Source organism: Sodalis ligni (genome assembly GCF_016865525.2).
GTDB lineage: Bacteria > Pseudomonadota > Gammaproteobacteria > Enterobacterales > Enterobacteriaceae > Acerihabitans > Acerihabitans ligni.
Genome location: NZ_CP075169.1, coordinates 4,036,285 through 4,093,955 on the forward strand (window position 1 = coordinate 4,036,285; position 57,671 = coordinate 4,093,955).

At 54.1% G+C, this 57,671-nt stretch carries 37 protein-coding genes, 1 tRNA gene and 4 pseudogenes (2 of these 42 only partly in view); 27 read left to right on the plus strand and 15 right to left on the minus strand.

The features are described from left to right. The 4 genes in view from GTU79_RS18785 to yejF are tightly spaced (at most 13 nt apart) and all read left to right on the plus strand, a layout consistent with a single transcriptional unit that may run on beyond the window. Positions 1-1,388, plus strand: partial view of an extracellular solute-binding protein gene (locus GTU79_RS18785; protein WP_214513257.1) — the 3' portion only. 421 nt of this gene lie to the left of the window's left edge; only the last 1,388 of its 1,809 coding nucleotides appear in the window; the start codon falls outside the window, past its left edge; it ends in the stop codon at positions 1,386-1,388. Between the two features lie 13 nt (positions 1,389-1,401). Further along, positions 1,402-2,499 carry a microcin C ABC transporter permease YejB gene (locus GTU79_RS18790; RefSeq protein WP_132927354.1) on the plus strand — a complete coding sequence of 366 codons (1,098 nt, stop codon included), beginning with the start codon at positions 1,402-1,404 and terminating at the stop codon, positions 2,497-2,499. Beyond that, positions 2,496-3,521: an ABC transporter permease gene (locus GTU79_RS18795; protein WP_132927352.1), complete on the plus strand. Its 1,026-nt coding sequence runs from the start codon at positions 2,496-2,498 to the stop codon at positions 3,519-3,521. The genes GTU79_RS18790 and GTU79_RS18795 overlap by 4 nt, the downstream gene beginning before the upstream one ends. Before the next feature lie 2 nt (positions 3,522-3,523). Further along, positions 3,524-5,116, plus strand: a complete 1,593-nt coding sequence (yejF, locus tag GTU79_RS18800; protein WP_203523453.1) for a microcin C ABC transporter ATP-binding protein YejF — start codon at positions 3,524-3,526, stop codon at positions 5,114-5,116. Between the two features lie 29 nt (positions 5,117-5,145). Here the strand turns inward: yejF and GTU79_RS18805 are convergent, their stop codons facing one another. From GTU79_RS18805 to rsuA, 3 genes are all read right to left on the minus strand, one after another. Next, entirely contained in the window at positions 5,146-5,487 is a 342-nt protein-coding gene (locus GTU79_RS18805; protein WP_214513258.1) for a YejG family protein, read from the minus strand. 824 nt (positions 5,488-6,311) lie between these two features. Further along, complete coding sequence (locus tag GTU79_RS18810) at positions 6,312-7,460, minus strand: Bcr/CflA family multidrug efflux MFS transporter (RefSeq protein ID WP_420854193.1); 1,149 nt, start codon at positions 7,458-7,460, stop codon at positions 6,312-6,314. Between the two features lie 99 nt (positions 7,461-7,559). Further along, entirely contained in the window at positions 7,560-8,270 is a 711-nt protein-coding gene (gene rsuA / locus GTU79_RS18815) for a 16S rRNA pseudouridine(516) synthase RsuA (protein WP_203523454.1), read from the minus strand. Positions 8,271-8,669: 399 nt separating this feature from the next. Here rsuA and radD point away from each other — a divergent pair. Both radD and rplY read left to right on the plus strand, forming a co-directional pair. Beyond that, a pseudogene (gene radD, locus GTU79_RS18820) lies at positions 8,670-10,428 on the plus strand (DNA repair helicase RadD). Between the two features lie 126 nt (positions 10,429-10,554). Then, on the plus strand, positions 10,555-10,839 hold the full coding sequence (gene rplY, locus GTU79_RS18825) for a 50S ribosomal protein L25 (RefSeq protein WP_132927341.1): 285 nt from the start codon (positions 10,555-10,557) through the stop codon (positions 10,837-10,839). 149 nt (positions 10,840-10,988) lie between these two features. On the opposite strand, the pseudogene yejK reads toward rplY, so the two are convergent. Beyond that, positions 10,989-11,994 (minus strand): annotated as a pseudogene (yejK, locus tag GTU79_RS18830) (nucleoid-associated protein YejK). A 223-nt stretch (positions 11,995-12,217) separates the two neighbouring features. On the opposite strand from yejK, the gene GTU79_RS18835 reads away from it, so the two are divergent. The 6 genes from GTU79_RS18835 to GTU79_RS18860 all read left to right on the plus strand — a co-directional run bounded on the left by GTU79_RS18835 (position 12,218) and on the right by GTU79_RS18860 (position 21,071). Continuing rightward, positions 12,218-12,445 (plus strand): YejL family protein, encoded by a 228-nt coding sequence (locus GTU79_RS18835; RefSeq protein ID WP_132927338.1) that lies wholly within the window; start codon positions 12,218-12,220, stop codon positions 12,443-12,445. Positions 12,446-12,464: 19 nt separating this feature from the next. Then, on the plus strand, positions 12,465-14,240 hold the full coding sequence (gene yejM, locus GTU79_RS18840; RefSeq protein ID WP_203523456.1) for an LPS biosynthesis-modulating metalloenzyme YejM: 1,776 nt from the start codon (positions 12,465-12,467) through the stop codon (positions 14,238-14,240). Positions 14,241-14,318: 78 nt separating this feature from the next. Beyond that, positions 14,319-14,395: transfer RNA gene (locus GTU79_RS18845), tRNA-Pro, on the plus strand. Between the two features lie 2,265 nt (positions 14,396-16,660). Further along, on the plus strand, positions 16,661-17,518 hold the full coding sequence (locus GTU79_RS18850) for a class I SAM-dependent methyltransferase (RefSeq protein WP_214513259.1): 858 nt from the start codon (positions 16,661-16,663) through the stop codon (positions 17,516-17,518). Positions 17,519-18,907: 1,389 nt separating this feature from the next. Then, the gene (locus tag GTU79_RS18855) at positions 18,908-19,756 is read left to right on the plus strand and encodes an oxidoreductase (protein ID WP_203523460.1); all 849 of its coding nucleotides are present in this window, start codon (positions 18,908-18,910) and stop codon (positions 19,754-19,756) included. A gap of 142 nt (positions 19,757-19,898) precedes the next feature. Further along, positions 19,899-21,071 (plus strand): amidohydrolase, encoded by a 1,173-nt coding sequence (locus tag GTU79_RS18860; RefSeq protein ID WP_203523461.1) that lies wholly within the window; start codon positions 19,899-19,901, stop codon positions 21,069-21,071. Positions 21,072-21,109: 38 nt separating this feature from the next. Here GTU79_RS18860 and cbl read toward each other — a convergent pair whose 3' ends face one another. The 4 genes from cbl to GTU79_RS18880 form a co-directional block, all read right to left on the minus strand. Next, entirely contained in the window at positions 21,110-22,066 is a 957-nt protein-coding gene (gene cbl, locus GTU79_RS18865; protein WP_203523462.1) for an HTH-type transcriptional regulator Cbl, read from the minus strand. A gap of 722 nt (positions 22,067-22,788) precedes the next feature. Continuing rightward, entirely contained in the window at positions 22,789-23,514 is a 726-nt protein-coding gene (gene cuyB, locus GTU79_RS18870) for a cysteate racemase (RefSeq protein WP_214513260.1), read from the minus strand. Positions 23,515-23,520: 6 nt separating this feature from the next. Further along, entirely contained in the window at positions 23,521-24,522 is a 1,002-nt protein-coding gene (cuyA, locus tag GTU79_RS18875) for a D-cysteate sulfo-lyase (protein WP_132927324.1), read from the minus strand. Positions 24,523-24,575: 53 nt separating this feature from the next. Beyond that, positions 24,576-25,607, minus strand: coding sequence for a malate/lactate/ureidoglycolate dehydrogenase (locus GTU79_RS18880; protein WP_132927322.1), 1,032 nt, complete (start codon positions 25,605-25,607; stop codon positions 24,576-24,578). A 285-nt stretch (positions 25,608-25,892) separates the two neighbouring features. Here GTU79_RS18880 and GTU79_RS18885 point away from each other — a divergent pair. From GTU79_RS18885 to GTU79_RS18900, 4 genes and pseudogenes are all read left to right on the plus strand, one after another. Continuing rightward, positions 25,893-26,896: pseudogene (locus GTU79_RS18885) on the plus strand (ABC transporter substrate-binding protein). Between the two features lie 33 nt (positions 26,897-26,929). Continuing rightward, positions 26,930-27,778, plus strand: a complete 849-nt coding sequence (locus GTU79_RS18890) for an ABC transporter ATP-binding protein (RefSeq protein WP_132927318.1) — start codon at positions 26,930-26,932, stop codon at positions 27,776-27,778. Positions 27,779-27,802: 24 nt separating this feature from the next. Then, the gene (locus tag GTU79_RS18895; RefSeq protein ID WP_214513261.1) at positions 27,803-28,669 is read left to right on the plus strand and encodes an ABC transporter permease; all 867 of its coding nucleotides are present in this window, start codon (positions 27,803-27,805) and stop codon (positions 28,667-28,669) included. A gap of 18 nt (positions 28,670-28,687) precedes the next feature. Continuing rightward, positions 28,688-29,866 (plus strand): iron-containing alcohol dehydrogenase family protein, encoded by a 1,179-nt coding sequence (locus tag GTU79_RS18900; protein ID WP_203523465.1) that lies wholly within the window; start codon positions 28,688-28,690, stop codon positions 29,864-29,866. Here the strand turns inward: GTU79_RS18900 and GTU79_RS18905 are convergent. The 3 genes from GTU79_RS18905 to ompC (GTU79_RS18915) all read right to left on the minus strand — a co-directional run bounded on the left by GTU79_RS18905 (position 29,848) and on the right by ompC (GTU79_RS18915) (position 33,988). Then, positions 29,848-30,849, minus strand: a complete 1,002-nt coding sequence (locus GTU79_RS18905; RefSeq protein ID WP_203523466.1) for an ABC transporter substrate-binding protein — start codon at positions 30,847-30,849, stop codon at positions 29,848-29,850. The genes GTU79_RS18900 and GTU79_RS18905 overlap by 19 nt on opposite strands. A 165-nt stretch (positions 30,850-31,014) precedes the next feature. Beyond that, positions 31,015-32,118, minus strand: a complete 1,104-nt coding sequence (ompC, locus tag GTU79_RS18910) for a porin OmpC (protein ID WP_132927310.1) — start codon at positions 32,116-32,118, stop codon at positions 31,015-31,017. 733 nt (positions 32,119-32,851) lie between these two features. Beyond that, a complete protein-coding gene (ompC, locus tag GTU79_RS18915; RefSeq protein WP_214513262.1) occupies positions 32,852-33,988 on the minus strand; it encodes a porin OmpC in 1,137 nt (378 codons plus the stop codon). Between the two features lie 923 nt (positions 33,989-34,911). Here ompC (GTU79_RS18915) and GTU79_RS18920 point away from each other — a divergent pair. The 4 genes from GTU79_RS18920 to rcsB are packed head-to-tail and all read left to right on the plus strand — an operon-like array spanning position 34,912 to position 39,853. Next, positions 34,912-35,286, plus strand: a complete 375-nt coding sequence (locus GTU79_RS18920; protein ID WP_203523467.1) for a DUF4186 domain-containing protein — start codon at positions 34,912-34,914, stop codon at positions 35,284-35,286. Then, positions 35,283-36,434: an MFS transporter gene (locus GTU79_RS18925; RefSeq protein ID WP_203523468.1), complete on the plus strand. Its 1,152-nt coding sequence runs from the start codon at positions 35,283-35,285 to the stop codon at positions 36,432-36,434. The genes GTU79_RS18920 and GTU79_RS18925 overlap by 4 nt, the downstream gene beginning before the upstream one ends. A 24-nt stretch (positions 36,435-36,458) precedes the next feature. Further along, on the plus strand, positions 36,459-39,194 hold the full coding sequence (gene rcsD / locus GTU79_RS18930; RefSeq protein WP_214513263.1) for a phosphotransferase RcsD: 2,736 nt from the start codon (positions 36,459-36,461) through the stop codon (positions 39,192-39,194). 8 nt (positions 39,195-39,202) lie between these two features. Next, positions 39,203-39,853 (plus strand): response regulator transcription factor RcsB, encoded by a 651-nt coding sequence (rcsB, locus tag GTU79_RS18935; RefSeq protein ID WP_214513264.1) that lies wholly within the window; start codon positions 39,203-39,205, stop codon positions 39,851-39,853. 86 nt (positions 39,854-39,939) lie between these two features. Here the strand turns inward: rcsB and rcsC are convergent, their stop codons facing one another. Next, positions 39,940-42,810 carry a two-component system sensor histidine kinase RcsC gene (rcsC, locus tag GTU79_RS18940; RefSeq protein ID WP_214513265.1) on the minus strand — a complete coding sequence of 957 codons (2,871 nt, stop codon included), beginning with the start codon at positions 42,808-42,810 and terminating at the stop codon, positions 39,940-39,942. A 592-nt stretch (positions 42,811-43,402) separates the two neighbouring features. Next, positions 43,403-46,120 (minus strand): DNA topoisomerase (ATP-hydrolyzing) subunit A, encoded by a 2,718-nt coding sequence (gyrA, locus tag GTU79_RS18945; RefSeq protein WP_203523471.1) that lies wholly within the window; start codon positions 46,118-46,120, stop codon positions 43,403-43,405. 201 nt (positions 46,121-46,321) lie between these two features. On the opposite strand from gyrA, the gene ubiG reads away from it, so the two are divergent. The 5 genes and pseudogenes from ubiG (at position 46,322) to GTU79_RS18970 (ending at position 53,602) form a co-directional block, all read left to right on the plus strand. Then, positions 46,322-47,053, plus strand: coding sequence for a bifunctional 2-polyprenyl-6-hydroxyphenol methylase/3-demethylubiquinol 3-O-methyltransferase UbiG (gene ubiG / locus GTU79_RS18950; protein WP_214513266.1), 732 nt, complete (start codon positions 46,322-46,324; stop codon positions 47,051-47,053). Between the two features lie 333 nt (positions 47,054-47,386). Further along, complete coding sequence (gene nrdA / locus GTU79_RS18955) at positions 47,387-49,672, plus strand: class 1a ribonucleoside-diphosphate reductase subunit alpha (protein ID WP_203523473.1); 2,286 nt, start codon at positions 47,387-47,389, stop codon at positions 49,670-49,672. A 48-nt stretch (positions 49,673-49,720) separates the two neighbouring features. Continuing rightward, positions 49,721-50,850: pseudogene (gene nrdB, locus GTU79_RS18960) on the plus strand (class Ia ribonucleoside-diphosphate reductase subunit beta). A gap of 3 nt (positions 50,851-50,853) precedes the next feature. Beyond that, positions 50,854-51,117, plus strand: a complete 264-nt coding sequence (gene yfaE, locus GTU79_RS18965) for a class I ribonucleotide reductase maintenance protein YfaE (RefSeq protein ID WP_132927288.1) — start codon at positions 50,854-50,856, stop codon at positions 51,115-51,117. 994 nt (positions 51,118-52,111) lie between these two features. Beyond that, the gene (locus GTU79_RS18970; protein WP_203523475.1) at positions 52,112-53,602 is read left to right on the plus strand and encodes an MFS transporter; all 1,491 of its coding nucleotides are present in this window, start codon (positions 52,112-52,114) and stop codon (positions 53,600-53,602) included. 69 nt (positions 53,603-53,671) lie between these two features. Here GTU79_RS18970 and GTU79_RS18975 read toward each other — a convergent pair whose 3' ends face one another. Then, on the minus strand, positions 53,672-54,394 hold the full coding sequence (locus tag GTU79_RS18975) for an HNH endonuclease family protein (protein WP_203523476.1): 723 nt from the start codon (positions 54,392-54,394) through the stop codon (positions 53,672-53,674). Continuing rightward, complete coding sequence (locus GTU79_RS18980) at positions 54,391-55,692, minus strand: AAA family ATPase (RefSeq protein ID WP_203523477.1); 1,302 nt, start codon at positions 55,690-55,692, stop codon at positions 54,391-54,393. Before GTU79_RS18980 ends, GTU79_RS18975 begins: the two co-directional genes overlap by 4 nt. A 690-nt stretch (positions 55,693-56,382) precedes the next feature. Between GTU79_RS18980 and GTU79_RS18985 the strand changes: the two genes are divergently transcribed. Together GTU79_RS18985 and GTU79_RS18990 are read left to right on the plus strand one after the other, a co-directional pair. Then, the gene (locus GTU79_RS18985) at positions 56,383-56,748 is read left to right on the plus strand and encodes a glycosyltransferase family 2 protein (RefSeq protein WP_214513267.1); all 366 of its coding nucleotides are present in this window, start codon (positions 56,383-56,385) and stop codon (positions 56,746-56,748) included. A gap of 744 nt (positions 56,749-57,492) precedes the next feature. Then, positions 57,493-57,671, plus strand: the 5' end (the start) of a protein-coding gene (locus GTU79_RS18990) for an O-antigen ligase family protein (RefSeq protein ID WP_214513268.1). Its footprint extends 709 nt past the window's final position; the window shows 179 of its 888 coding nt (coding positions 1-179); it begins with the start codon at positions 57,493-57,495; the stop codon falls past the right edge of the window.

Consider the following 57,671-nt stretch of genomic DNA (forward strand, 5'->3'; position numbering starts at 1 on the left):
TCAACAAATTCATGACCGAAGGGGTGCCCCAGTTCAGGCTTTATTATAAAGGCGTTACCGCCACGGCCATCGCGCCGCTGACTGTGCGTTATGAATTCCCCCAGCCCGATAAAGACAAAATGCTGGGTTTGCTGGACTTGCCCATTTTGCCGGAAAGCTTCTGGCAACATCACAAACTGAGCGACCCGCTGTCCTCGCCGCCTCCGGCCAGCGGTCCTTATCGCATCACCGCCTGGCGCACGGGCCAGTACGTCACTTACTCCCGGGTCAAGGATTACTGGGGGGAGACATTGCCGGTGAATCGCGGGCGTAATAATTTCGATACTATCCGTTATGACTATTACCTGGACGACAATGTCGCGCTGGAGGCCTTTAAAGCCGGCGCCTACGATCTGCGGGTGGAAACTTCGCCGAAAAATTGGGCCACTCAGTACCACGGCGGTAATTTTGACCGTGGTTACATCGTCAAACAGGAAGTGCCCAATAACGCTCCGGTCACTACGCCCTGGCTGGCGTTTAATATCCAGCGTCCGCTGTTCGCCGACAGGCGGGTGCGCGAGGCCATCGGCCTGGCATTTGATTTCGAATGGATGAACAAGGCGCTTTTCTTTAACGGCTATGAACGGGTCAACAGCTATTTTATCAATACCGACTACGCCGCCAGAGGATATCCCGACGCCGCCGAGCTGGCCTGGCTGGGGGCGCCGAAAGGGCAGATCCCGCCGGAAGTCTTTACCGATATTTACCATCCGCCGGTCTCGGACGGCAGCGGATACGATCGGAAAAACCTGCTCAAGGCGCTCACCTTGTTAAAAGAGGCCGGTTGGGAGTTGAAAAACCAGCAATTGGTGAACAGTAAAACCGGTAAACCCTTCCAGTTTGAAATGATGCTGATGAGCGGCAACAACAGCCAATATATCCTGCCGTTCCAGCATAATCTGCAGCGGCTGGGCATTACCCTCCAGATTCGGGAAGTGGACAGCGCACAATTCACCAACCGGCTGCGCAAGCGCGATTTTGATATGATGCCCGCCACCTACGCGCCGTTCCCCTATCCCAGTGGGGATTTGCAGATCATGTGGGGTTCGGCTTATGTGGAATCCACCTATAATCGACCGGGGGTAAAGGATCCCGCCATCGACCGACTGATCAATGAAATCGTTCATCACCAGGGGGACGAAAAAGCCCTGCTTTCCCTTGGACGGGCCCTGGACCGGGTGCTGACCTGGAATCAATTTATGATCCCCATGTGGTTCTCCCATCAGACCCGGTTGGCCTATTGGGATAAATTCGCCATGCCGGAAATTCGTCCTACTTATGCGCTGGGTTTCGACACCTGGTGGTACGATGTCAACCGGTCGGCGAAATTGCCTGCGGAACGGCGCTAACAGAGGGGCTTGCATGACGTCATATCTATTGCGTCGATTATTACTGGTCATTCCCACGCTGTGGGCCATCATTACGCTGAATTTTTTTATCGTGCAAATTGCTCCCGGCGGCCCGGTGGATCAGGCCATTGCCGCCATTGAAACGGGTCAGCAAAGCGGTTTCTCCGGCGGCGGCCACACCGATCCCACCGCCCGCGTCCAGGCGCTGCACGGCGGACAAATCGGCGACAGCCAGTATCGCGGCGCCCGCGGACTGGATCCGGAGGTCATTGCTGAAATCACCAAGCGCTATGGCTTTGACAAGCCGCTGCACGTGCGCTATTTCACCATGCTGTGGAATTATGTGCGGTTTGATTTCGGCGATAGCCTGTTTCGCGGATCGTCGGTCATGGAATTGATAAAAGAGAGCCTGCCGGTTTCCATTACCCTGGGACTATGGAGCACGCTGATTATTTATTTAGTGTCCATTCCGCTGGGCATCAGGAAGGCGGTCCATAACGGCAGCGGATTCGATGTCTGGAGCAGCACGCTGATTATCGTCGGTTATGCCATTCCAGCGTTTCTGTTCGCCATATTGCTGATAGTGCTGTTTGCCGGCGGCAGCTATCTGGATTGGTTTCCGCTGCGCGGTCTGGTCTCCAGCCATTTCGACAGCCTGCCGTGGTATAAAAAAATCACGGATTACCTCTGGCATATCACACTGCCGGTGCTGGCCACGGTCATCGGCGGATTCGCCACCCTGACCATGCTAACCAAAAACGCGTTTCTGGATGAAATCCGCAAGCAGTACGTCATCACCGCCCGGGCCAAGGGGCTGGATGAAAACCAGATTCTCTACCGCCACGTGTTCCGCAACGCCATGCTGCTGGTGATAGCCGGTTTTCCCGCGACGTTTATCAGCATGTTTTTCACCGGTTCGCTGCTGATTGAAGTGATGTTTTCCCTCAACGGACTAGGGCTGCTCGGTTACGATGCCACCCTGCAGCGGGATTATCCGGTGATGTTCGGCACCCTGTATATTTTTACCCTTATCGGGCTGTTGCTGAATATTCTCAGCGACATGACCTACACATTGGTGGATCCCCGCATTGATTTCGAGGGACGGCAATGAGCGGATTAAGCCCGGTAAACCAGGCGCGTTGGGCGCGCTTTCGCCGTAATCGCCGCGGCTACTGGTCGTTATGGCTGTTTTTGCTGTTGTTCGCCGTAAGCCTGGGATCGGAACTGGTGGCCAACGACAAGCCCCTGCTGGTTCGTTATGAAGGGCGGTTGTATTTTCCCCTGCTGTTCAACTATAACGAAACCACCTTCGGCGGCGAGCTGGCCACCGCGGCGGATTATCGCGATCCCTATGTCGCGCACCGGCTGGAATCCCACGGCTGGACGCTCTGGGCGCCCATTCGCTACGACTACCGCACTATCAACTTCGCCACCAAGGTCCCCTTCCCTTCGCCGCCCAATGCGCAAAACTGGCTGGGCACCGACAGTTCCGGCAAAGACGTGCTGGCGAATTTACTGTATGGCTTTCGACTGTCGATGCTGTTCGGACTGGCCCTGACCTTGTTCTCCAGCCTGATAGGCATTATCGCCGGCGCCACGCAGGGATACTACGGCGGCAGGCTGGACCTGTGGGGCCAGCGCTTTATCGAAGTCTGGTCGGGTATGCCGACGCTGTTTTTGATTATTCTGCTGTCGAGCGTGGTGCCGCCGAATTTTTGGTGGTTGCTGGGCATCACCGTGCTGTTCGGCTGGATGAGCCTGGTGGGGGTGGTGCGGGCCGAATTCCTGCGCACCCGCAACTTTGACTATATCCGCGCCGCCCAGGCCATGGGGGTCAGCGACGGGATGATTATGCTGCGCCATATGCTGCCCAACGCCATGGTGGCGACGCTGACGTTTATGCCGTTTATTCTCTGCGGCTCCATAACCACCCTGACGTCACTGGACTTCCTGGGTTTTGGTCTACCGCTGGGTTCGCCTTCCCTGGGTAATTTGCTGCTGGAAGGCAAAAACAACCTGCAGGCGCCCTGGCTTGGCATTACCGCGTTTGTGATGCTGGCCCTGGTATTGTCGCTTTTGATTTTTATCGGCGAGGCGGTGCGCGACGCTTTCGACCCCGGCAAGGGCCATTAACCATGACCGCACCTTTACTGCAGATCCAAGCGCTGAGCGTCGCCTTTCGCCAGGGGGAAACTTGCCGTCAGGTGGTGGATGAGGTATCCCTGACCGTCAACGCCGGCGAAACCCTGGCCCTGGTGGGAGAATCCGGTTCCGGCAAGAGCGTGACCGCGTTATCGGTGCTGCGCTTACTGCCGTCCCCTCCCGCCGTTTATAGCCACGGTGATATCCTGTTCCGGGGACAAAGCCTCCTCCATGCGGATGAAACCGCGCTGCGGCGGGTGCGTGGCAACGATATCGCCATGATCTTCCAGGAACCCATGTCCTCCCTTAATCCGCTGCATACCATTGAAAAGCAGCTGCTGGAAGTGTTGATTCTGCATCGGGGCATGAAGGGAGATTCCGCCCGCGCCGAAGTGCTCGCCAGTCTTGATCGGGTGGGGATTCGCCATGCCTCTTCGCGGCTAAGGGATTTTCCCCATCAGTTGTCCGGCGGCGAGCGGCAGCGGGTGATGATCGCCATGGCGTTACTGACCCGGCCGAAATTACTGATAGCCGATGAGCCCACCACCGCCCTGGATGTCACGGTCCAGGCGCAAATTCTGCAATTATTGGCCGATCTGCGCCGGGAAATGGGCATGGCGCTGCTGTTTATCACGCACAATCTGAATATCGTCCGCCGGCTGGCGGATAACGTGGCGGTGATGAAGGATGGCAAATGCGTGGAAATCAGCCCCTGCGGAACGCTTTTCAGCGCTCCGCGCCATGCCTATACCCGTAAGTTGCTGGCGGCTGAACACGGCGGCTGTCCCCTGCCAGTGGACGAAGATGCCGCCCCTTTGCTCAGGGTTAACGGTTTGGGGGTGTCGTTTTCCGTACAGCGGGGACTGCTGCGGCGCTCGGTGATGGAAAAACGGGTATTGAACAACGTTACTTTCACCTTGCGGCGCGGCGAAAGCATGGGATTGGTGGGCGAATCCGGGTCGGGCAAAAGCACAACGGCGCTGGCGGTGCTGCGCCTGCTGCAATCCGACGGGGAAATCTGGTTTGAAGACCAGCCGCTGCATCAGTTTAACCGGCGGCAGATGCTTCCCGTACGGCGCCGCATCCAGGTGGTATTCCAGGACCCGAATTCAGCCCTTAACCCGCGGCTGACGGTGGCGCAAATCGTGGTGGAGGGGCTGAGGGTTCACCATCATTATTCATCGGAGGAACAGGAACGGCGGGTGATTGTCGCCTTGCAGGAGGTGGGATTGGATCCCGACACCCGCAACCGCTATCCCGATCAGTTTTCCGGCGGCCAGCGGCAGCGCATCGCCATAGCCCGAGCGCTTATTCTGCAGCCGGAGCTGGTTATCCTTGATGAACCCACCTCTTCCCTGGACCGTTCGGTTCAGGCGCAGATCCTGCAACTGCTGAAGTCGCTGCAGGAAAAACATCAGTTGACCTATCTCTTTATCAGCCATGACTTGCAGGTTGTGAGGGCAATGTGCCATCAGGTGATTGTGTTGCGCCAGGGGGAAGTGGTGGAACAGGGAGAGTGCCGTCAAATCTTTGATTCACCGGCGGCGGACTATACTAAGCAGCTGTTGCAATCCAGCAACCAGTAGAGCCCGGAGGGCCCTTCAGGCAGCCTGTTTCAGATGATATGGGGTGCCGCGGCCGGTTCGGCAATGGCCACGCCGATGTTTTTCAGGCGGCATAGCGCGGTACATTCATCATCTCGGTGTAAAAAAAGGCAAGGCTGTCCTTCATATTCCAGCACGGAGCAGGAAATCTGGATTTCCATTAGTGAACCCGCCAGTTCCCGCATGGTTTGCCAAGCGGTGCCGCCCTCATGGTTCAGCAGCGTCAGGCCCACCAGTTCATTCTCCCCTTTGCCCACCGAGTCAATGGGCTCAACCTTGAGACCGCAAAATCCGTTTAAATAGCGATAAGATTGCGGCAGGCGATGTATGACGGATAATTGTAAATTATTCACTGCCTTTCCCCAAAGGTAATCAAATGGCTGGTAACAATTTTATCACAAAATAATAATGTTAGAATGACATATAGGACTTTATTGTTTACACAAATGTCTTTTTAACCGCAAAAATGAGAGCCAGATCTCTTTTCGGCCTATATGTACCGCGTTAAATCGACAAACACAACAACTTTTTATGCATTTGCATAACTTATCGCCAGCTTTTGGTTTACATTTATCGAACATACCCCTTGGCGCGCGCTCCCTTTAACAGGTTCTTTGTACGTTCGATGATCGCGGGCCTAGCGTGCCATGAGGCGCTCGGTCGGCCAAAAATGGCCGATTCGACCTCATTGGCGCGCTCTCCCTTTAACAGGTTCTTCGTACGTTCGGCGATCGCGGGCCTAGCGTGCCATGAGGCGCTTGGTCGGCCAAAAATGGCCGATTCGACCTCATTGGCGCGCTCTCCCTTTAACAGGTTCTTCGTACGTTCGACGATCGCGGGCCTAGCGTGCCATGAGGCGCCCGGTCGGCCAAAAATGGCCGATTCGACCTCATTGGCGCGCTCTCCCTTTAACACGTTCGTTGCACGCTGGGCGATCGCGGGCCTAGCGTGCCATGAGGCGCCCGGTCGGCCAAAAATGGCCGATTCGACCTCATTGGCGCGCTCTCCCTTTGACACGTTCGTTAAACGTTCGGCGATCGCGGGCCTAGCGTGCCATGAGGCGCTCGGTCGGCCAAAAATGGCCGATTCGACCTCATTGGCGCGCTCTCCCTTTAACACGTTCGTTGCACGCTGGGCGATCGCGGGCTTGGCCCGCTGCGGTAAGTGGCTACCGGCGTTAGGCGGTGGCCTTGGCGCTACGGCGCGGGCGGCTGGCGTAAACGTAGCAGAGCATGGCGGTCAGGGTGCAGAACGCCATGGAGATGACCATTGGCCAGGCGCTGTTGAAGGTTGCCAGCGACAGAACCGCGCCGACGACGGCGCCTACGCCGAAACGCAGGGTGCCGGCCAGGGAGGAAGCGGTACCGGCCATATGGGGGAAATCATCCAGAATCACCGCCATGCCGTTGGAGGTCACCATCGCCACGCAGCCGACAAAGACCGCTACCCCGATGACCAGCGGCAAGAAGCCCAGGTTGAAAGCGCACACGATAACCATCCAGATGCCCATCAGCAGTTGGATAAGCAGCCCGAGCCGGAACATCCGCTGCGCGCCGAAGCGTCCTACGCTGCGGCTGTTTATCAGCGTCATGATAAACAGGAACACCACGTTCAGGGCGAAGTAGTAGCCGAAATGCTGCGGCGAAACGCCGTTGATATTGATATAGACAAAAGGGCCGGCACTGAGAAACGAGAACAGGCCGGCAAACGAGAAGCCGCTGGCCAGCATATAGCAAAAAACCCGTTTGTGACGGAACAGCGCGCCGAAATTGCCTATGGTGGTGCGCAGGTGAAATTTCTGCCGCCGCTCCCGGGGCAGGGTTTCCCGGATATACAGCAGCACCAGCACGCTAGCCACCAGCGCCGCCAGGCTCATGATCCAGAAGATGGCATGCCAGTTGAACAGCAGCAGCAGGGCGCCACCGAGTAGCGGCGCCAGCAGGGGCGCCACCGTCATCACCAGCACCACAAACGACATCATGCGGGAAAAATCGTCTTTGGTGAACATATCGCGCATCAGAGCGTTGATCACCACGCTGGCGGCGGCGGCGGATAAGCCATGCAATAACCGCATGTAAATCAGCTGATCAACCGAGTGGGATAACGCGCAGGCTGCGGCGGCCAGGGCGAAACAAAAGGTGCCGAACAAAATAACCGGCTTGCGCCCCAGACTGTCCGCCAGCGGTCCGTAAAAAAGCTGGCCGACGGCGAATCCCAGGACATAAGCGCTAAGGGTCATTTGCACGCTGCCGTCGCTGACGCCGAACTCGGCGGCAATGGTGGGCATGGCCGGTAAATACATATCGATGGCCAGGGGCATCAGCATGGACAACAGACCGAGGATGACAATCAACCCGATATGGGATTTTTGTGACGCTTGCACGCTATACCACTCCTTTTGAGCCGCCCTGCCAGGCGGCAATTTTTACTTCTTCACCGGTGCGCCGATGCTGTCGATTTCTTCGCGGGTCAACGGGCGGTATTCTCCCGGCTGCAGGTTCTCATCCAGCACGATGGCGCCAATGCTCTCGCGATGCAGGGTCGCTACCCGGTTGCCGGTGGCGGCGAACATTCTTTTCACCTGGTGGTAGCGCCCTTCGCTGATGGTCAGCCGCACTTCCGTTTCCGACAGCGCTTCAAGCACCGCCGGACGGGTAGGCAGGGTTTCTCCATGCAGCATCACGCCCTCGGTTATCTGCCGCGCGGCGTCCCCGGAGAGAGGTTCCGCCAGCGTCACCCGGTAGGTTTTTTCGCAATGGTGCTTGGGAGAGGTAATCCGGTGGGACCATTGGCCGTCATCGGTCATCAGCACCAGTCCGGTGGTATCGATATCAAGGCGGCCGGCGGCATGCAATTTATCCGGCACCGGTTCATCCATAAAATAAAGCACGGTGGGATGATCCGGATCATCGGTGGAACAAACATAGCCTTGGGGCTTATGCAGCATGAAATAGCGGAGCCCGATGATTTGTTGCAGCGGGTTGCCGTCAAAACGCACTTCGTGTTGCGGCAGCAGTTGAAACGACCCTTGCTTGATGATTTCGCCGTCCACCGTAACCCGCTTCCCGCGGAGTTCCCGCAGCACCAGCGCACGGCTGATGCCTAAATGTTGAGATAGAAATTTGTCCAGTCGCATTAAGTCTGTTTTGCCTGTAATCTTTAAACGCCTGCCAATCCCACGGCCGAGCGCGTCGCCGCGTCCGGTATTCACCGGGATGCCGTGGAATTGAACAGAAAGGGCCGCATGGGCTAGAGATACATGGCAGTATAACGGGGCTTGGGTTCCAAGCCTAGCGAACAACGCCATCTATCCTTCATCTTTCAAGTTGAAGCGGTGTTGGCTGCGCTCGCTTATCCCAGTCACTTAGCTGTCTAAGCTCCTGGGATGATGAACCTCATCCCTGAGGTCCACCCTTCGGGCCAGCGCAAGCGCTATAACTCGAAAGCTATTAGGTACATTTATTATCACCATGAAATTGATGCGCAGTCATATTGATTTCGTTATGTTTTGCCTTACCTCGGGACAGCGTTTTTGATGTCGTTTACCCTTCGTCCTTATCAGCGGGAGGCGGTGGACGCCGCGGTTGATTATTTCCGCCATCATCATGAGCCGGCGGTGATTGTCCTCCCCACCGGCGCCGGCAAAAGCCTGGTCATCGCCGAACTGGCTCGATTGGCCCGCGGTCGTGTCCTGGTACTGGCCCACGTTAAAGAGTTGGTGGCGCAAAACCACGAAAAATACCGGGCGCTGGGGTTTGAGGCGGATATTTTCGCCGCCGGCTTAAAGCGGCGCGACAGCCAGGGCAAAGTGGTCTTCGGCAGCGTCCAGTCGGTTGCCCGCCACCTGCCGCTGTTCGATGGGGCCTTTTCGCTGCTGATCGTGGATGAATGCCATCGGTTAAGCGACGACGGCGACAGCCAGTACCGGCAGATTATCCAGCATCTGCGCCTGTCCCGTCCCGACCTGCGCATCCTGGGCCTGACGGCCACCCCGTTTCGCCTCGGTAAAGGCTGGATTTACCAGTACCACCACCACGGTATGGTGCGGGGTGATGAAAACTGTTTTTCCGCGAATGCATCTATGAACTGCCGCTGCACTATATGATTAAGCATGGCTTCCTGGTGCCGCCGGAACGCCTCGATATGCCGGTGCTGCAATACGATTTCAGCCGGCTCGCCCCGAGCCTGAACGGCTATTATGCCGAATCCGACCTGAACGGGAGCTGCACCGGCAGCGCCGGGTCACGCCGTTGATAGTCAACCAGATCCGACAATACGGCGCGGATAAACGCGGTGTGATGATTTTCGCCGCCACCGTCGAGCATGCCGGCGAGATTCTCTCCCTGTTGCCGCCGGATCAGGCGGCGTTGATTAGCGCCGAAACGCCCTTTGCCGAGCGCGATAGCCTGATTAACGCCTTCCGGCAACAGGCGCTGAGGTACGTGGTGAACGTCGCGGTGCTTACTACCGGCTTCGATGCCCCTCACGTGGATATGATAGCTATCCTGCGGCCCACCGAATCCGTCGGTCTCTATCAGCAAATAGTCGGTCGCGGCCTGCGGTTATATCCGGGTAAAAGCCGCTGCGTCATTCTGGACTATGCCGGTAACGGCCATGATCTGTTTTTTCCCGAAATCGGACAGCCCAAACCCCCCGGAGCCGGCAAACCGGTACAGGTGTTTTGCCCCCTGTGCGGCTTCGCCAACACCTTCTGGGGTAAAACCGCGCCGGACGGCGCCGTGATTGAGCACTACGGCCGGCGCTGCCAGGGTTGGCAGGAAAATGACGGCGGCGAACGGCGGCAGTGCGATTTCCGCTTCCGATTCAAAATTTGTCCCGAATGCGGCGCCGAAAACGACATTGCCGCCCGCCGCTGCCACCAGTGCGATCATCTGATGGTGGATCCCGATGATATGCTCAAAGCCGCCCTGCGGTTAAAAGATGCCATGGTGCTGCGCTGCAGCGGCATGTCGCTGGCGGTTGGCGGCGATGAGCACGGCGAATGGCTGCGGGTGACCTATCATGATGAAGACGGCGCCGAAGTGGACGAACGTTTTCGCCTCCCCCCCCCGCCGCAGCGGCGGCTGTTCGATTACCGGTTTTTGCGGCCGCACCAGAGGGCGCCGGGCGTTCCGCTGCCCTGGCGCACCGCGGCGGATATCTGCGCCGCCGCGCCGCTGCTACGCCACCCGGATTTTGTCGTCGCCCGCCGGCAGGGCCGTTTCTGGCGGATACGGGAAAAACTTTTTGACTACCAGGGCCGCTACCGACTGGCCCATGAGTTGCGTCCGTGACCGGGTTTTATTTGCCCCCGGGCGCATAATCCGGTAGAATTCCGCCCGCTTTACTCTAAAGCAAGACTATCCAGCCCGCTGCTGGGTCGCCTGTAGCGGGAATACTTGTCAGTATCGAGAATATAAATGCTAATTATTAATGCAGAAACGCGTAAAGAGCAGGGTAAGGGTGCGAGCCGCCGCCTGCGTATCGCCAACAAATTCCCCGCCATCGTGTATGGTGGCCCGGAAGCGCCGGTTGCCATTGAAATGGAACACGAAGTTGTCCTGAATACCCAGACCAAACCGGGTTTTTACAGCGATGTCCTATCGCTGGTCATCGACGGTAAAGAAACCCAGGTCAAGGTCCAGGCAGTGCAGCGTCATCCGTTCAAACCCAAGCTGACGCATATCGACTTTGTTCGCGTTTAATCGCGTGTAAGTGATACTACGTGCAAAAACGCCGCTGAATGAAGCGGCGTTTTTTTTGCTTTTGCGAAAATCACTCCGGCCGGTACCGGATAACAGATGCCCCCTTCCCTTGGCATCATGCTTAACCTAAACATGATGCCTAAACTCAATTAATTGCCGCCGCCCAGCCGACGCTGCAACTGATCGCGCAGATTCGGCGGCGTGCCCTTGATGGTCAGGGTATCGGTGGCGGGATCCCAGAAAATCCGTTCGCCCATCAGCGGCGCGTCAAAACTCAGGGTGATACCGCCGCCGCTGCCGGCATACTTGGTCAGCTGACGCAGCGTGCCGCGAGCGGCGGGAAAGCTCCCCCCCAGGGCATAACCCTCGCCGCTGGAGAACGCCTGGAAGGACTTATCACCCCCCGGCGGCAGGGCCTCGGATAATTCCACCAGCGCAATCTCTTCACCGGATTGCAACTGCTCTTTGCAGTAGCTGTATACCTGCTCGCGAACGGTTTGCCGCTCCTGTTTATCCAGTTGACCTTCGGCGCAGTATTCATCCACCGCCTGCAACAGGCCGCGATTTTGCGCCTTGGTATCCAGCCCTTCGGCGGCGCCCAGGAAATCCATGAAAAGTCCGACACCTTCCGCCCTACCCGCCCTTTCAAAAGGTCAGATAGCGGGTAGATGAGGGATTGGCCTCCCATTCGGTAAGATCAATGCGCGCCACTATATCCGCATGATTGATATCAAGATAATGGGTACTGCTGATATCCAGCTGTTCATTGACCCGCATACTGCTGCAACTGGAGAGAACCGCAATCAGCAGATATTCCACCGCCAGATAGCGGTATTGGCAAAACAGGACAATACCGCCCTCGGCAAACGGATACTTAGCCAGCTCATCACGCAGCCGGCCGGTGGCGGCCCGGGTGAAGGCCAGAAAGTCCTCATCGCCCCGGCGGCAATGGCGCAACGCCTCGGCCAGTTCGCTGCCGGCGTTGAACAGACCGTAGGCTTTGGTCTTGGCGCTGTAGACCCGATGCAGCTCCGCCATCATCTCATCCACCGCCGCGTTCGGCTGCAGCAGCGAATCCCGCAATATCAGCTCCAGCGTTTGCTCATCGCGTTTAATGAGTTGATGTAACGCAATCTGGTCAATATCCAGACTCATGATTTATTCTCCTTTTGGTGAGAGGCGTATTCAAACACCGAATTGCCTTCGGCCGCAACCGGTGTTGCAAAGGGCGACGGCACTCCGCGGGCTTAAGGCAGAAAAATGGGACCTAATTCCAGGCGCAAAGGTCGAGGTTTTACGGCACGGTGGATAAAAATGCGGAAAAAGAGGAGTTGATACGGTAAGATAGCGGGTTTTAAGAGCTTATGAAGATTATATTATGCCGCAAGCATCCCGTTACAGCGACGAGCAGATTGAGACATTATTAAACGAACTCTCGGCGGTGCTGGCAAAGCATCATACGCCGACGGATTTATCATTGATGGTTTTGGGTAATATGATTACCCATGTAATCAATACCAGCGTATCGCCGGAGCAACGGAAAACCCTGGCCCGCTCGTTTAGCGAGGCCTTGCTGTCTTCCATACGCGAACCCGACACGCATTAAACAGCTGCCTAAACTTCATATGGTGACAAATAGCCAGCGCTACCGTGACAAAGTTTCCCAAATGATCGGTTGGGGTCACTGGTTCGCACTCTTCAATATTCTGCTCAGCCTCGGGCTGGGCAGCCGCTATTTGCTTGTCGCCGACTGGCCGGGGTCGCTCGCCGGCCGCACCTATGCGTTTGTCAGCTGGCTCGGCCATTTCAGCTTCATCGGCTTCACGCTGTATTTGCTGGTAATCTTCCCGCTAACCTTTGTGGTTATGTCCCAGCGTCTGCTGCGGTTTTTATCGGCGATTATCGCCACCGCCGGCTTAACGCTACTGCTGGTGGATACGGAGGTCTTTACCCGCTTCCACCTGCATCTTAATCCGGTGGTCTGGGAATTGGTGGTCAACCCGGACGAAGGGGAACTGGCGCGTGACTGGCAGCTGATGTTTATCGGCATCCCGGTGATATTTCTTATGGAAATGCTGTACGCCACCTGGAGCTGGCAGAAATTACGCAGCCTCAACCGGCATAAAATCGGCAAGCCCATCGCCATCCTGCTGATCTGCGCTTTTTTCGCTTCCCATATCCTTTATATCTGGGCGGATGCCAACTTTTACCGCCCCATCACCATGCAGCGTTCCAATCTGCCCTTATCCTACCCCATGACCGCCCGCCGTTTCCTGGAACGCCATGGTTTGCTGGACGCGCAGGAGTATGAACGCCGCCTGGTGCGACAAGGAAATCCCGAAGCGGTGGCGGTGGAGTATCCGCTCAGTCCCTTAAAATTCCAAAAGACCGGCAGCGGCTTCAACCTGCTGATCATCACCACCGGCGCATTGCGCGACGATACCCTGGCGCAGCGGATGCCGGCGCTAAAGCAGTTTGCCGATGAAAACGCATTTTTCGCCAACCATTTCAGCACCGGCAATCGTTCCGATACCGGACTGTTCGGCCTGTTCTACGGTATATCCTCTTCTTATCTTGACGGGATTCTGGCATCGCGCAAAACCTCGGTATTGCTGGATGCCCTTGGCAAACAGGGCTATCAGTTAAGCCTGTTCTCGTCCAACGGTTTCAGCAGTCCGTTAGACCGGCAGGCGCTGCTTACCGATTTCAGCCTGCCGGAGCCGGTAGGACAGTCCGACGGGCAGACCGCCCAGCAATGGCAGAAATGGCGTTCGGCCTATACCGGCGCGGCGCCCTGGTTCTCCTTTGTCGAGTTCAACGGTACCGATATCAACGCCGGCCAAGATAATACGCCGGCCCTGGCCCGCCAATACCAGCAGAGCGCGCAGCGCCTTGACGGCTACATTGGACAAATCCTCGCAACGCTGCGGGAGAAAGGCGACCTGGAGCATACCGTAGTTATCATCACCGCCACCAACGGCCTGGAGCTGAACGATGCCGGTAACGGGCATTGGGAGGCCGGTACCCGGCTTAACCGCGTCCAGCTGCAGGTTCCCCTGGTTGTCCACTGGCCGGGCACCCCGCCGCAGCGCATCGAGAAACTGACCAATCATAATGACGTCACCGCAACCTTGATGCAGCGTTTACTGCACAGCACCACCGATCCCAGCGATTACACCCAGGGCGAAGACCTGTTCGCCCCGCAGCGGCATAACGATTGGGTGGCCAGCGGTGATAACGGTACGCTGGTCATCAACACGCCGACCCAGACCATTGTGTTGCAAAGCGACGGCGATTACCGCACCTATGACCTGAAAGGTGAACGGATCCGCCATGCGAAACCACAGTTAGCGCTGCTGTTGCAGGTGCTGACAGACGAAAAACGCTTTATTGCCAACTAACCGCTTAAATCTAACGCAGTCAATTCAATGGGCTATTGCAATCGACGCAGGAAAAGGTAGTATAGGCCCCCATGAAGTCGGCATGTAGCGCAGCATGGTAGCGCACCGTCATGGGGTGTCGGGGGTCGGAGGTTCGAATCCTCTCATGCCGACCAATCCATCCCAAGAAAACCAACCTGTTAGGGTTGGTTTTTTTATGTTTGAATTTAGGCAGTAAGAGCATTCAACCTTAGTAATTTAGCTCCAAAATAAATTATGTTAATGATTCCTAACAATATAAACAATCAACAATATGTGATCGATTTTCGCATTGTAAAACAAGGTTTCATCTTTTTGGATCGAGTCTTACAGCAGAATGGAGTGATTTGGTTAAGTACTTGCCCACAATAGCCCCATCTAAAAAATAAAAAAAAACAAACATAATGCATGTGCATGCCCTCCGCTATATAGCATGGGATACTCAACTAGATTTTGATAAAAATATTTGTTCGCATTCGGAAAAGGCATATATTGAATCGCTTGCAATGATGAAACTCTATACCAGTGAGCAAAATCTGTGCAGGTTATGGGTTCCATTCGAATTTAAGGAAACTCTCCCCAAACGCAGAGATATTATATATGATAATCGGGTCGTCACAAAATTGGTCGGCATTTCTCATTAGCAACAAATATAAGTCAGAGCCGTTACACATTCGTTGAAAGCTTTATTTATATTAGCGGGTAAATACGCGTCATTTTAGGACGCAAGCCAACTCTCACCAAAATGATAGGAAAGGATTATTAGCAGGACTTTATTCATTTTTCGACCACATTATGTCTTAAGAGGAATTAAAAGCATGGAAAATCCCTATTGACCTCTAGATATTTATTGCGTGATTGTATATAATGGAACTACTTTTAAAAAGTGACAAAAGTTATGCAACCCACTAAAAAGCAAGGATAGATGGTCCTGACATTCTAAGAGGATTTGCAGCAATATCAGTTATTGTTGTGCATCTCATAGCATCGTCTGGAATAAATTATGGTCATTTTATTACATTAATTGGACAAAAATTCACCGCGAGCGTGACTCTTTTTGCAATCAGCGCATTTTCAATCGCCTATTCATACAATGAGAATTTGATAAATAAGGTGGATTTCAAAATTTCTTTATAAAAGATTTTTAGACTTGCTCCGCTTTTTATGTTGCCCTTATTGTAGAAGGCATCATAATTTTTCATGCTTTTAACCACCTTCCTACATTATTTGAAGTATTAATGTCCGGTACTTTTTATTTAACCTGGTGCCAAAATGCAAAATGGCATAGTATGGGCAGGTTGGTCGTTAAGTATTGAATGGATATTTTATTTACTCTACCCGATAATATTCATAATTTGCAACAATAAAAGACAGTCTTATTTATCTGGATAATTTGTATTTTCATTTCAACCAGCACCGCAAAGGTTAGTGCTGAACCCATTGAAATTTATATGAATATACTCAATCATATGGTCTTCTTTGTTTCAGGAATAGCTGTTTATCTTTTCCTCCCGAAATCAAAAGTTAAAAGAGTTGCTGCGTAAATATGCAAGCACTGTTTCAGGATTGATCCTCGCTTCTTCATTTGTACTTCTCATCTATTGCTTTAGCCAGAATGGCTATCCAATAAATATTTATTTTTTATTCTTTGCTATGGATATTCATGATCTCTGCCTCAATTTTAGGTATTCCTTCAATAATTAACACTAAATTTACACGATTCCTGGGTAAGGCTAGTTATAGTATATATCTCATGCACAGTATAGTTTTATACCTATTAGAAGCGTCAAGATTTTATAAGATAATTGATAATTTAAATATTATATCACCTGTGAAATTTATTATTTCACTGCTTATAACAGCAGGCGTGACGGTTATGGTCTCTTATACCACCTACAAATTCATTGAGGAGCCAGGTATAAATTTTGGCAGAAAATTCTTAATCAGAAAAACTTGAACGATGGCTCTTTAAGCCGAAGTCCGACATAAATCAAGTCCCGACTACGGAGTTTCGCTTGTTTACCTTTAGATATTTTGACGCTAATACTTTATTATCGTCATGAAAATAGTTGCATTCAAGGCAATTGACATTTAATAAATATAGAAATAAATAAGGAGTACGATGATATTACGTGGAAAGCCGTGGCTTATGGAAGAACCAGCTCCCAAAGTTATGCTGCGTATCCACTGAACCCAAAATGCATTAGTTCTTTTAAATTTCCAAGTAATTAATGAAAATTTATTCTAAAATAATGAGAGATCTATCACTGCAAATTGAGCTAAAAGTGCATACTTTAAATAAATAACGAAATTTTAAAATAACGCTACCTTTTGCTTTTATTTCCTTGCAAAGGCTCTTTTATGACTAGAACAACCAAACCCTTTTCTCCACTACCGCGGAAATGGTCTGTCTGCTGCGGGCTAAATCCTTTAATGAAAAAAGAGAATTCTATAAAAGCGATGACTATATCTCTGTTTTGATAAGCCATCAGCTCAACTCTTTTTTATCAATACTGCATAAATCTTTTGTATTGGGATTTGACGATTTCAACCCCATGCTGCCGGCCGGGATTTACGAATATATCGTCGCCAGAACCCGTTTTATTGACGATTTATTCGCTACACTGCCGCCAGAGACCACTCATGTCTTTATTTTAGGGGCAGGCTATGATTCCAGGGCGTTTCGTTTTCAAGCGCAATTAAAACACTGCCTGGTGTATGAGTGCGATCATCCCGATATGCAGGCCAGCAAACGGCATCTGTTGGAAAAAAGTGATATCGACTATCCGCCGAACGCCAGCTTCGTTCCCCTGGATTTTTCCGACGGCTCTTTTGCCAAGTGGATACAGCATCTCGATCTGTCGTCGAAAGACCGCTGTTTTTTTCTGTTGGAGGGGTTGCTGATGTATCTTGCCCCGCCACAAGTGGATCACATTTTCAACGCCATCGGCCAGCTTAAGGCCGGGCAATGCCGGGTATTTTTCGATTATGCTTATGCAGCGCTTACCAGAGAAGAATCCGGAGGTTATCATGAGGCCCAATGCATCGCCGAGGTAAAGACCGTAGGAGAACCCTGGAAATTCGGTATTGAACAAGGCGCGCTGGCTGAATTTTTACAGACATACCGATTAACCGTATTGGAAGAACTGACATCAAGGGAAATTGAGCGTAGCAAGTTCACCGATGAAAACGGCAAATGCCATGGCGCCGTTATGGACTCCATGGCCTGGGTGCTTGCCGAAGGCATAAAAAGAACATAATGCCCCCCTGGCCCGCTTACCCTGTCACGCTAAGTCCAGTGGCGGGACGCTCCAACGGACCCTGAATAATGCCTGCCGCTCTTCACTTCCCAGGGGGCCAGCCAAAGCGTGATTATCAGCACTTATTGACAAAATGCCTTCGCCGTCACAGCCTAAATCGTGAATCCACGCCATGATTAAAGCAGGGAACGGAGGTGACATATGCTGCGAACCAACGACATCGCCTTTCTGGCCGCACTGGTTTTGGTCATTATCGGCTTTGTGACATTTATGTACGCATGACCGAAAGACATGCCGCACGACGGTAGGCTAACCTTTTCGGTGCGATGACAGAGAAGCGCACCGACAACCTTTGCTGTACTCCCTCTTTCGAGGAGGTAAGTAGCCGATGCGCTTTTCTGAGGAAAAAAGCCCCATCAATGAACGGGGCTTAAGTAAAGGGATTATCCTTTCCGGCGCTTATCTCCGGCGCTCTTGATTGCGTTCAAGGCGGTAGCTCTGTGAAGGATGGAATCATATTAAGATTATTCTGAATAAAAGTCAGTGATAATTATCACACTTCCGCATTGCCTTTCATCGGGATGCTTTAGCGCATTATGTCCATTAGGGAAATCACTTTCGTACTCAAGGTACCGTTGTTGCGATAGCCCCTTTGATTAGGCTTTTATTGCGATCCTAATGCTATTGCGCGTTACCGCATTGACGCCAGACCGCTTTTTCTCATACTTGTTATCCTAATATTTATCTTTTTTGCCTGATTATCTACGTAAATGTAACATTTGTGTACGTCATTCTTTATAGATAGCGTAACGACCAAAGCGTTTTATGACGTCCTAGACCTTCACTAAAATGGTATATATGCGTATGAACAACTCCTCTTCCATTCACTCAGGCACCTTTTGCGATCGGCGCCACAGCGCTCGTCAACCCACCCCTATCAACGCCCCGCATGCGTTCAGCTCGGCAACCAATTCATCGATACCCCTGTCCGGCGCTTCGCAGACATCCATTAACTCTTCGCATATGCCTTCCCCACCGCCTGCCGGCGATGAGCAAGCACGCCCCCTCACAACCCAGCCGGTTAGGCATTTCTTCCAGCTGTATAAAGCGGCTCCATCGATGAACCTGGCGTCGGATTCCCAACCCGCCGCAGATCAACCGGATCGCCAGGCATTGTCAAAAGGTCCGACTGCCCCTAAATGGCCCCGGTCCGGCACCACTTCGCAACAGGCTGAAAAACGGTAACGGGTCTCGCGAAGGCAATCATGTCAATGGGTAAAAATGCCTCGCCACGCAGGCCCGCAGCTGAGGTGGCCGGTTGCAACTCCTGTCGGCTTAATACACTATGCTTTACCGTTATTATTATCTTGAGCGACCTGGAGAACGAAAATGACACAACAAAAACCAGTATGGTTCATTACCGGCTGTTCAACCGGATTCGGCCGCGAGCTGGCGGATCTTACCCTGTCGTTGGGCTATCCCACCGTGGTGACGGCGCGTAATCCCGATCAGGTGCAGGATGTGGTCGCCGGCCATGAGGAAAGTGCCCTGGTGCTGAAGCTGGACGTGACGCAGCAGGATCAGATTGACGAAGCCGTCAGCGCCGCGCTGAAACATTTTGGCCGGATCGACGTCTTGGTGAATAACGCCGGCATCGGCTATTTCGGTTCGTTTGAAGAGAGCCGGATGGAAGACGTACACCGGATGTTCGATATCAACGTCTGGGGCCTGACCGCCATGAGCCGGGCGGTATTGCCGACCCTGCGCAAGCAGCGCGGCGGGACGATAGTGAATATCTCCTCCATCGGCGGCATCACCACTTTCCCGTCGCTGAGTTTTTACCACGCCACCAAATTCGCGGTGGAAGCGCTTTCCGAATCGCTGTCGCAGGAAGTGGCGCCGCTGGGCATCCATGTTCTGATCGTCGAGCCCGGTCCTTTCCGGACCGATTGGGCCGGCCGGTCGGCCAGCGAAGCGCCGCAAACCATTGCCGATTATGCCGAGACCGCCCATAGCAGGGCGCGGGCAAGCCGCGGCGGCAGCGGTAAGCAGATGGGGGATCCGAAACGCGCCGCGAAAGCCATTGTGAAGGCGGTGGAAGCCAAACAACCGCCGCTGCGGTTGCTGCTGGGTAAACCGGCTTTAGAGAACGCCTATAAAAAAATCCAGCTGCTGCAGCGGGATTTTGACGGCTGGGCCGAGGTCACCAAAGGCGCGGATTTTCCGCCGGAAGCATAAGCTAAATCTCCGGCCCGTCCCGCAGCGGGCCGATCCTTAAGAGTCATACCCGATGGCTATGTAATATAACCGAACAGTATTTACCGCCTTTTGATATTACCCGCTAAGATAAATTCTCATTCTGATAAAACGGTCCTGGCCCATGTCTGGCGAACTTGCTGAAAAACTCATCTATTGTCGACGCGAACTGCATACCCATCCTGAGCTCTCAAACCAGGAATTCGCCACCACGGAAAAAATTACCCGCTGGTTACAGGAGGCGGGGATCCGTATATTGCCGCTGGGACTGACCACCGGGGTCGTGGCGGAAATCGGGCCGACAACCGGCCCCATTATCGCGTTGCGGGCCGATATCGATGCGTTGCCGATCCAGGAGATTTCCGGCGTGCCGTTCAGCTCGCGCCATGACGGGGTGATGCATGCCTGCGGCCATGATGTTCATACCTCGGTGATGCTCGGCGCGGCGTTGCTGCTAAAAGAGCGGGAGGCGACATTGCCCGGTACGGTGCGGATTTTCTTCCAGCCGGCGGAGGAGAACTTCAACGGCGCCTGCCATTTGATTGAGGCCGGAGCATTGGCCAACGTCTCAGCGGTATTCGGTATGCACAACGCCCCGGAATTGCCGGTGGGCACCTTTGCCACCCGCAGCGGCGCTTTTTATGCGCATATCGACCGTTTTCAAATCACGGTGACCGGCAAAGGCGCCCATGCGGCCAAACCCGAGCAGGGTATCGACACCATCGTCACCGCCAGTCAAATTGTCAATGCGCTGCAAACCCTGCCCAGCCGCAATTTCAGCTCACTTGAATCCCTGGTGGTCAGCGTGACGCGAATCCAGGGCGGCAACACGTGGAATGTTTTGCCGCAAACGGTGGAGCTGGAGGGCACGGTCCGCACCCATAATACGAAAATTCGCGAGCGGGTGCCGGATATCCTCAACCGGGTCATCGGCGGCGTCGCCAGCTCCATGGGCGCCGAAGCGGTCCTCAACTGGTTCCCCGGACCGCCGGCGGTGGTCAATACCGCCTATTGGGCGCAGTTCAGCCAGCAGGTGGCCGCCGAGGCGGGCTATCAGGTGCAGGAAGCGGAATTGCAGATGGGCGGCGAAGATTTCTCACTGTATTTGCAGCAGGTGCCGGGCACCTTTGTCAGCATAGGGTCGGCCAGTGAATTCGGTCTGCACCATCCCCGTTTCAATCCTTCCGAACAGTTGATTTATCCGGCGGCGGCCTATTTCGCCCGCCTGGCGGATCGGGCGCTGACGGCGTTGATATCGCAGCCGGCCGCCCATCAGCAGGCCGCACCGGTGGCGTAAGCAAACCGCAGGCCCGGCAACGCCGGGCATCTTTAACCTCAGATTTGATAGTCCAACGCCGGCTCGCTGCTATAGGGCGCCAGGATCTGTTCTTCTATTTCGGTCAGGGTCAGCTGCGGATTGCACAGCTGGATAAAGCGCCAGGCGTATTTACGCTGCAACTGGCCGCGTTTGACGCCCAGCCAGACGGTATTGGCTTCAAACAGGTGTTCGGCATTAAGACTTACCAGTCCGGTATCACGTTCGCGGTTGTAGGACATATCCGCCAGCAGGCCCACCCCCAAACCCAGCTCGACGTAGGTTTTAATCACATCGGAATCCTGGGCGCTCAATACCACTTCCGGCTTGAGTCCGGCGGCCTGGAAGGCGATATCCAGCCGGGAACGACCGGTAATACCGCGCCGGTAGGTGACCAACGGGAATTGGCTCAAGGTTTCCAGCGTAATGTCCGCTTCTTTGGTCAGGGGATGCCCCTCAGGCACCAGGATCGTATGATGCCAGCGATAATAAGGAAACGCCGCCAATTGCTCCTCGCTCATCAGCTTTTCACTGGCAATGCCCACATCCGCTTCACCGGATTGCAGCATGGCGACAATCTCCTCCGGACTGCCTTGGTTCAGCACCAGCCGGACCCGGGGATAAAGCTCGCGGAATTCTTTAATAACCGCCGGCAAGCTATAACGCGCCTGGGTATGAGTCGTCACGATGGATAATTCGCCGGAGTCTTTATTGGCGAAAACATCCGCAATGCGGCGAATATTATTGGCATCGCTAAGGATGCGTTCCGCCACCGTCAACAAGGCTTTGCCCGGCTCGGTCATACCGATTAAGCGCTTACCGCGGCGGATAAAAATTTCCACCCCCAGCTCTTCTTCCAACTCGCGAATATGACGGCTGACACCGGATTGGGAGGTAAATAACATACTGGCCACATCGGTCAGATTATAATTGCACCGGGCCGATTCCCGAATTATGCGTAGCTGTTGAAAGTTCACCCGCCGCCCCTCCGTTATCTTAAATTTAACTATATTCATACCGGGGAAGCGATAAAGGGACAAATAAGAAAAATAGGTAACTTATAGTTTTTTATACTAAGGGAAAATTAAAATTTCCATTAGGGAGCTATTTAATTAAAACATGCTATATTTCAAGCAATTAAAATCCGCATCAGCAGGAAAGAAAAAAGAATTTCATCCGCCAGCGTTTAACCCTAAAGAATAAGCCAAAACTTATCTAAGCTTTTGCCAATTTTGTCTTAACACCGAATACTCAAACCCTGTTAAACAAAACCACTGAAGCCCGCGATCGTTATGACATAAACCGTCCATGCCAAAGGGAACGCGTGTTAAAGGGAAACCGTGCTGATGGGGCCGAAGCGGGCGTGCTTTTCCCGCCCGCCGGAGCGCCCCACAGCGCGGTAAGCCCGCTATCACCGTAGCATGAACCGTCCATACGAAAGGGAATGCGTGTTAAAGGGAAACCGCGCTGATGGGGCCGAAGCGGGCGTGCTTTTCCCGCCCGCCGGAGCGCCCCACAGCGCGGTAAGCCCGCTATCACCGTAGCATGAACCGTCCATACGAAAGGGAATGCGTGTTAAAGGGAAATCGTGCTGATGGGGCCGAAGCGGGCGTGGTTTTCCCGCCCGCCGGAGCGCCCCACAGCGCGGTAAGCCCGCTATCACCGTAACATGAACCGTCCATACAAAAGGGAATGCGTGTTAAAGGGAAACCGCGCCGGCACCATCCCGGTAGGCCACCCACAAACGCACCGCGGCTTGGGCCAGAGCGCGGGTAGGATCAATACTGAGCTGTTGCAAAGGGGAACCAATAGCCGCCAGCGCCGGCGGCACCTCGGTACAGGCCAAAACCAATCGCTCGGCCCCCCGCGCTATCAGCGCCTGCGCCAGCAAGGACAACAACTCGCCGCCCCGCCGCAATTCACCACGCTTCACCGCATAACAGCCGGGTACGAACCAATCGGTCATCTCCTGCGGCAGCGGCTCCAGCGTAGCAATCCCCATATCCGCAAATCTCTGCTGGAACAAACCGGCATCAAGGGTGCCCTGAGTGGCAATCAACCCCACCCGCGCCACCGCCCCCTGCGTCAGGCTCGCCACCGTGGCGTCGGCAATATGCACTATGGGCGCCGCGCTGGCCTCGGCCAACTGCGGATACCAGAAATGAGCGGTATTACAAGGTATCAGGATATGGCTGGCGCCCGCCCGGTTAAGCTGCGCCAGCGCCGGCAGCAAATCCGGCAGCGGCGACGGCCCGGTTCCGGCCAACGCCCGCTGTCGGTCCGCGATTTGCGGCACGCTCCAGGCCACCCCCGGCGCGTGCTCCTGATCCCGCCGCGCCGGGGTCTCCTCGATGATTTTCTGCAACAGATCGACGGTAGCCAAAGGCCCCATACCGCCCAGCACACCCAACAGGAATCCGCTCATATCAGCCTATTGTTCCAGTACCTGGCGATAGCCGAACAGCCCGGCCGAACCGCCGGTATGGATAAACACCACGTTTTCATCTTTGCCGAATTGACCTTTGCGGATCAAATCGATAAGACCGGCCATGCCTTTACCGGTATAAACCGGATCGAGCAAAATGCCTTCCAGCTGCGCCAACAAGCGCAGGGCTTCCAGGGTGCCTTCGGTGGGCAATCCGTAGCCTTCCCCCACGTAGTCGCTATTGACGCTGACCTGTTCGCGGGGCAATTCACCGCGGGCGCCGAGCAGTTGCCAGGTGGCCCGTGCCAGCGCATAAACATTCTCTTCCTGCTTGGCCTTAGGCGCACGGACGCTGATGCCCAATACCGGTATGCCGCTGTTGCTGGCGTTCAAACCCGCCACCAGACCGGCCTGGGTCCCGGTGCTGCCGGTGGCGTGCACCACCCGATCGATGCGCAGCCGCTGCTGGCTGGACTGATACAGCAGCTCTTCGGCACAGGCCACATAACCCAGGGCGCCGATGGGGTTGGAACCGCCGCCCGGGATAACATAAGGGGTATGGCCCTGTTCACGCAGGGTTGACGCCAACCGTTCCATGGCCTGCTGCATATCGGTGCCGGCCGGCAGGTGATCAACGATAACGCCGCCCAGCAGGTTATCCAGCAGCACGTTGCCGGAGCGTTGATAGTCCTCACCGAACCGCTCTACCCGTTTTTCCAGCAGTATCTGGGTTTTCAGGCCGATTTTCGCCGCGCCGGCAATAGTCTGGCGCACATGGTTGGATTGGGTGGCGCCCTGGGTTATTACCACATCGGCGCCTTGCTGCAGCGCATCGGCCAGCAGGAACTCCAGTTTGCGCGTTTTGTTGCCGCCGGTGGCAAGGCCGGTGCTGTCGTCACGTTTGATATACAGGTTGGGGCCGCCGAGATAGCGGCTCAGATTGGGCAACGCCTCCAAAGGCGTCGGGAACTGTCCAAGGGAAAGTCGGGGAAAACGGGCCAGATGCATAATCTTATTGTCCTGATAAAGGGGTGAAATAAATTCTCATTCGTCGGTTGGGATTAATGGCCGGCCGGTATGTCCGCCAGCGCCGCCAATTGTCGCCAACTGGTGTCGTCGACCTCAATCCCCAGCGCCAGCCGCTGTTGATATTTTTCATGTTCCGCATCGCCGGGCAGCAAAAGCGAGGCATCATCGCGGGAACTGCGGACCCAGTCCAGCAATTCGGCGATCTCCTGTTGATAATTCGCCGCCCCGCCCAGCTTGTGGGGATCGATCAAAATCGACAGCATACTATTCAGTATACGTTGCGTATCGCGGTTATCATGCCTCTCGGTCAGGCCGCCGGTCAAGGCCGCTCCCAGCAATGAGCACACGACCGACAGGCCGGAACCTTTATGCTTGCCGAACGGCAGCAATGCGCCGAAAGGTTCTTCCATCAGCCAGCGCGGATCAACGGCGGGCCGGCCCTGGTCATCCACAATACAACCGGGCGCCAACTCCTGACCGGCGTTCCAGGCGATGCGGGCTTTATTGCCGGCGATAATACTGGTGGCGAAATCCAGGACCAACGGATGACTGGCCCCGTCCACCGGTATGCCGACGCAGAACGGGTTGGTTCCCAGCCGCGGCTTCTGCCCTTGCCACGGCATCACCGGCGAGCGGCTGTTGACGTTGGCGAAATGAATGGAGACCAGCCCGGCTTTGGCCGCTTGCTCCGCCCAGGCGCCGATCCGGCCGAGATGATGGGCGTTGGCCAGCCCCACTACAGCTACGCCGTACTGTTTAGCCCGTTCGATGCCCTGCGCCATGGCCTGGCGGCCTACCACCTGTCCAAAACCCTGCCCACCGTCAAAGGAGAGCAATGCCCCGGCGTCAAGGGTGAGCACAGCGTCGGCATGGGGATGCAATCCCCCTTCCCTAATGGCGGCGATATAGCGCGGCAGCATGCTGACACCGTGGGAATCATGTCCTTTTAAACAGGCTTCCACCAAATTATCCGCCACCTGAGTGGCGATGTCGTGATCCACCTGAATATCCGTCAGGCGGGCGGTCAGAAACTCCCGCAAAAATTGGTGCTGAAAAATGGGCACAAGTTTTACTCCGATGATTAAGGCTAATTAGGCCATATCTAATAACCGAAGAACTTTAATGCCGAAGAACTTTCCGCCAAAAGACAATAAGCTGCTAAGGATAGTTAAATTAATGCTAAGCAGCGATCGCTTTCGCACAAATTACCCTTAGCTAAAATATCGCTAAGTAAATCCAAATATTATCTAAGAATTTACTTCTAATTTATTCCAAAAAACACTTTAGGAAGAAGTACCATTGGACTTTATGATGGGCCAAACAGATCTTCTTTATCTTAGGAAAAATCGATGAATTCACTTTTTAAACGAGCCGGCCTTGTCGTCGCGCTCGGTTTATCATTGGGTACGATAAATGCCCACGCTGAAGGGACCATTAGCATTGCGCAGCAGTTCGGTATCGGTTATCTGATTTTGGATGTGGTGCAGGATCAGCATCTGATTGAAAAATACGGTAAGCAGGAAGGGCTGGATATCAAGGTGGACTGGCACAGCATTTCCGGCGCCACCGCCATGAACGAGGCGCTGCTGACCGGTTCGCTGGATGTGGTGAGCGCCGGGGTACCGCCGGCCCTGACGGTATGGGATCGAACCCGCGGTAAGCAAAATGTCAAAGCTATCGCCTCTCTCGGTTCCATGCCCAACTATTTGCTCAGCAATAATCCGGCGGTGAAAAGCATCAAGGACTTGACCGATAAGGATCGTATCGCCGTACCGGCGGCGGGCGTGGGTTTTCAATCGCGGACCCTGCAAATTGAAACCGCCCGTATTTATGGGAACGCGGATTATAAACGCTTTGATAATATCACGCTCAGTCTGCCTCATCCGGATGCCACCGCCGCCCTTATCTCCGGCGGCTCCGAAATCACCGCGCATTTTTCCAGTCCCCCGTTCCAATATCAGGCGCTGGAGCATCCCAATATTCATAAGATCCTGAGCTCTTATGATGTTCTGGGCGGTAAAGGCACCTTCAATCTGCTTTATACCACTGAAAAATTCCATGACGCCAACCCGAAGACATACAAAGCCTTTTTGATGCGTTGGCGGAAGCCGCAGAATTTATCAAGGCAAATAAACATGAGGCGGCCGAAACCTATATTCGGGTAGAGAAATCCCATTTGCCGCTGGAGCTTATTGAGAAAATCATCAGCGACCCGGAAAATGACTTCACTATCACGCCGCAAAAGACTTTTGTTTACGCTGATAAATTACATGAATTAGGCGTTCTGAAAAATCAGGCCGGTTCCTGGAAGGATTACTTTTTCCCTGAAGCCTACGCGCTGCCCGGCAGCTGATTTTTCGCTTTTAACGGTTACAGGACCTGCATAATGGCACATAACGTTCAGCACATCCCGGCGGCGCCGTTGCTTCGGGTCGACGCATTGAATCTTGAATACCATACCCATCAGCGGGTAATTCGCGCCACGCATAATGTCGGCTTTGAGGTGTTTGCCGCAGACAGGTTTGTGCTGCTGGGCCCTTCCGGCTGCGGCAAATCCAGCCTGCTGAAAGCCATAGGCGGCTTTCTACCGGCGGTAAGCGGGCGAATCGAACTGGAGGGCCAGAGCGTTACCCAGCCCGGACCGGACCGTTTAATGGTATTTCAGGAGTTCGATCAGTTGCCCCCCTGGAAAACCGTGCTGGAGAACGTGATGTTCCCGCTGTTGGCCAGCGGCAAGGCGCACCGTGCCGAAGCCCGGGAACATGCGCGCTATTTTCTGGATAAAGTCGGCCTGTCGGCTTTCGCCGATGCCTATCCCCATACCTTATCCGGCGGCATGAAACAGCGGGTGGCCATTGCGCGCGCGTTGGCGATGCAGCCGAAGGTGCTGCTGATGGATGAGCCTTTCGCCGCGCTGGACGCACTGACCCGGCGCAAAATGCAGGAAGAGCTGCTGGCTCTGTGGGAAGAGGTGCGTTTTACCCTGCTGTTCGTTACTCATTCCATTGAAGAGGCCTTGGTGGTGGGCAGCCGGATTTTGTTGCTGTCCCCCCATCCCGGCCGGGTCAGAGCGGAAATCAACAGCCATCAGTATGGCATTAATGATTTCGGCAGCAGCGACTTCCAGCAGACAGCGCAGCGGATCCATGAGCTGTTGTTCAGCGATCCGGAAAGCGGCCCCGCAACGGCCCCTGCCGAGACGGCCAAACCCCGTTTCAAGGTCGTGGGTAAATGACCGGACCGCATGGGAGAAAATAGTATGAGTATTCAGCCGCCGGTCCGTCCGGAATATATTTATGATCTGCCTCCCCTGTGGAAAATGACCCTGGTAAAACCCTTGCCGTTGATGACGCGTCTGTGGAACCAGGCCTGGCTGCGCAAGTCGGTGATCATCCTGGTGTTGATACTGCTCTGGGAAGGGGCGGCGCGTTGGCAAAACAACGACCTGTTATTGCCGGGATTCATCCAGACCCTGAAGGCCTTTATGCAGGACATGGCCAGCGGGGAACTGCCGACCAAAATAGGCTTTTCACTGGGCACGCTTATCAAGGGCTATATCATCGGTACCGTGCTGGCGCTGGTGCTGAGCTCGCTGGCGGTATCGACCCGCATCGGCCGCGATCTGCTGAGCACCCTGACCTCAATGTTCAATCCGCTGCCCGCCATTGCCCTGCTGCCGTTATCGCTATTGTGGTTCGGCCTGGGGGAAAATAGTCTGATTTTTGTGCTGGTGCATTCGGTGATGTGGCCCATGGCGCTGAATACCTATGCCGGTTTCCTCGGGGTGTCCGATACGCTGCGCATGACCGGCAGAAATTACGGGCTGCGCGGGTTGCGCTACGTTTGGTACATTCTGATCCCCGCCGCCCTGCCTTCTATTCTCTCCGGCCTGAAAATCGGCTGGGCATTCGCCTGGCGGACCCTTATCGCCGCTGAACTGGTATTCGGCGCCTCCAGCGGTAAAGGGGGATTGGGCTGGTATATCTTCCAAAACCGCAACGAACTTTTTACCGACCGGGTATTTGCCGGTCTGATATCGGTCATCATTATCGGGCTGTTGGTGGAAGGACTGATATTTACCACCCTCGAACGGGTGACGGTAAAACGCTGGGGTATGCAGAAATAATTTTAAGAGAGGCAAAGCGTGATTGTCGTTAAAGCACCGCAAAATTACCTGAACGAGCCGGGGCTTATCGCCCGTATCGGCGATTATGTCGCGCCTATCAGCCGCGACAAGGTCATGATTATCACCAGCCCCAAGGCGTGGCTGGCGACGCAACGGGCCGTGGAGGCAAGCTTCGCCCCCCATGGTATCCAGTATCAGCGCTACTTCCTGCAGGGCGAATGTACCGCGGCGACTATCGCCGCCTTTACTGAACAGGCGGCGGCCGAGGATATCAGGCTTATCATCGGCATCGGCGGCGGGAAAGTGCTGGACACGGCAAAAGGAATAGCGGAATCCGGCGGACGTTTGCCGCTGATTACCGTGCCTACCGTTGCCGCTACTTGCGCCGCCTGGTCGCCGATTTCGGTACTTTATACCGAGGCCGGCGCGCACCTGAACTCCATGCCGCTGCAACGCACCCCTGAATGGGTGCTGGTAGACAGTCAAATCATCGCCCAAACGCCGGTTCGTTATCTGAAAGCCGGCATCGTGGATGCCCTGGCGAAATGGTATGAGTTCGAACCCTATCTGCGCCAGGATGACAGCAGTCTTTCCTTGATATTAAAGGCCCAGGCCGCGAAGCTGGCGCTGGACATATTCGAACAGCTTGGCGAACAGGCCGTCGCCGACAACCAGGCCCGCCAGGTTACACCGGCATTAATAAAAGTGGTGGATGCCGTTATTGCCCTGGCCGGCATGGCCAATAGCATGCGTGATGAAATCACGCGTATCGGCGTCGCACATGGGATTCACAACAGCATCACCCGTCAGCCCGACCTGCATGGATTCCTGCATGGCGAACTGGTGGGCTTTGGATTAGTAATACAATCCTTGCTGGATACCACCGGCTCGCCGTCGCGGGCGCGGTTATTAAATTTACTGAAAGCGTTTTCAACGCCGTTAACGCTGCGCGAGCTGGGCGTTACCGAATCGGTGGCGCGCCGCGCCGCGCAAATCGCCCAGGGCGTGCAGATTGCCCCGGCCATTGCCGCCCGCCTGCCCTTCGCGCTGAACGCCGAACGAATAGAGCAGGCGTTGCTTAGTGCTGCCGGGGATGACTCAGCGGATGAGAGCCCGGCCTGTGACAAGGAAAACGTCGTCCCGGCGTTGACTGAAAGACCATTGCAACCGCAAGCCGCTTACTCCAGTGGCAAATAATCGTTAGTGTAATACTGTGCGGGCGGTAACGCCTGCTTCACGATGCCCAGCCCGGTAATCGCAGTGATGAGTTCGCTCCAGGCGCGATCGTTAAGTTTTAGCTGCTCGCTGTCCGGTTTACCCAGCACCGCCATGGTATCCTGCCATTGCCGTTTAACAAAATCGGCATCGAAGGACTTGCTGTATTGCGCGGCAAACGCGGCGACGGCCTCATCCGGATGGGCGATGGCATAACGTATGCTCCTGCTGGTGGCACGCATGAACGCCTTGGCCAGGGCCGGATTCTTATCCAGCCACTGCTGGTTGCCGGCGAACATAAAGATGGGAGTATCGGGCACGCCGTAGGCGGTGGCGGGCATAAAGACCGGCGTCTGCTTTCCAGTCACCGCCAGTTCGGTGCCCTCGGCGTTGGTAATGCCGGTGGTGGCGTCAACGCGGTTTTGCAGCAGCAGCGGTACGGTATCATCCGCGGCCGCCACCATCTGCACATCGTCCAGCGTCATGCCGGCGCTTTTCAAGACCAGTGAGAGCTGCGCTTTCGTCCAGGCATCGTTGTAGATGCCGATCTTTTTGCCCTTCAATTCGCTAACGGTAAGCGGATGCCCTTCCTGAGTGAAAATACCCCAGTTGTTGCCGATGCCATAACGTCCGATGGCAATAACCGGCGCACCCTGCTCCTTGGCGAAGATGATATCCATTACCGTGGTGAAGGCTACTTCAGCCCGGCCGGTGCCGAGAAATTTCATGGTATCGGCCACGGTGGGCGGCGCGACGATATTCAGATCAATACCCTCGTCAAGATAGAAACCCTTCGCTTTGCCCAGTGTCCAGGGTATCCAGAAACCATCCGCCACCGGCCACTCTTGCACAAAGGTGACTTTTACCGGTGCGGGTGCGCCCTGCGCCGACAGGGTAATAAACATTGAACTCAGCATTGCGCAGGCAGCAAAAGCCGCACCGGTAAACCATGCTCGTTTTTTCATGAGACGTTGCCTTGTACCGTTTTGGGGATTTTAATCATACCCAATTAAAGCTGGTATTCCTGAACAATGCGAGTGCTTATCCCCGCCATACTTCAAGTCTCATGTGTGTTGGCTTTATTACTCGGCTCATCCATGAGTCGCGCCCCGCGTCGGACGACCCGTTCCTCAGAACTGGTAGGTCATGCCCACGGCAACGATATTATCGTGGTGTATTCCGGCGGCACGGGAAAACGTATTCTCTCTCAACAGATTAATTTGATAATCGACATAGGCCAGCATGTTTTTGTTAAAGTTGTAGGAAGTGCTGATATCAATATATTTCCGCAGATCCCGGCTGCCGTAACCTTCGATGTCGTCTCCACGGGCCTGCACATAGGCCAGAGAGGGCTTTAAGCCTAAATCAAACGTATATTGCGCTACCAGTTCAATGTTTCGCGCTTTATTGGCAAATCCATGCACCGTTTTCTTGGTGTCGCCAAAACGCATCAGGTTATAACTCTGGGTATACATGGCCGCCAGATAAATCGCATCTTTTTCGAATTTCAACGCGCCGGAATAGGCATTGGCCCTGTCGCCACCGTGGCCATAGGCCAGATTCCGCTGTCCCAGGGTGCGATGGGCACTGCTAAAGGCACCGGCGGCGCTGATGCCCGCGCCGAAATCATAGGACAGCGACATGCCGTAACCGTCTCCGTTTGCCGCCATAACTTCGCGGCCCTCGCCTGCCTTACTGCTCTCCGGGTTCTTGCCCTGGTATTGGAGCGCGAAGTGAAGCCCCTCCGCAAGGCCGAAAAAATGCCGGTTGCGATAGGTGAGCATGCCGTTGCCGCGGTTGGACATCATATCGTCGACGCCGTAGGTATCGCCGCCGAGCTCCGGCAATACATCCGTCCAGGCAAGAACGTCGTACAGGACGCCAAAGTTACGGCCGTAGTCAAGGGAGCCGAATTTGCCGTATTTTAATCCGGCATAACCCAGCAGGGTCGAGCCTTGCTGGTCTTTTTCCTCTTCGGACTTATTCAGGTCCCCTTGGTACTTCCAGTGGCCATAGCCGGTCAGCTCGTCGCTTATTTGGGTTTCGCCGCGAAAACCCAAGCGCATGTAGGAGAGATCGCCATTCGCTTTCTCATTAGAGGAAAAATAATGCACGCCGACAACCGAACCGAAAAGATCTAATTTATTGCCATCACAATTGTATATTTCAGCGGCAGCGGCCACCCCTGAAATAAGCGCTGCCGGCGCCATGATTGAAATAAGTCGTAGTTTCATTATTACCTCTCTATAAATATTTTTGCCATTGCTTTAATAAACAGGTATTCCCCGGCATTATTTACCTGATTAAACCGGCCTCTGCGCACTGGTGCAAAGACTTGGCATCCTATTTATTAGTAGTAGATCTTCCTTTTGTCGACCAATCATAAAGATGAATTAAAGTGTTGATAAATAATAACTATTTATTTATCTTACACTTCGTTTTTATGGATAGCATATTTTTATATCAACTCAATATTATTGATCATTATGCTTTTTATTGGCTTAATCAGACGACAAAAAGGAGAATATTCTTTGAGGGATAGTAAACGGTCAAACCTAAACGCACAGGCAATGAGTTATTCATTTTGACGCCGGACATATTTAACTCGCCGGGCTGAGATTGTCTAACGTTCATCAGCACGCTCATAAATATTCATGGCGGCTCTATTTAAAGAGGGTATGGCTATTGGCGGGGAGATCTCGTTCTATAAAGGTTAATAAATGTTATGGCATTATTTAATATGATACAGATAAATTTTGCAGTGAGTTTCATTGGACGATAACGAGGTATTGCGGTACCCGCATGCCATAATGCAGAAGGATAGGGGATAAGGATTGTCAGGACAGAGAGAAAAACTGGAGTTTGTCAGGATAGCTTGAAACGAAGAGGGTGGAGGACAACGCGAAATACCGGCCATCCGGCCTGAACGGGCAACCTCCCTGTTGCCCATAGTATCTGATATGCTGATCAGAACTGGTAAACCAAACCGAGGGCAACGATGTCGTCGGTATTGATACCGGTTGCATCGGTAAACTGGCTGCTATCGATCAGGTTGATTCTGTAGTCAACATAGGTCGATATATTTTTGTTGAAGTAGTAAGTCGCACCCACGTCAACAAATTTCACCAGATCCTGGTTATCATAGGTATTACCGTCGCCGGCAGCGCCGATGTTTTTGCCGCGAGTCTGGTTATACCCGACGAACGGAACCAGACCGAAGTCGAAAGTATAGCCTGCGTAAGCTTCAAAGCCCTGGGCCTTGTTGGCATAACCGTATACGTCCGAATCGCTGGAACCGAACGGAGCAGCATTATAAGACTGGGTAAATTCCGTCGCTACATAAAAACCGTTGGCGTTATATTTCAAGCCGCCGGTATAAGCTTCGGCTCTGTCGCCACGACCGGAGATGCCCGGTTGACCAACGCCATTTTGTTCGTCGGTACGTTTGGAGCTCATGAACGCGCCGCCGACGGAGAAGCCCAGGCCGAGATCGTAACTCAACGACATACCGTAACCGTCGCCATTTTGACCCAGTACATCACGCCCGTTGGCGGTTTCACCGGGAGCGCCATTCTCACCTTGATATTGCACAGCGAACTTCAGGCCGTCGACCAGGCCGAAGAAGTTATTATTGCGGTAGGTGGCGACGCCGGTAGAACGACCAAACATAAACTGGTCGGCGCTATAGGTGGAGCCGTCGAATTCAGGCTGCACATCGGTCCATGCGGTGATATCGTAAAGGATACCGTCATTACGACCGTAATCGATTGAACCGTAGTCGCCGAATTTCAAGCCGGCAAAAGCATAACGGGTAAAGTTGCCGCCGTCAGAGGTACCGGACGCTTCAGTCACATGGCCGTTTATCTGGTATTCCCAGTCGCCATAACCGGTCAATTGATCGTTGATCTGCGTTTGACCTTTGAAACCGATACGGGTGTAGGTCTGATCGCCGTTAGCACTATCGTTGTTAGAAAAATAGTGCAATCCATGAAGGGATCCAAACAAATCAAGCTGATTACCGTCTTTATTATATACTTCTGCAGCACCAGCCGTACCAGCCGCTAACATCGCTGGAATCAACAGGGCAAGAACCTGTAGTTTCATTTTCTTTTCCTCGGTATATTTATTATCTTTGGCCACTATTTTACTTTGTGTGCTGTATCAATGCTGTCTATCTGACACGCAATCTTATTCTGCAATAAATGCAGCTTTATACTAGCGTTAAAATGATACGAATTGGCTTACAATGTTTCAAAATGAAAATTTTATATTCGATTATGTTTCCGTCATGGAACTAACCTGATAATCACCATACATAGACAATTAAAACTTTGAGGTGAGTCTTGTTTTTGACATTATTAAAAATAATCAATAAAAACAATTAGTTAAAATAAAATTATAAAATAGCACGATGTGCTAAAAAGACCTTTTTTCCTCTATCATTTTAAGCGCTATCATCATTAAATTGTCATTATTACTCTCATTTGGTTTAACGTCTTTATTAGCCGGCCTCGTGCCGGCTTTTTTATGCATTAATTTTAAATATGAAAAAAGAGAGGATTATATATTAACAAATGTTAATATTATATACGAGATATTGCCATATTAATGCTTTAACTTACTTTCACATTTAAATTATAAATATCTGTCTTGATTTTTCGCACTATGAAACATTGGTTTCATTTATCTTTTATTTAAATGTAAATATAAGGCATACATCACATTAATTAATCAAAATTCATATATTATTTTTGTGCGAAATTTGTCCAAACCTATGGCTTCCTGGGTATTCAAACGTTTTTCTCGTTTCAATTCCTATTCAAAACCCAGATTTGCGCCTGTCCCCTGGTCTTGTCCGTGCGGCCGGCTCAGCCCGGCATGCCACCCTAATCTCCCTTTCCATCTGCACGGCGGCCTTCGTTCTGGCCCTCGGGTCGTGTTACACTTTGCGGCACTATTCGCCGGAAAACAGGTCGCCGGAAAACTGGCCGTGAGAAGCTCGCTGTTCCTACGGAAACCTTAATGCCATGCAGCAATATCAGAATTTGGAAGACATCTGGAGCCGTTTGCAGCAATCGGCATTCCGTTCAAAATTTCGACTTAACCAGAAAGATCTGGCCTATCTGCGCAGCAAAGGTATGCCGGTCATACTTTCCCATGCCCGCGACTTCATCTCAGGGAGGCTGGCGCCCGCCTTGCCCGCCAAGGACGGTAAGCAAACCCCTTGGCGGGGACATCCGGTATTTGTGGCTCAGCATGCCACCGCGACCTGCTGCCGGGGCTGTCTGGAGAAATGGCATGGCATCGCCAAAGGTCAACCCCTAACCGATGTCCAGCAGGAATATATAGTGCAGATGATTGCGTTATGGCTCAGCCGACAGGAGATGCCGAGAGTTTTATGACTGAAACGCTGAGTACGGAGCAGCACGCCGCCTTACCGGTACGCATAGCCACCCGCATTGTCTTTTTTATCGCCGGTTTCGGGATGTCGTCCTGGGCACCGTTGGTTCCCTTCGCCAGACAGCGGCTGGGCATCAATGATGCATCTTTGGGAATGCTGTTGCTTTGCCTGGGCATCGGATCGCTGCTGGCAATGCCGCTGGCGGCGCCCATGGCCGCCCGGCTGGGCTGCAGGCCGCTGATTATCGCATCGGCCGTCATGCTGGGGCTGGCGCTTCCCGCGCTGGCCGTTGCCGGCGGCACCTTTACCCTGGCCCTCTCATTATTGCTATTCGGCATGGGGCTCGGCGCGATGGACATTACCATGAACATCCAGGCAGTGGTGGTGGAAAGAGCCAGCGGCCGGGCCATGATGTCGGGCTTCCATGGTTTTTTCAGCATCGGCGGCATCATCGGGGCGGGATTGGTGAGCCTGCTGCTCTGGCTGGGTTTGAATCCGCTGTGGTCGGTCGTCGTCGTCGTCCTGATTATCCTGGCCTTGATGCTGTACGCCGCCGAGAATTTATTATCCGATCGCCCCGAAGACGATGCCGGCCCTCTCTTTGTCAGGCCACGCGGCAAGGTTCTGTTCATCGGAGCGCTCTGTTTTATTCTCTTTTTAACCGAAGGCGCTATGCTGGACTGGAGCGCGCTTTTCCTCACGCTGGAACGCGGCCTTGACAGCGCCATGGGCGGACTGGGTTATGCACTGTTCTCCATTGCCATGACCGCAGGACGCTTGAACGGCGATCGATTGATCAATGCCATCGGCCGTTACCACACCCTGCTGGCGGGCAGTTTATGCGCCTCGGCGGGGATCGGACTGGCGATAACGGTAAACCAGCCCTATGTCACCCTGCTGGGTTTTTTGCTGGTGGGGCTAGGAGCATCGAATCTGGTTCCGTTGCTGTTCAGCGTCGTCGGCAATCTGAAGGATATGCCGCCTAACCTGGCGCTGGCGGCGATTTCCGGCGTAGGGTATGCCGGCATATTGGCCGGCCCGGCACTAATTGGCTTTATTGCCCATTTGACCAGTCTGTTTGTCGCGTTCGGCTGTGTCGCAATACTTCTTTTGGTTGTAAGCTTGAGCGCACGCCGTGCGACTCAATAAACAACGATTGGCGAAACCCGCTTTATGCAAATTAAGAACCTGAAGTTAACCTCGGCGGCGTTAACCCGCAGCCTGATACTGTTTATCCTGCTGCTGCTGCTGTCGTTATGGCTGTTTGGTTTTCATGCCTTCAATGCTTATCTCATCGAAAAGAAGCACAGCATGTCCACCCTCACCGCCGGGCTGCAAAAACGGATCGACACGTACCGCTTTGTGACGGATCAGCTGTACGATCTGTCGTTGGCGACGAACGGCGGCCCCAAGGATAACGACGGCACAAGCCTGAAAGAAACGCGCCTGCGCCCGGATGTGTTTTATGTCGATAAACCCCATAAAAAAACCGATGCCCTGATCTTTGGCGTTCATGACGCCGCTACTTTGTCCATTGCTGCCGATATGTCGGCTTATCTTGATATCCTTTGGGGCTCGGAAGGCAACACCTACTCCTTATATTACCTGAACGGCGCCGACAACAGCCTGACGCTGATTTCCACCCAGCCGCTTCGGGATACCGCCACTCGCTTTGAAGACAGCTACATCAGCGCCCTGATAAAATCGCGCCGCACCGAAATGCTCCAGCAGGCCAATATCCTGGATCAACGGGAGAGCTTCTCGCCGCTGCGCAAGCTCCGCCTGCAGAATGATTACTATTTTACCCAGCGGTTCATCTTCAACCAGCCCGGTCATCTGGCCACCATTATGGCGGTTGATTTGCCCATCGGCGATCTCATCCCGCTGAATATGGCGCGGGCCAACTTCTCACTGGTAGCCTCCGACGATGCCGATATGGATACGGACAGCGCTGAGGCCGGCAACGGCGATGCCGATCGGGACAATACGCAAAGAGTGACCAGCCATATCAAGGGATCAACCCTTGAAATCGGCACGCGCCTTGTTGATGCGCCGTTAAAGCTGTTGTATCTGGTGCCGCTGACCAGTTTAACGGTGGATTTACTGCGCAATAATCTGTGGCCCGTCGTGATACCTCTTCTGCTGATCGCCTTGTCCATTTTTGGTATTTACCTTATCCGGCAGCATTTTTTGCGACCCAGGGAGAATATGGCCCTGGCCTTGCGATCCCGTCAGATACTCAGTGAGGAAGTGATAGCCAACCTGCCGCTGGGTTTGCTGGTGTATGATTTCAGCAGCAATAACCTGGTGGCCAGTAATAAAATAGCCGATCATCTGCTGCCTCACCTGAGCCTGCAAAAAATAGCCAACCTCGCGCAGGCCCATCAGGGAATTATCCAGGCCACGGTGAATAATGAAGTCTATGAAATCAGGATGTTTAAAAGCCGCCTTTCGCCGGACACCTACCTGTTCCAATTACTGGATCATGATAAGGAAGTTCTGGTTAATAAAAAGCTGCAGCAGGCGCAGCAGGAACTGAACAAAAACCATCAGGCCCGGCGGACAATCCTCACCAATTTTCAGCATGAGCTGAATCAGCCGCTCATGGAGATCACCACACTGCTTGACGGGTTGCTGCATGCCGAAGCCGAGGAGAAACGCCTGCGCCTGATGTTCAACCTTAAAACCGAAGTAGGCCGTCTGGGGGCGCTGTTCGACAACCTGCGCCTGCTGACTCAGCTGGAGCTGCAAGACTGGCGGCCGAAGCAAGAGGCCTTTTCCCTGTCCGCTCTGGTGGATGAACTGCTGGCGGAACGCATGCCCGCCCTGAACCAAAAGGGCCTTAGCCTGTTCAATCACTACCGGCTGCCCTTTAATCAGCAGCATACCGGCGATAGGGAGGCGGTGAAAAAAATCCTTTCGCTGCTGCTGGATTACAGCATTATCAGCACCCAGTATGGCAAAATTGTTCTTTCCGTGGACCAGGATCCCTCCCGTCCGGATACGGTCATATTAAGCCTTAGCGATACGGGTAACGGCATTGACGCCAAAGAATTGGCCAATCTGCAGCAGCCCTTTGTCACCCAGGCGCAAAAAGATCATTATCAGCGCGGCTCCGGCCTTTCCTGGTTCCTGTGCAACCAGTTGGCAAGGAAAATGGGCGGCAACCTGGATATTCACAGCAAGATCGATATCGGCACCCGTTATCGGGTACGTTTGACGTTGCCTTATGTGGATATCACGCAACAGGATGATAATGAAAAAATTCTTGGAGGAACGGTGGCTATGCTGGATATCGCCAATGAAGAAATACAGGAGATAATCAGCGATATGCTGCAGCAGTGGGGGGTGGAGTGTATCCATCCCGAAGAACATACCCTGGTGCAGGAACACGATCTCCTGCTGACGGACGATCCGTCTCATCTGGAGGATTTCGCTATCCTGGTTCAATCGAATGAGAGCGGAATAACGCCTTTGACGCCCTGCCGTTTAAAGGTGAATTATAATCTTGCCGCTTCTTTGCTCGACGCGATGCTACAATTGATGGAACTGAGACTGGCGCAAACGGACATTATACCGCCGGATGAGAGTGAAGCCGCCGGCGCAGCGGACGATCCCGCCGCCCTGCTGAGCGGGGACTATCTTCCGCTCTTTGTCGAGACAGTACCCGTTGACATCAAGAGGCTGTATACTGAAGCCGAGAGCGGCGATTTACCCGCTTTGGCCCAGACTGCGCACCGCCTGAAAGGTGTTTTTGCCATGCTGAATCTACTTCCCGGCAAGCTGTTATGTGAAACGCTGGAACAACATATCAAACAAGCTATTATAGACAATGATAATTCTAAAATCGGCAACGATATCCGCCAAATTGATGTTTTTGTCATTAAACTGCTACAGCATGCAAGGTAGTCAACTTTATGAATAATCTCAACGTCATCATTGCAGATGACCATCCTATCGTCCTGTTCGGTATTCGAAAATCTTTTGAACAAATCGAATGGGTAAAAGTGGTCGGTGAATTCGAAGACTCCACGTCGCTCATCAATAGCCTCGGCAAGCTGGATGCAAATGTACTCGTGACCGATCTTTCGATGCCCGGCGAAAAGTATGGCGACGGCATTACTCTTATCAAATACATCAAGCGCCATTATCCCCAGTTGGCGATTATCGTATTAACCATGAATAACAACCCGGCAATCCTCAGCGCCGTGTTGGAATTGGATATCGACGGTATTGTCCTTAAACAAGGCGCACCCACCGATTTACCCAAGGCATTGGCCTCGCTGCAAAAAGGCAAAAAATACACGCCGGACAGCGTGGCTAAACTGCTGGAGAGAATAAGCGCCGGCGGTTACGGCGATAAACGCCTGTCGCCGAAAGAGAGTGAAGTGCTGCGTTTATTCGCGGAGGGCTTTCTGGTGACGGAAATCGCCAAAAAGCTGAATCGCAGTATTAAAACCATCAGCAGCCAGAAAAAATCCGCCATGCTGAAGCTTGGTGTGGAAAATGATATTGCTCTGCTGAATTATCTGTCGTCGGTAAGTATGGCGCCGGTAGATAAAGAGTAATGCTCCGATTTCGATAATAAAGCCTGGCGCCGGTGGAAACACGCGGTTATCCCATACCTGAGCGGTTAACCAGGCCGCTCAGGTATTCAGGAGTGTTCCTCAAGCTCGCCGCGTTGCGCTCTGGCCCTGCGACTGAACAGGGCCAGAGCGGGTTGCAATACACTCACTGTAACCGGCTTGGACAGGCAGCTGTCCATCCCCGCATCAAGACAGCGTTGCTTCTCTTCCGCCAGCGCGTTGGCGGTCACCCCGATAACCGGCAATACCCTGCCCTGTTGCCGTAAACGGCGGGTCAGTTCATACCCATCCATCTTCGGCATATTCACATCGCTCAGGATGATATCCACCGACTGCTTGTTAAGAAAGCTCAGCGCATCCACGCCGTCGTTCGCCGTCATGACCTGATATCCCAAGGAACCCAGTTGATCCGCCAACAGCCGGCGGTTAATGGGATGATCATCCACCACCAGGATTCTGATGTCATTGTTTTCGCCATTCGCCGTCGGCGACGGCTGAGGCAGCAGCGGCGCCGATGAAGCCGTGGATTCACCACGATAGATTTTCAACAGTAACAGCGGCAGTTCTTCAGTAAAGGCCGGGCTGAGCAACCAGTGGCCGGGGTTGATTTCCAGTGCCGGGCCGATATGCGCGATGCAAAAGCGGATCCAGGCACGATAACAGCCACCGGGGGGAATATCATCGTCACTGATAAATACCTCGTCGCCGCCGATGACCTGATCGGTATGCCGCTTGGCCATGAGGCCGTTTTCTTTCAGCAGGCGGGTCAGATAGTGTTCAAGGGCGGTGTTGCGCAACGCCAGCCAGCACACCCGCCCGTACAAATCGCTGTTAAGCACCGTATAGGAGCGGGACGCCTCATACAGCGGCAGCCGGATAGTGAACTGGCTACCCAACCCGCTCTCCGATTCAACGGCGATGTCGCCGTCCATCAGATTGACCAGCTTCTCGCAAATCGCCAATCCCAGCCCGGTTCCCTGGAACTGCTGGTGACCGTCACTGCCCAACTGCACGAAGGGATCAAACAGTTTGATTAATTCCCGCTGCTGAATGCCGACCCCCGTATCCCTGATGCATAACTGCAGGTAGCCGTCATGGCAAAAGACATAAATGGAGATACAGCCGCTATGGGTAAATTTAATGGCGTTATTTAATATGTTCGATAACACCTGTTGCAGCCGCACCGGATCCCCACGCATGCTGTTCGGCACGCCGGGATCGACGAAGCAGTAGAGGCCCAGGCGTTTTTTCACTACCAGCGACAGGTAATTGCCGGCGATGTGGCTCACCACTTCGCGGGGAGAATAGCTGCGCGGCTCAATTTTCAACTGCTCGGATTCGATTTTGGAAAAATCCAGGATATCGCTGATAATGTTGAGCAATAACGCCGACGAGTTATTCATTGCCATCACCAGCCGGTCGACGCCTTCCGGCAAATCCTGGGTTTTAAGCAGATCCAGGTTGCCGATAATGCCGTATAACGGCGTTCGTAATTCATGGCTGACGGTGGCCAGAAACATGGATTTCGCCTGGCTGGCCTGCTCGGCCGCCGTCGCCATTTCCTGTAAAGACTCTTCCATCCGCACCCGGGCGCTGATATCCACCAGCACGCAGATGGCGACGTTTTCATTGAGGTAGCGCGAATGGACAAAGCTTATTTGCAGATTATTGTTATTGCTGGTCATGACATCGACAAAATTCACCTGCTGCCCGCAGATGATATGGATGATGCGTTCCCGGTCTTCAAAGGTCAGCAGGCTCAGATAATTATGGGCCAGCTCGTTGCTGATGAGGTTGGCGCCGTCGCTGATGCGCAGGATGCAAATGCCCACCGGTGCGGAAGCGACGATTTTGCGGTTGAACTGTTCGTTTTCCTCCAGCTGCAACGCGTTTTTTTCCGCCGGGGCAAACATTTTGCGCTCAAACAGCCAGGTCAGGATAAACAGCAGCAATGCCGTGAGTACATTCAGCAAAAGAGCATTGATGAAGACTGCTTTAAAATTCTCGATAATAGTGGATAAAGACAGCGAATAGACAATGCTCAGGGACGTGGGCGCCAGGCTCCTTTTCATCACCAGATTCTTGTAGCCTTCCGTATAACCGTAAAATCCGGCCGCTTCGGGATAGGAGCTCAGTTCGGAGGCCCGCCGTACCCCGCCGGACAGTGACATCATCGGAGCGTTATTCTGATCCAGCAGCGTGATGCCGATGGGCAAAGTACTGTTGGTGATGAAATCCTCCAGCCGGATATTGAGCTCGATGCCCAGCAGGGCTTCCAGCTTATTGGCCGCGTAAATCGGCGTTAACATATACAAATAGCCGCGGTCGCCCCGCTGGCCGGGAGCCACCCAATAAATGTCATCCTCCCGATCGTTTTGCCGGGCGTTGCGGTATTTGACCACTTGCTGCTGCAGGCTTTTCGGCAGCGTGTTGTCAACGCCGTTATCAGCGCGCAGATTGAAGTTCGCCATACACAGGCTTTCACCGCTGATATAAAAAACCCGATTCAAATCGTAGGTTTCGGTGAAACTGTCTTTCCAGTAGCTGAGAAAATAGCTCAGCGAATCCACGGAGTGGCGGTATTCGGTTTCCACGCGGCCGCAGTCGGGATTGGGGGAAAGGGGCGTATATTCCGGTCGGCTCACCTTGCCGGCCAACAGGCCGGTCATCATATCCGGGCCGGGCAAACTGGTGTTGAGGCGGTTTTCCGCCACGTATTTGATTTCCCGCATCATATCGGCAGAGCGGGTGAAATAGCTTTGGGCTTGGGCGAAGCTGGTATTGTATTCCTGACGGAGATCGGATTCGCGCTGATGCAGGAGGCTGATAATGTTAAAAGTGGATAACAGCGCCCCCAGCGCCCAGAGCAATAGGGCCAGCGTCCGAAACAGGTAGCGGGATATTTTGACCGTTGTGCGAAAGGATGAGAAGTATTTCAAAACTATACCTTAAATAATTTGAGTTGCAGGAAGGCGGCAACGCAGCGAATCCCCAGGAGCTTACACGAGTAAGTGACTGGGGTGAGCGAGGAAAGCCAACGCACCTGTAACTCGAATTATGACAGGTATATACCGTTCCGGTGCAAGAACTGATGATGCGGCCTGCCCAGCCGATACACTACCGACCCAGTAAAAAGCCAGCGCAACGCGCTGGCCGGGTTTGTTGACACATTGCAACCGCCATCAGCGACGACATAGCCACTATGTCAAAGTGAACGCGTGTTAAAGGGAGACCCTGTTTGCCAAGGCCGGGTCGAAGCAGGCGTGGTTTTCCACCTGCCCGAGCGCTCCATGGCTCGGCCCGCCAGCACCGGACCTTAAACCGTGCCCGGTCGGAACAGGACGATAGATCGTAAACACGCCGTGAATCCATCCATGGAGGCTCGATCCGCGCCGTCCCTGGCGCGGACGGTTTACTCCTCTATCATCCTGTCCCGCCTTACTGACTCCGAGTACGTTTGTCAGCGCCTTTCGGCAGATTATGCCCGCCAACACCGTACCTTGAGCTGTGCCGGCCTGGACAGGAAGCGGATCAGCTGTTCGGGTAGTCTTCACCCTCATCTTCGCCGTCTTCGTCATCCGCATCGTCGGCATCATCTGCGTCGTCGGCGTCATCAAGGGCGATATCGTCCCCAGCGTCGTCGTCGATATCGGCGTCGTCTCCCGCGTCATTCACTTCGCCTTCCGCCAGCCCTTCGACGGTGTCGAGATCTTCATCGTCCACCGGTTCCACCACGCGCTGCAGGCCGACCACATGTTCGCCTTCAGCGGTCCGGATCAGGGTAACACCCTGGGTGTTGCGCCCGACGATGCTGACTTCGGACACACGGGTGCGCACCAGGGTGCCGGCATCGGTGATCATCATGATCTGATCGCTGTCTTCCACCTGCACGGCGCCCACCACTTCGCCATTGCGTTCGCTCACTTTTATCGATATCACGCCGAGAGTGGCGCGGGATTTGGTGGGATATTCAGCCTGGGCGGTACGCTTGCCGTAACCGTGCTGCGTCACGGTCAGGATCGGACCGTCGCCGCGCGGAATGATCAGGGAAACCACCCGATCCTTGTCGGCCAGATTGATGCCGCGCACGCCGGTGGCGGTACGGCCCATGGAACGCACCTGGCTTTCAGGGAAACGCACTACCTTGCCGTAGGCGGAGAACAGCATAACCTCGTTCTGCCCGTCGGTAAGATCGACGCCGATAAGTTCATCCCCGTCATTCAGATTGACGGCGATAATGCCGGCGCTGCGCGGACGGCTGAACTCGGTCAGCGCGGTCTTTTTCACCGTGCCGCTGGCGGTGGCCATGAAGACATGGCGTCCTTCTTCGTATTCACGCACCGGCAGGATGGCGGTGATACGCTCGTTCGGTTCAAGGGGCAGCAGATTGACGATAGGCCGGCCGCGGGCGCCGCGGCTGGCTTCCGGCAGTTGGTAAACCTTCATCCAGTACAGGCGCCCCCGGCTGGAGAACAGCAGGATGGTGTCATGGGTGTTGGCCACCAGCAGGCGGTCGATAAAGTCCTCTTCCTTGATCCTGGCCGCTGATTTGCCTTTTCCGCCGCGGCGCTGGGCTTCATAGTCGGTGAGCGGCTGGTATTTCACATACCCTTCATGGGACAGGGTCACCACCACGTCTTCCTGATTAATCAGGTCCTCGATATTGATATCGGAGGTATTGGCGGTGATCTCGGTGCGGCGGGCATCGTTGTACTGCTCTTTCATCGCGTTGAGTTCTTCGCGAATCACTTCCATCAGCCGATCCGGGTTTTCCAGGATGATGATGAGTTCGGCGATTTGGGTCAGCAGTTCTTTATATTCGTCCAGCAGCTTTTCATGTTCCAGCCCGGTCAGTTTCTGCAAGCGCAGATCCAGGATGGCTTGCGCCTGCTGTTCGGTGAGATAATAACGTCCGTCGCGGATGCCGTATTGCTCTTCCAGCCATTCCGGCCGGGCGGCGTTGTCGCCGGCGCGTTCCAGCATGGCCGCTACCGTGCCCAGTTCCCAGGAACGGGCGATAAGTCCGCTTTTCGCTTCGGCCGGGCTCGGCGCATGGCGGATTAATTCGATAATGGGTTCGATATTGGCCAGCGCCACTGCCAGGGCTTCAAGGATGTGGGCGCGATCCCGCGCTTTGCGCAGTTCGAAAATCGTGCGGCGGGTGACCACTTCACGACGGTGGCGCACGAAGGCGGAGAGAATATCCTTCAGCGACATGATCTTGGGCTGGCCCTGATGCAGCGCCACCATATTGATGCCGAAGGAGACCTGCAGCTGCGTTTGGGAGTAGAGGTTGTTGAGCACCACTTCCCCTACCGCGTCGCGCTTGATCTCGATGACGATGCGCATGCCGTCTTTGTCGGATTCATCGCGCAGGGCGCTGATACCTTCAATGCGCTTGTCTTTCACCAGCTCGGCGATTTTTTCTATCAAACGCGCTTTGTTCACCTGATAAGGGATTTCATGCACGATGATGGTTTCACGACCGCTTTTGGCATCCGCTTCCACTTCCGCGCGGGCGCGGATCAGGATTTTACCGCGTCCGGTGCGGTAGGCCTCTTCGATACCGCGCCGGCCGTTGATGATGGCGGCGGTGGGAAAGTCAGGGCCGGGAATATGTTCCATCAGGCCTTCGACGCTGATATTCTCGTCGTCGATATAGGCCAGGCAACCGTTGATCACTTCCGTCAGGTTATGCGGCGGAATGTTGGTGGCCATACCTACGGCAATGCCGGAAGAGCCATTGATCAACAGGTTGGGGATCTTGGTGGGCATGACGTCGGGGATCTGTTCGGTGCCGTCGTAGTTCGGCACATAATCCACGGTGTCTTTTTCGAGGTCCGCCAGCAATTCATGGGCGATTTTCGACATGCGGACTTCGGTGTAACGCATTGCCGCGGCGGAGTCGCCGTCGACGGAACCGAAATTACCCTGGCCATCCACCAGCATATAGCGCAGCGAGAACGGCTGGGCCATACGCACGATGGTGTCGTAGACCGCGGTATCACCATGGGGGTGATATTTACCGATGACGTCCCCGACCACACGGGCCGATTTTTTGTAAGGTTTATTCCAGTCATTACCGAGTACGCTCATCGCAAACAATACGCGGCGGTGTACCGGTTTCAACCCATCCCGTACATCCGGCAGCGCACGTCCGACAATAACGGACATGGCGTAATCCAGATAAGAGCTTTTTAACTCTTCTTCGATGTTGACCGGTGTTATTTCTCTGGCAAGGTCACTCATTGAGCCGCTATCCCTCTACTAATTGAAGCATCCACCCGGATTTAAAGGTGCCAAAGTATACCATAGATAGGTGATTCTGGGAAAATTGTCGGCGACGAAAAGCCGTGGTTATAGTTGTTTCCGCTACCGAATCACTGACCGGACGGCCGGTTGCAGGTATACTGGCTTCAATTCGCTATGCAAATACTCAGGAAGGCCGTTATGAATCGGGAATCTCAGACCGCTGCCGCCGGCGATAATGTGGATCGGCGGGAAATCGCCAAATTCGACGCGGTGGCCTCCCGCTGGTGGGATAAGGAAGGGGAATTCAAACCCCTGCACCGCATTAACCCCCTGCGCCTGGACTATATTCTGCGCCATGCCGACGGCCTGTTCGGCAAAACGGTGCTGGACGTGGGCTGCGGCGGGGGAATATTGACTGAAAGCATGGCCCTGGAAGGGGCGACGGCCACCGGGCTGGACATGGGCGCCGAACCGTTGGCGGTGGCGCGGCTGCACGCGCTGGAAAGCCGGCTGAATATTGATTATATCCAGCAGACGGTGGAAGAGCACGCGGCGGAAAACCCGGAGCGCTATGATGTAGTGACCTGTATGGAAATGCTGGAACACGTCCCGGATCCCGCGTCCATCGTCCGCGCCTGCGCACGTCTGGTGAAACCCGGCGGCGACGTGTTTTTCTCCACCCTGAACCGCAATCCCAAGGCGTGGCTGATGGCCATCGTGGGGGCCGAGTACCTGCTGCGTCTGGTGCCTCGTGGCACCCATAGCATTACTAAATTCATCAAGCCGGCGGAGCTGCTGCACTGGCTCGACGACACCCCGCTGCAGGAGCGGCATATCACCGGCCTGCATTATACCCCGCTGAGAGATCGTTTTAGCCTGGGGGGCAATGTTGACGTTAATTACAGGCTGCATCCCCGCCACCGCCTGTAACCCTGACGGGTGTAATCTCGCCGGCCGGCCCTGGCCGGCGTGATCAACGTTTAATAATTCGACAAATAATATCTTTTTGAATTTTTTATCTACAGCAGTTGACATCCTTTAAGGGCAGAGGGAATAGCGCTTTAGTCGGCCTGTTAACATTTTGCCCCCAAGTTATCCACAAAAAGCTTTATTTTCGTCCCTTGCAATAACGACGTTAAGTCACTATCTTGTTATCAAATTAACAAAAAACCCTATATGTAGTGTTTATCCCATAGATCAGACACTAATTTCGCTTATGTCCGACATAAGGCATAGGGATCACTCAGACAGGTATTAAGCCCCATGAACCAGAGTCTGCTTGTTACAAAACGCGACGGCAGTAAAGAAAAAATCAATCTGGACAAGATCCACCGCGTCATCGACTGGGCGGCGGAAGGTCTCGAGAATGTTTCGGTCTCACAGGTTGAACTGCGCTCGCATATCCAATTTTATGAAGGCATTAAAACCGCCGACATCCATGAAACCATTATCAAGGCCGCGGCGGATCTGATTTCCCGCGACGCGCCGGATTATCAATATCTGGCAGCACGCCTGGCGGTTTTTCATTTGCGTAAAAAAGCCTATGGCCAGTTCGAGCCGCCCAAGCTTTATGACCACGTGTCGCGGCTGGTGGCCATGGGCAAATACGACAAGCATTTGCTGGACGATTATAGCGCCGAAGAATTCGCGCTGATGGACGGCTTTATCGATCACTGGCGGGATATGAACTTTTCCTACGCCGCGGTGAAGCAGCTGGAAGGCAAGTATCTGGCGCAGAACCGGGTCACCGGGGAAATTTACGAAAGCGCGCAGTTCCTTTATATCCTGGTGGCGGCCTGCCTGTTCTCCGGTTATCCGCGGGAAACCCGGCTGGGTTATGTCAAGCGTTTCTATGACGCCGTTTCCACCTTCAAGATTTCCCTGCCCACGCCCATTATGTCCGGGGTGCGTACCCCCACGCGCCAGTTCAGTTCCTGCGTGCTGATTGAATGCGGCGACAGTCTCGATTCCATTAACGCCACCTCCAGCGCCATCGTCAAATATGTATCGCAGCGGGCCGGTATCGGCATCAACGCCGGCCGTATCCGGGCCCTGGGCAGCCCGATCCGCGGCGGCGAGGCTTTTCATACCGGCTGCATTCCCTTTTACAAGCATTTCCAGACCGCGGTGAAATCCTGTTCCCAGGGCGGCGTGCGCGGCGGCGCGGCCACCCTGTTCTACCCGCTTTGGCATCTTGAAGTGGAAAGCCTGCTGGTGCTGAAAAACAACCGCGGCGTAGAGGGCAACCGCGTCCGCCATATGGATTACGGCGTACAGATCAACAAACTGATGTATCAGCGCCTGGTGAAGGGAGAAGAGATTACGCTGTTCAGCCCGTCTGATGTGCCGGGGCTGTATGATGCGTTCTTCGCCGACCAGGATGAGTTCGAGCGGCTGTATACCCGTTATGAACAGGACGCCTCTATTCGTAAAAGCCGGGTCAAGGCGGTGGAGCTGTTCTCCCTGATGATGCAGGAGCGCGCATCCACCGGGCGTATTTATATCCAGCATGTGGACCATTGCAACACCCATAGTCCATTCGATCCGGCCGTAGCGCCTATCCGCCAGTCCAATCTGTGCCTGGAAGTGGCTCTGCCCACCAAACCGCTGGAAGACGTGAACGACGAAAACGGCGAAATCGCCTTGTGTACGCTTTCGGCCTTTAATCTTGGAGCGCTGGAGAGCCTGGACGATCTGCAGGAACTGGCGACCCTGGCGGTACGTGCGCTGGACGCGCTGCTGGATTACCAGGACTACCCGATCCCGGCGGCGAAACGCGGCGCCATGGGACGGCGGACCCTTGGCGTGGGTGTGATAAATTATGCTTATTATCTGGCTAAAAACGGCGTACGGTACTCCGACGGCAGCGCCAACAACCTGACGCATCGGACGTTCGAGGCCATTCAGTACTATTTATTAAAAGCTTCCAACGAGCTGGCCAAAGAACGGGGCGCCTGCCCGTGGTTCAATGAAACCACCTATGCCAAGGGCATCCTGCCCATTGATACTTATAAAAAGGATCTGGACGGGATTTGCAATGAGCCGCTGCATTACGATTGGGAGGCTCTGCGCGCAGACATCAAACGGCACGGCCTGCGTAATTCAACCCTGTCGGCGCTGATGCCGTCGGAAACGTCGTCGCAAATCTCCAATGCCACCAACGGTATCGAGCCGCCCCGGGGCTACGTCAGTATCAAGGCGTCTAAAGACGGCATTCTGCGCCAGGTGGTGCCGGAATCCCATCGGCTGAAAGGCGCCTATGAGCTCTTGTGGGAAATGCCGAACAACGACGGTTATCTGCAGTTGGTGGGGCTGATGCAGAAATTCGTCGATCAGGCCATTTCGTCCAATACCAATTACGATCCGACCCGTTTCCCGGCCGGCAAGGTGCCGATGAAGCAGTTGCTGAAGGACTTGCTCACCGCCTACAAGTTCGGGGTCAAGACGCTGTATTATCAGAATACCCGCGACGGCGCGGAAGATGCCCAGGAAGATATGGAAGCCGCCGCCGAGACAGATGATTGCGAGAGCGGAGCCTGCAAGATTTAACATGGCCGCGGGCGGCGCCATTGCCGTCCGCGTGTAACGGGAGAGACCATGGCCTATACCACATTTTCACAGAATAAAAACAACCAATTGCTGGAGCCGATGTTTTTCGGCCAGTCGGTGAACGTTGCGCGCTACGATCAGCAAAAATACGATATCTTTGAAAAATTAATCGAAAAACAGCTCTCTTTTTTCTGGCGGCCGGAAGAAGTGGACGTGTCGCGTGACCGCATTGATTTCCAGGCGCTGCCGGAACACGAGAAGCATATTTTCCTCAGCAACCTGAAGTACCAGACCCTGCTGGACTCCATCCAGGGCCGTAGCCCCAATATCGCCCTGTTGCCGCTGATTTCCATTCCGGAGCTGGAAACCTGGGTAGAAACCTGGGCTTTTTCGGAAACCATTCATTCCCGGTCTTATACCCATATCATCCGCAATATCGTTAACGACCCTCGCTGGTATTCGACGATATCGTTACCAATGAAGAGATTCTGAAGCGGGCCAAGGATATTTCGGGCTATTACGACAAGCTTATCGAACTGACCGGCTACTACCATTTGCTCGGCGTTGGTACCCATCAGGTGAAGGGCGCCCAGGTAGTGGTGAGTCTGCATGAGCTGAAAAAATGCCTCTACCTTTGTCTGATGAGCGTTAATGCCCTGGAAGCCATCCGTTTTTATGTCAGCTTCGCCTGCTCGTTCGCATTCGCCGAGCGCGAACTGATGGAGGGCAACGCTAAAATCATCCGCCTGATCGCCCGCGACGAGGCGCTGCATCTTACCGGCACCCAGCATATGCTGAATTTGATGCGTTCCGGCGAGGACGATCCGGAAATGGCCGAGATTGCCAAAGAGTGCGAGCGGGAGTGTTATGACCTGTTCGTGCTGGCGGCGGAGCAGGAAAAAGAGTGGGCAAGTTATCTGTTCCGCGACGGTTCCATGATTGGCCTGAATAAAGATATTCTGTGCCAGTATGTGGATTATATTACCAATATCCGCATGCAGGCGGTGGGTCTGGATTTGCCTTTTGCCGCCCGCTCCAATCCTATTCCGTGGATTAATACCTGGCTGGTGTCGGACAATGTTCAGGTGGCGCCGCAGGAGGTGGAGGTGAGTTCCTACCTGGTAGGCCAAATCGACTCCGAGATGAATTCGGGCGATTTGAGCGATTTCGAGCTGTAAGCCATGGATCCATCGGCCAAGGTCACGCTGCGCCATATCGGGGCGCAGCTTCAGTGCGAATCCGGCCACCGCTCCCTGCTGGATGCCCTGGAAGCCAATCATATCGACGTCGAATTCCAGTGCCGGTCCGGCTATTGCGGCGCCTGCCGTATGCGGCTGCTGCGGGGCCGGGTCGCTTATACACAGTCCCCCCTGGCCTGTATCCGGCCGGGCGATATTCTGCCCTGTTGCTGCCTGCCGGCGGGGGATATCGAGCTGGAGCTATAGCCGAGTAGTATCCGGTCGTGGCGGAAAAAATCGCTTTCACCGGCTCGTTGTACGTTAGGTGATCGCGGGCCTACCCCGGCATGGGGCGCTCCGGCCGCCGCCAGACGGCGACTTCGACCCCATTGCCGCGGTCTCCCTTCAACACGCGCCCGCTTTCACCGGAGTGTCATTACCGGCTCGTTGCACGTCATGTGATCGCGGGCCTACCCCGGCATGGGGCGCTCCGGCCGCCGCCAGACGGCGACTTCGACCCCATTGCCGCGGTCTCCCTTCAACACGCGCCCGCTTTCATTGGAGTGTCATTACCGGCTCGTTGCACGTCATGTGATCGCGGGCCTACCCCGGCATGGGGCGCTCCGGCCGCCGCCAGACGGCGGCTTTGACCCCATTGCCGCGGTCTCCCTTCAACACGCGCCCGCTTTCACCGGAGTGTCATTACCGGCTCGTTGCGCGTCACGTGATCGCGGGCCTACCCCGGCATGGGGCGCTCCGGCCGCCGCCAGACGGCGGCTTTGACCCCATTGCCGCGGTCTCCCTTCAACACGCGCCCGCTTTCACCGGAGTGTCATTACCGGTTCGTTGCACGTCATGTGATCGCGGGCCTACCCCGGCATGGGGCGCTCCGGCCGCCGCCAGACGGCGGCTTCGACCCCATTGCCGCGGTCTCCCTTCAACACGCGCCCGCTTTCACCGGAGTGTCATTACCGGCTCGTTGCGCGTCACGTGATCGCGGGCCTACCCCGGCATGGGGCGCTCCGGCCGCCGCCAGACGGCGGCTTCGACCCCATTGCCGCGGTCTCCCTTCAACACGCGCCCGCTTTCACCGGAGTGTCATTACCGGCTCGTTGCGCGTCACGTGATCGCGGGCCTACCCCGGCATGGGGCGCTCTGATCTTTTAGTTGTAAGTTATAGCGATTCGGAATTGGTTTTCATGGCCCTGCCCGGTATGCTCATGTTACCTAGATCACACTTTTTATAAGCCTGCTTAATACCATGTCCGAACTCCTCAAAATGGCGCATGTCGCCGCTCTTGACCGAGACAAGCCGTACGAGAGCGAAACCGTTTTTATCCGTAGCGCCGCCGATGTATCCCATTTAGTGAATTCCGGTGGGGAAAAGCGCAGTCATGCCGGTATTATCATCGGCATCGCACTGGGGGGCGTTTTCCTGGATGCCTATGACCTGGGAGCCTTGGCGTTCGGGGTGAAGGATATTACCCGCGAGTTCAACCTTACCCCGGCGGGCACCGGCATGGTGGCCTCCGCCATTACCTTCGGCGCTATTGTCGGCGCGTTTTTCGGCGGCTACCTCACCGACAAGATTGGCCGCTATCGCGTTTTCATGGCCGATATGTTTTTCTTCGTCTTCGCCGCCATCGCCTGCGCATTCGCCCCTAACGAATGGGTGCTGGCCGGTGCGCGTTTTGTCATGGGATTGGGGGTCGGTATCGATTTGCCGGTGGCAATGGCCTTTCTGGCGGAGTTCTCGCGGCTGAAGGGACGCGGCAATAAAGCGGCCAGCGTCGCCATGTGGTGTCCCACCTGGTATGCCGCCATCAGTATCTCCTATTTGCTGGTGCTGTTGCTGTATGCCGTATTGCCCGCTGAACAAACCCACTGGCTATGGCGTTTAATCCTGGGCTTCGGCGCGGTGCCGGCGCTGGCGATTATCGCCATCCGTAGCCGGTATATCAGCGAGTCGCCGGTCTGGGCGGCTAATCAGGGCGATTTAACCGGCGCGGCGCAAATTCTGCGGCGCTCCTACGGTATCAATGCCCAGGCGGCGCCGGTGGCGGAACAACAGCCCGCGCCCAAGGCGCTGCGCGCCCGCTGGAGTAATTACGGCCGGTTATTGCAGGGGGTTTATCTGCGACGTACCGTGCTGGCGACGGTTATCGCCGTGGCGTCGTCCTTTGCCTATAACGCCGTGGCATTCGGTTTGCCGGTGATTATCAGCAGTTTTCTGGCGCAGTCCATGCTGACCACTATTTTGGCCTCCCTGGGGCTTAACCTGTTATTTGCCTTTGTGGGCGGCCTGATAGGCGTCCGCTGGGTACCCCGCTTCGGTGCCTGGCGGATGACGGTGCTGGGTTATGCCTGCCAACTGGTCGCCTTGATCGGACTGGCGCTCATCGGCCGGCCGGCGGACGGCGCCCATGCCGCCCTGGCCATCGCCATGCTGGCGTTGTTCCTGTTCGGCCAGGGTTTCGGCCCGGGTTCCCACAGCATGACCTTTGCCTCGCTGAGCTATCCCACCTCGCTGCGCGGAGTGGGCGTCGGATTTAACCAGACGCTGATGCGCGCCAGCTCCACGCTTTCGCTGTTTCTGTTTCCGGTGCTGGTGGCTTGGCTTAAGACCGGCGTGTTTTGGGTGATTGCCGCAGCACCCGTGGCGGGGTTGCTGGCGCTGCTGCTGATTCGCTGGGAGCCGTCGGGCTATGATGTGGATGCGGAGGATTTTGGCGCTGCGGCCCCTGAGCGCTGAAAGATGATATACAGGCTCCGGGTGCGGCGGGTATGGCCTGCCAGGAGTTTTCATGGCCGATCCACTACTTCATAGCGGATCGGCCTGGCCCTGATTGCGGGGCAGCGGCGCAAGGGCGGCGCTGAACCAGGCAGTCCGGTTCTGGCAAAACGGTCTGGCATCCAGCAATGCCTCTACCACTTCCCGATAATCGCTGAAGATAGCCATCCACAGGCTGAAAAATCCCCTGCTGACCGCCAGGTCAACGATGGCTGCCGCCGTCGCACGATTGTCGGCATACTCTTCCAGGCGTTCAAGGGCCATGCTGATGGTTAGCTGGCGCTCAAGATAGCGCCGGTCGCTGTCCCCGGTTACCGTCGTGGTCTTGTCCAGCGCATAAAGTTTTATGGTGGCATCGGCTTTTTGCTTCTGCGACGGCGATAGCGATGGATGAGCGTTGACCACCATGGCATTGTCTCCGGCCAGCGGCGTATGGAAGGTCAGCAGAGTGTTATTTATATGGGGCCAGTAATAATGGTGCCGGTAAGGAACGGCAAGGAGCGATTTGCTCTTGCGGGAATTGCACGGGGTGCAGATCAGTAAAAAATTGGTCCAGCAGGCGGAAAGGCGCGGATAGCTGTCCTTGGGTTTGATATGCTCGACGGCCAGGGCATTATTCACCCGCATTTCACACAAATGGCAATAGCAGCCGGTACGCTCCTCAAGATACTGTTTAGCGTTTCGCCAATGATTGAAACAGGCTTTGGCGCCCTTTTTGTTTAGCGGCCATGTTCCCTTATCTATGGGCCTCATTTATCAGTTCCTTGATCTTTGGCTAACAGGTAGGCTTTATATTCCGGATCGTCGGTTTCATTAATCAGCGACGAATTCACTACCCGGCGTATGTTTAAATAGTCATCAAGCGTTAATTTCCCACCTTGGGTTTTTATCTGTGCCAGTTGTTCCCGGGCTGATTTGACGCGCCGCTCAAAATTATCGCTGCGGATATTTTCAACGCCCATGATCTGCGTCGCCACTTTGCCAAGGGGCAGTTCATTGGGCACCGACTCATTACCCGGCCGGTCGACATTGATGAGCTCACCCACCCCCAGGCTCTGCACGATAAAGGGGGAATGGGTGGTGGCGATAAACTGCAGCTTGGGAAAGGCGTCTTTGAAATCCTGTATAATGCTCTTTTGCCAGATGGGGTGCAGATGCAGGTCGATTTCATCAATAAGCACCACGCCGGGGGTCTCCACAACGGCATTGATGCCCAGATGCGGATTGAGCTGAATACATCGGTAGGCCATATCCGCCGCGATGCCGATAATATTGCGCAAACCGTCGCTCAGCTGGTTGAAGGCCAGGCGGTGATTGTGGCCGCGCCCATCGCTATAAGTCCCCACCAATGTATTGAGCTTATAGTCAAATTCCGTATCGACCCAGCGTTTATCGGGGATCAGCTTGAGAACCGCGGCCTTGAGCGCTTTCAGATGGATGATATCCAAAGGATCGCCGAATTTCTTGATGCTGTCGTCCTGGGTCTTGTACCAGGAAAGAAAATCCCGGCTTGAGGATTTGGCGGATAGGCAATGCGTATAGGCCTTCGTTATCCCTTCCGCCTGCTTCTGGTAGCCAATCTCTTCATTTTCCGCCCACAGTCGTCCGGTGCCGTGGTAGGCGATAAGCGGGAAGATCACCTCTTTGTTATTGCGTTCGGATTTGGGTCTGCGGCTTTGCTCAAGCTTGCGGGCGGCGATATTGCTTAAGGCTCTCGCGCCCTTGACAGTGGTTTTCTGTCGGATGATTTCTCTTGACCAGGCAACATGCCGTTGGCCGTCAATCATGCCCTTAGCCTCTATGGATACGGGAAACTGCGGCCTGGGCTGTCCGTCAACGGTGACCGTCCGGATTTCGTCGGCACGTATCGGTCTTGAGCTGATAGTGTCAAGTCCGAGGAAAAAGCTTCCCAGCGCCACCGCCAGGGCATCCAGGATGGTGGTTTTACCGGTGGCGTTATCACCGATGAATACGGTGAACCGCGAACGGAAGGAGAAGGTCTCATGTCGGATACCTTTGAAATTCTTGATTGAAATTTCTCGGATATTCAATGGGCTGCTTCCTGTCCTGGGCAAGATAGAGTAGGCATTTTGTCGCGAAGATCGGGGCTCGTAAAGGATAGATATCGGTTTGTTTAGCCTTGGGATAGGCACGCTCATGAAGTGGTCAAGTAAAATTGGCCACTTCAGCATGACCTTTGCCTCGCTGAGCTATCCCACCTCGCTGCGCCGTCCCTTCTGCTGATCGCCCTTTCTGCGGATAGCCCTTTCTGCTGAATAGATAACTCATCTGCCCAGGGCGCGCAGGCCGCTCCGACGCCGTTCGGGGATTGGCCTGTTCCTGTTTATGGTCAGGGCGGCGGACCCGCCGAAAGTCGAAGTTAATATATTAATCAGTTCTACATTATACCTTCAGGTCACGTTTGAATGGGAAATTTGAATGTGATAGCAGAAAGAGTACATTACATACTTAAATGATATTTATTAATATAAGTAATAATAGCAATTAATTTCATTTTATAAAATGGCGGCCAAATTGTTAGCCTAGCGTGAAAATGCAAAATGACATTGACACCACCCGTGAGGTATTTTATAAGTATCACGGACGTTGTTCGAGGTGTGCTAATAAAAGAATGATTAACATTAACGATTAAGGTATAGCTAAAAAATCGGAACTTAAATATTTCTGCCGTTGAATTTAAAACGGCGTACTCAAGTCAATTTTTGATTCATCTTTAAACTATGCCACTACAAAATGTAATTCTTAGCATTATTATTGCCGCCCATAACAGCGATGAGTATCTTCAAGACACACTGCAAAGCCTGCTTGCGGCATTGGGCGCCGACATCGGACGCTGTGAAATCCTCTTGGTCAACGATGCCTCAAGTGATGGCACCGCTTCAATTCTCAGGGCTTTCGCCCAGTCAACGCCGCAAGCACATTATTATGCGGTTGAATTCACCAACCTTGGCAAGGTGCGTAACTTTGCCTTGGCTCACAGCCAGGGTGAATACGTCACTATGTTTGACAGTGATGACCTCTTGAAAAGCGGCTCTCTTGGGGAGATCCTCACTTTCCTGGCCCAGAAAAGCCCAGCTTGCTATTGACCAAGCTACAGGAGGTGCGTGATCTCGATACCGCCGATAAAACCTGGAAGGGTTGAAAATCAAGACCCTGCTCGCGGATGAAGCGATAACGCGTTTCCTGATTCACAAAGATTTCCAGGCGCACTTGATTGGACAATTCATCCATCGGGACCTGCTGTTGTCATCCCTATGCCGGATTTTACCTGCTATGAAGATTTTATATCTTTCCGGAAATTCTGACCAAGGCCACAACCATCGTGTTTTCATCTGAGAGCCATTATCTTTATATAAAACGCTCTGACAGCCTGTCGAACTCCCCATCGGAAAAAAATGCATAATCTCTTCGTATGCACGGAAAAAATGGATGCGCTTTTTGGCAAAAAGTTTCATGATTTAGTCTTGTGTCATTGGCTGGATATTCAGCTGAAAAGAAAAAAATGGATTACGGATAGAGAGCAATTAAATACGCTGCAGGAGAAAGTGCAGGAGACGCGCCGCATCCGTTTTTTTATAAACCCGTCGGTGCGATTCAGTTATAAAAAAAAGGCAGCAGTATCGCTTTATAGGGACAAAATAGGACAAGGGTTGTATTTAGCCAGTTTTTTATTGGCTATTTTATCGGTTGTATTTACCTTGATTTCAACGAGTATACAGCGGGAATTATTCTATTTCTCTGGTTACGCTGCCCTGTTAGGGCTGTTCGCCGAGCGAAAAAACCTCAAATGGCCCAAAAAGGATCTTTCGTATGCCATCATGTTAATTGGCGTGGTCAAAATTATCTGGACACTGATCCTGTATCGCCATGAACACACCTACGCCTTGGGATTTATACAGCTGAATTCGGGTAAGAAACTCATTTTCGGCGGCGCGCTGATTTTTTATATCACCCAGTTTTCCCACTATCTGGCAAGTTTCAATTACCGTAAATACCTGTTGTCCGGATT

What these genes read in the sequence shown, in the direction of transcription:
- rplY (WP_132927341.1), top strand. Translation starts at nt 10,555, where the DNA reads ATGCTAATTATTAATGCAGAAACGCGTAAAGAGCAGGGTAAGGGTGCG.
- GTU79_RS18855 (WP_203523460.1), top strand. Translation starts at nt 18,908, where the DNA reads ATGACACAACAAAAACCAGTATGGTTCATTACCGGCTGTTCAACCGGA.
- GTU79_RS18835 (WP_132927338.1), top strand. Translation starts at nt 12,218, where the DNA reads ATGCCGCAAGCATCCCGTTACAGCGACGAGCAGATTGAGACATTATTA.
- cuyA (WP_132927324.1), bottom strand. Translation starts at nt 24,522, where the DNA reads ATGCATCTGGCCCGTTTTCCCCGACTTTCCCTTGGACAGTTCCCGACG.
- GTU79_RS18795 (WP_132927352.1), top strand. Translation starts at nt 2,496, where the DNA reads ATGAGCGGATTAAGCCCGGTAAACCAGGCGCGTTGGGCGCGCTTTCGC.
- GTU79_RS18890 (WP_132927318.1), top strand. Translation starts at nt 26,930, where the DNA reads ATGGCACATAACGTTCAGCACATCCCGGCGGCGCCGTTGCTTCGGGTC.
- GTU79_RS18925 (WP_203523468.1), top strand. Translation starts at nt 35,283, where the DNA reads ATGACTGAAACGCTGAGTACGGAGCAGCACGCCGCCTTACCGGTACGC.
- GTU79_RS18985 (WP_214513267.1), top strand. Translation starts at nt 56,383, where the DNA reads ATGCCACTACAAAATGTAATTCTTAGCATTATTATTGCCGCCCATAAC.
- ubiG (WP_214513266.1), top strand. Translation starts at nt 46,322, where the DNA reads ATGAATCGGGAATCTCAGACCGCTGCCGCCGGCGATAATGTGGATCGG.
- yejM (WP_203523456.1), top strand. Translation starts at nt 12,465, where the DNA reads ATGGTGACAAATAGCCAGCGCTACCGTGACAAAGTTTCCCAAATGATC.
- ompC (WP_132927310.1), bottom strand. Translation starts at nt 32,118, where the DNA reads ATGAAACTACGACTTATTTCAATCATGGCGCCGGCAGCGCTTATTTCA.
- GTU79_RS18895 (WP_214513261.1), top strand. Translation starts at nt 27,803, where the DNA reads ATGAGTATTCAGCCGCCGGTCCGTCCGGAATATATTTATGATCTGCCT.
- GTU79_RS18920 (WP_203523467.1), top strand. Translation starts at nt 34,912, where the DNA reads ATGCAGCAATATCAGAATTTGGAAGACATCTGGAGCCGTTTGCAGCAA.
- yfaE (WP_132927288.1), top strand. Translation starts at nt 50,854, where the DNA reads ATGGATCCATCGGCCAAGGTCACGCTGCGCCATATCGGGGCGCAGCTT.
- GTU79_RS18860 (WP_203523461.1), top strand. Translation starts at nt 19,899, where the DNA reads ATGTCTGGCGAACTTGCTGAAAAACTCATCTATTGTCGACGCGAACTG.
- nrdA (WP_203523473.1), top strand. Translation starts at nt 47,387, where the DNA reads ATGAACCAGAGTCTGCTTGTTACAAAACGCGACGGCAGTAAAGAAAAA.
- GTU79_RS18970 (WP_203523475.1), top strand. Translation starts at nt 52,112, where the DNA reads ATGTCCGAACTCCTCAAAATGGCGCATGTCGCCGCTCTTGACCGAGAC.
- ompC (WP_214513262.1), bottom strand. Translation starts at nt 33,988, where the DNA reads ATGAAACTACAGGTTCTTGCCCTGTTGATTCCAGCGATGTTAGCGGCT.
- GTU79_RS18850 (WP_214513259.1), top strand. Translation starts at nt 16,661, where the DNA reads ATGGTCTGTCTGCTGCGGGCTAAATCCTTTAATGAAAAAAGAGAATTC.
- rsuA (WP_203523454.1), bottom strand. Translation starts at nt 8,270, where the DNA reads ATGCGACTGGACAAATTTCTATCTCAACATTTAGGCATCAGCCGTGCG.
- GTU79_RS18790 (WP_132927354.1), top strand. Translation starts at nt 1,402, where the DNA reads ATGACGTCATATCTATTGCGTCGATTATTACTGGTCATTCCCACGCTG.
- yejF (WP_203523453.1), top strand. Translation starts at nt 3,524, where the DNA reads ATGACCGCACCTTTACTGCAGATCCAAGCGCTGAGCGTCGCCTTTCGC.
- rcsD (WP_214513263.1), top strand. Translation starts at nt 36,459, where the DNA reads ATGCAAATTAAGAACCTGAAGTTAACCTCGGCGGCGTTAACCCGCAGC.
- rcsB (WP_214513264.1), top strand. Translation starts at nt 39,203, where the DNA reads ATGAATAATCTCAACGTCATCATTGCAGATGACCATCCTATCGTCCTG.
- gyrA (WP_203523471.1), bottom strand. Translation starts at nt 46,120, where the DNA reads ATGAGTGACCTTGCCAGAGAAATAACACCGGTCAACATCGAAGAAGAG.
- GTU79_RS18905 (WP_203523466.1), bottom strand. Translation starts at nt 30,849, where the DNA reads ATGAAAAAACGAGCATGGTTTACCGGTGCGGCTTTTGCTGCCTGCGCA.
- GTU79_RS18810 (WP_420854193.1), bottom strand. Translation starts at nt 7,460, where the DNA reads ATGCTGATGCCCCTGGCCATCGATATGTATTTACCGGCCATGCCCACC.
- cuyB (WP_214513260.1), bottom strand. Translation starts at nt 23,514, where the DNA reads ATGAGCGGATTCCTGTTGGGTGTGCTGGGCGGTATGGGGCCTTTGGCT.
- GTU79_RS18975 (WP_203523476.1), bottom strand. Translation starts at nt 54,394, where the DNA reads ATGAGGCCCATAGATAAGGGAACATGGCCGCTAAACAAAAAGGGCGCC.